The following is a 56,753-nucleotide window of genomic DNA, read 5'->3' as shown; positions in this document are numbered from 1 at the left end:
CCTTGCGTACCCGCAGCTTCTTCCATTTGCGCGAAGGCGTCCATGGAACCGGCAAGCTCAACTTTGAACTTGTCCCATTCGGAACGCTGATACCCACCGGCTGCTTTCCATTCGGCCAGTTGATCCTCAGACAGGCTGTGGAATTCGACGCCAGCTTTGGACAGTTCAGCCATGGCATGCGCACGCGCAGATGGCACTTTGGCAAGGTTCTGGTGGCCGGACATCTCGGACGCCCACATGATCCCGTCTTGAACGTCAGCAGGCATGGAATTGAACCATTCGAGGTTACACGAATAAACCTGCGAATCCGGCACGGCCTGCGTGAACGTCACGTGGGACAGCATGTCTTTGAAACCAAAGACGTAAAGTGCGCCAACAGATGGATCAAGCGCATCAGCCACACCTTGCTGGATCGCAGACGGCGTCTCACCCCATGCAACCGGCGTCGGGTTGGCGCCAACCATACGGTAGTACTGCTGCAACATCGCCGATCCCGGCACGCGGAACTTCACCCCATCCAGATCACTTGGCGTCAACACGGCACCGTTGCCGCCTTTGCGAACGGCCACAACACGTGGGTCAATGTTCACGTAGAACAGCGGCTTAAAGCCGTTTTGTTCGATCTTGGGTGTGACGTTGGTGTTCCAGAAGTCAGAGTTCACAAGGTTGGTGAAGCGCTGGTTGGACCCGCAGAGGTAAGGCATGTTGATCAGATCAACTGTGGACGCAAAGGGCGCAAAGTTGGACAGCGAATGCTGTGCGGCCTGAATGGTGCCACCCTGAACAGCCTGAACAAGCGCGCCGCCGGCACCCAACTGACCACCGGGGGCCAGTTTGACGTAGACTTTGCCATTTGTGGCGTTCTGGATGTTTTCCTTGAGATCCAGCTGCATGATCGGATAGCTGCGTGATGCACCCAGAACATACGCTGTAGCGATGGTCATTGTGTGCTCTGCTGCGGCTTCACGATCACGCTCTTCATTGGCTGATTGCGCTGCGGCTTCGGTAGACCAAAGCGTTCCTGCGGCACCTGCGACCAAGGCGGCGGTGAAGCCCGCAGTCGATGCAACTTTCAGAAAATTCCGGCGTTCTAGTGACGCAATCTCTTTGCGATCTTGATGATCCATTTGGATCTCCTCCCTTTGGACTTATTGACTGCCGTCGTTCTTCGAGCGGTCAGCTTCTTTTCTTAAAATGGCGACGACAAACAGAACCGTCGCACAAGACAGAACCAACATTTCCCCAACGTCTCCAAGAAACGCTGCATCGGCAAAAGCGCCCAAAGCCACGTTCGAAAAGAACACCGTGAATACAATAACTGCACCAATGAGAAACATGACGAGCCTCCCTGCTGTCTGGTTCTTGCCCCAGTGTAAGCGCTTACAAATATAAATTGCAAGCGCTTACATCTTTTACAACATCGATTGTTATCATACGTTGGAACCATCAGGATATTCCAAGGAACCCACTGTAAATGCACGTGTCACCGCACATTCCCACGTTGGATGATGTCGCAAATGCTGCAGGCGTTTCGACCGCAACGGTGTCGCGTTGTTTGAATGAAAAGCAAAAAGTGTCACCCAAAACGCTGTCAAAAGTGATGGAGGCCGTCGAATCACTTGGGTACACGCCCAATTTCAATGCGCGTGCGATGGCAGCAAAACAGTCACATACAATTGGCGCAATTATCCCAACGATGGAGAACGCGATTTTCGCACGTGGGCTGCAAGCGTTTCAGGAAACGCTGCTTGAGCAAGGGTACAATCTGCTCGTCTCTAGCAGCGCCTATCAACCGAAACTGGAAGCCCAGCAAATTCGGGAACTTGTGGCACGTGGTGCCGATGGCCTGCTGTTGATCGGCTATGAACGGGACGAGGCCGTTTATGACTACCTTGCTCGACGTGGCATTCCAACTGTGCTGGCTTGGGCCTCTATGCCGGACAAGGGCCATGCCTCAGTCGGGTTTGACAACCGCGCATCGATGCGGCTTTTAGCGGATCGTGTCATTGAAATGGGGCACCGCCGGATTGCTGTGATTTCTGGCATCACCGAAGGAAACGACCGCGCCGCCGGACGGTTGGCCGGTATCCAAGACAGCTGGCAGGCGCACGGTTTTGATCTGGCTGCCCTGCCCGTCATTGAAACCCCATATGAAACAGAGAACGGCGCGGCAGCTTTTGCCGAATTGATGCAAGCCGACGAAAAACCAACAGTTGTAATGTGCGGAAACGATGTTCTGGCATCTGGCGCCATTTCCAAGGCGCGCGATCTGGATCTTGATGTACCCGGCGATGTTTCAGTGACGGGCTTCGACGATATCGAGTTGGCCAAGCACGTTTTTCCGGCTCTTACCACTGTGCATGTGCCCCATCGTCAAATGGGTCGCATCGCAGCCCAAAGCTTGGTCGGATTGATTGAGAAACGATCTGAAAAAGTGACCCGCCAGCTGGACGTTTCTATCGTCATGCGGGCGTCGCTTACAAGTATATGAAGGCGTGCCCCAACGCTGCCACGCCGGTGCAGTTAAATAGTAGACATTGATGATCGTTTGCCCCTCTGAAGCCTTACCCCCGCAGACAATCCAATCAATCTGATTTCTCACTGGCTTGTGCATTTTCAACAGTTGGAGGACCCCCGCCCAAAGGCACGGCCGTCCTATCAAGCTGGGAGGTGACGATTTTCCAACATTGCTAATATTGTGTAATTTGACGCCGCTACGCGAGCGTGTTTTCCCACTGACACAGAAGGAAGTCGACAGAGTATTTTAATGATTTTTAAATGGTGCCCGGGGGCGGAATCGAACCACCGACACGAGGATTTTCAATCCGGCGCTTATCCAGCGCAATCAAACGGTTACTATCGTAAATGGTGTCAAACCCCCTACAGGAATTCAAATACTTAGCTGCCAATTGTCAAACTCCCTCGGCAAGGCTCTCCAATGAGCTGGCGAGTTGCGAACACATGCGCGGAACGGAAGTTCGGTAGCGCGGCGCGCAAACAGATTATCATGTTTCTTGCTGACAAGGCGAGCGACGACGGCTCCGGCATCTGGTGTTCTAAGGGAACAATTCAGCGTCACACCGAGCTGGGGGAGACCACCGTCAAGCGAACCGTGCGTGAGTTCCTGAAGGAAGGCATCCTGGTCGAGACCGGCGCACGCACCTGCAAGAACGGCTTTACCGTTGTTTACCGGATCGATCTGGCCAAGGTCGAAGCGCTGGAACCTACGCTGGAACCCAAGATTGAGACGGGGTCCACAGTGGCCCCCGTCCAGCCTGGCCCCGGTACGGGGGCCACAGTGGCCGGGGTACCGGGGCCACCACGGCCCCCAAACCATCCTAAAACCATCCATAAACCACCTACGCGCAAGCGCGAGGCGGCGGAGGATGAAGAAGATGAGAAGATTTTGGCAGCATATCCACCAGACCGGCTTCGCAGCAAAGCGGCCTGCCTTGCCCAGATCGGAGAGGCCATGAAGGAGGGGATCAAGCCGGAGGACTTGCGGCAAGCCGTCCAAGCCTACGCAACCGAGAGCGCAGGTTTCACCCGTTCCAAGGTCTGCTTTTCCGACAACTGGTTTCAGTTGCGGCGCTGGCAGGCCTATGTTGAGAAGCAGGCAGAAGACAAAGAAAAGGCGGCAGCATTGCAGGTTGACCACCACAAACGGCTGGCCTGCTGGATCAGTGATCGCAGCCCGATGTGCAAACACATCACGGGCAACCAAGTCACGGCGTTGCTCGCCTCAAAATTCGTGACAGAGGCGCAAATTCAAGCCGCAGGCCTCAGATCATGACCGCAACCGATCCGACAGAAGAGCAAACAGCAAGGCGACCCATGTCATACGCTGGCGCTGCTGACACGGGACCTTGCGAGGGGCGGCACGCCTCCCCTTCGAACCCCACAGGCGCGGGGAAATCCCGCACCAAAGAGCCACTGACCGAAACCTTTGTCTTTCGGTGCACCACGTCCGAGAAGGCCCAGCTGCGCGCCAAAGCTGAGGCCGCTGGCCTGCCTGCTGCGACCTTGCTGCGCGAGGCGCTTGGCCTGACGGAGGCCCGCCGTCGCAAGCCCATCCCCCGCGTTGACCCCGCGCTTGTGCTGGCCGTCGGGCGCATCGGGGGCAACCTCAACCAAATCGCGCGCTGGCTGAACCGCGCGATGCTCGCGGGCCGTGTCGACCTCGACGCGTTGACCGTTGCCCGCCGCTTGCTGACCATCGAACGCCAGCTCGCCCAGATCGTCGAGGCCGCGCGCAGATGCTGATCAAGTTCTTCCGCAACGGCAAAGGCGCGGGCGCAGGGCCGGTTGGCTACCTCGTGGCGGACAAGGTGCTGGCCCATGACGACAACCGCGACCTGATCCGCGATGCAGATGGCCAACCGATGACCGTCACACGCGAACCATTACCGGAGGTCCTGCGCGGCAATCCCGACCGCACCGAAGCACTCATCGACGCCAGCCGCCACCAGTGGACCTACCGCGCGGGCGTGATTAGCTTTGCCGCCGAGGATGCCCCGACCGAGGAGCAGCAGGCCGAGGTCATGGACCATTTCGAGCGTCTGGCCTTCGCGGGGCTGGACCCGACGCAATATGACGTGCTTTGGGTCCGACATACCCACGAAGACCGCGTCGAGCTTCACTTTTGCACGCCGCGCTTGGAGCTGACCTCGGGCCGCAGTCTTAACATAGCGCCGCCCGGATTTGAGAAGGCCTTCGACAGCCTGCGCGACGTGATGAACCAGCGCCACGGCTGGGCAGATCCGATGGAGCTGGAGCGCACGCAAGAGGTCCGTGACACCATCGAAACCCCGACCCGCGCTCAGGGACGAGACGAGCTGCACGCGTGGCTGCAAGACCAGATTAGCGTCGGCCTGATCACTGACCGCGCAAGCATGCTCGACGCGCTCGTCGATGCAGGCTTCGATATCCCACGCGCGGGCAAAGCCTACCTGACCGCCCAAGACCCCGACACCGGCGAGCGCTGGCGTTTGAAAGGAAAGATATTCCATGAAGACTGGCAAGCCGACTCGACTGAGCGAGAAACTGAACGCGGAACTGGACACGATCCGGCAGGACTACGCCGCCTCGATGGCATCCCAGCTGGAGAGCTTCAGAACCGATTTGAACAGCATTGCGACCAGCGCGCAGCGTACAATCGAGAGCGATACCCGCACCTTTCTGCGACAGAACAAGAGCTGGCTGACGATCTCGCCCTGGCTGATCACGGGCACGTTCTTGGCGGGGATCGTCTCGATGATGGCCGCGAGCTTGCTCTGGACGCTGCTGCTGACTAGCTCCGAGATGACGGACTTGGGCCTGACACGGATCGACAGGGAGGACGGGACATGGCTGGTACTGGACCCGACCAAGACGCGCCTGAGAACCTGCACGATGGGCGGCAGATCAGTGACATGCATCAAGATCGAGGAGAACTAGATGACGACACCCCTGACAGCCTTAGAACGCGACTTGCTCGCCTGCGTCGAGCGGTTGGTGACGGCCTGCGAGGTCTCAGCAAAGGAATTGAGCGGGTTAGAGGAACGCTCGACGACCAAGATGCAGCGCCAGATGGATGGTATCGCACAATGCGTGACGCTGCTCATTCGTTCGCAAGCCGTGTCACTGAAAGCATTGCGTGGATTGTTGAACGAGGAAGCGAGCTACGCGACGCTCGACGAACAGTTGAGCAGGAGCTTGAGCTTAGCGAAGGACGCCGAAGAGAGGCTGAGACAGAGCTAGAAGCGCGGGAGGTCGAGATGGACAGGGGGATGACGCATTGAGCGCTAACTGGAAAACAGTTGTATTGGCAACGTATGGCATTGCTGAATTGACAGATCAACGATAAGAACAAATTGAGAACATAGGGGCAATAGTGGCGATGATATTGATTTGCGGCGACACAACTGATTGTATGAAGAAAAAAAGGGCGATCAGTATGCGGGTGCTTCCCCAAATGTCTCTACAAAGTTTCCTGATGGCAGGTGTTCTATGAGCGGACCAACGGTAATCGATCTCTTTTGCGGTGCAGGAGGCTTGTCTGAAGGAATGCGTCAAGCTGGTTTCAAAGTTTTGGCTGGAAACGATATTGACCTGCATGCGGGAGCAACTTTCGCCTCAACACATCCGGAGGCAAGGTTCCTGCCGGGCTCGATCTTTGAACTTTCAGCGCAAGATTTTCTGGAAGCGACGGGGCTAAAGAAATTCGAACTAGATGTCCTTGCAGGTGGACCACCTTGCCAAGGCTACTCAGTCTACAATCACCAACGCGGTATGCATGATGAACGGAGTCACCTCTTCAAAGAGTACCTGCGAATTGTTGAAGGCCTAATGCCCAAATGGCTGGTTATGGAAAACGTTACTGGTATTATGTCTGCAGGAGAGGGCGAAGCTTTCCAAGCCGTCTTGGCTGGCATTCGGAGCTTGGGGTACAACGTTGAAGCCCAAATTTTGCGCGCGGAAGAATATGGCGTCCCACAAGAACGTCGACGTGTTGTCTTCATAGGCAATCGAGTTGGTGCGCCCATTGTGTGGCCTGAGAAAACCCATGGGCAAGACCTAAAGGCTTTCACTACGATTAGAGATGCACTCTACGACTTGCCGGTTTTGGCGAACGGAGAAGACAAAGGGATTAGCAAATACCGAATCCCAGCTTCGTCTGCGTATCAAATTGAATTGCGGCAGGGTTCTAGAAAGGTTCACAATCACTCGGCTTCAAAGTTGGGTGCGATCAACTTGGAGCGTATGAAGCACATTCCTCAAGGCGGGAGCTGGCGAGATGTACCATTTGAACTCTTACCCGCAGGTATGAAACGTGCGAAGCGAAGCGATCACACAAAGCGATATGGCCGAATGAAGTGGGAGAGCCAATCCTGCACCGTTCTAACCAAGTGTGATATCCATTGGGGTGCCTACATCCATCCAGAGCAGGATCGTAGCATCACCGTTCGTGAGGCAGCACGGTTACAATCATTTCCGGATTGGTTTCACTTTTCTGGGCCCAGAACAGAGCAATTTGTTCAAGTAGGTAATGCCGTGCCTCCGCTTCTAGGAAAATGTATCGGAAAAGCAATTTTGACCGCTGAGGCCAGCTCAGAAGGCCACCCAGAACGTCAAGTCGCTATGGGTTAACTGCCATACTTGAGGTTACAAAGCCGTCTTCCGGCTTAACGCAGCTAACTTCGCTGCGATTGTATCTTCATAGATACCTAAAGGCGGCAAGTTTTGGGGCGAAACAAATGCGAAAGCGATTTGTTCAACAGTCGTAGTAAACTCGGTGACAAGTTCTATCGGTCGTTCTGCCCCCGACCAGGACTCAGCCAGCTGGTAGGAATGAAATGTTACAGTGCCAGGGCCCTTCGGGTATTCCAGCAATGAGCTACCAATGCGAGTTCGGATTTTCTGCAAGACAGGTTCTGGCAGCACAAAGAATAGTCCATGAAGTGCCAACTTCTCGCGGCGAAGTGCGTGCCCTTTGTAGATAATCTGCGGTAAGATACGTTTAGTCACGTTCTCCCAGTTGAAACCGGCGTTTGTACCCCCCTCTCCCCATTTGCTCGGATGGGGTTGTTCAGCGTAATAGTCTATTGATGCTTTCTTGTAGCTATTGGTGGTGTCAATGGTCTGCACCTCGACCGCTACTATTGCCAAAGGTTCCAGATCAGGACCCACAGACGTAAGCAAGAAATCCACCTTAAACGACCCGGACTCCCCCTCGGCCGATGGTGCCTTGATACCGACTTCGCCACTGTAGCCTTGCCCAAAAACAACCACTTCACGCCCGGTTAACGTTCCATTCCGGCGTCGGTTTTCCGCTTCTAAGTCAGTGAGCAAATCAGTATCACGGCCAAACGTTTGTCGAGCAATGCGCCAAATGACCTCGAACTGATTGCCGTATAACCGATTTGGACAAATGATGACTGGATTGGCATTAGGTGCTTGAAGTGCACAGGCACCACCACTCTGCGATTTCTTGCACTTATCATCGACGAACGGGCACCATCTCCGCGAAGCAAATTCTTTGCTTTCAGCGGTAAGTGGCTGAAACCCATGAAATTCAATAACTTTTGTTGGCACAGGTAGCTTCCTCTTTCCTACACCAAACCTACTTTCAAAGGATTCTTCAACAGATAGGCGCTTATTCAGAATTTGGATTACGCATCTTAGGCAGCGGCGACCAAACACATTGTTTCAAACAATTTTTCTTTCCATAAATCTAGATCGAAATGCTCCCCCGCTGCCACTGCACGCACGAGGCGAAGCCGATCCATTACGATCCCCGCGTCCCGCGCGACTTCTTTGAGCTTGTTGTCTGGTATCACAAATGGAACCGCGAAAACCTTAGCTGGGCTTACCTTAAGCGTCGAGAACCACTTGAAGAATTTTTCTGAGACGTCGTTCAACTTGCCGTCCCAATCGTTGCCGCAAGCGCATTGACCAAAATAAAAGGGCTGTCCAATTGCTCTTCCACATCCAAAATCTTTCCAAACGATGTAGTCGACACCTTCGTCTCCCTGGCGAGGACCTTCGTCTGGTAGATCATCATCAGGTTGCCAACGTAACTCACCACTGTTCGCAATCGCAACGCCTACCGCCTTCTTAAACCGCTTGTTTTCATTCGGAAAACCTATGTGACAGTGGCCCGTATTTGGCCCTAAAAAATTGGCTGTCAGTACTGTTGCAAGCCTTTCGAACTGACGAGGGAAATCTTTAAAACGACCTGTCGTCAGACTCGGTGTAAGTGATGTGCAAAGCAGAAACTCATAAACCAGAGAGTCCGACTGCTCGTAAGTCAAAACGTCTCCGTCCAATCGAAATGGATAAAGTTCGCCAAGCGCCTTCGAACGCCGCTCTAGCTCTTCAAGAATTTGCGAAGACGCCGTATCCATAGAAGTCTCGAGAGACTGCCACGCTTCCTCACCAAGCCCATCCTCTGCCGCGTAGCTCTCTTCAAGCGTATCAGCTATTGAATCATCCCGAACACCAGAAGTTGCCCGAGATTTCCCTAACCTCAACGCCACCAGTTCAGCTTGATCGGCATCTTTGGAAACCTTGAGGAGGTGTCCTCTCAAAAAAAATGAGTGATCAGTCGTCATCTTCTTCGAATTCCTTGTCCGCGATCTCTTTTAGACGTTTAGCTAAGTCAGAAGCTGAAGATCTGACTTTCACGGATGTGCCAAGGTGCTGTTTTGCAGTTTCAATTTCTGGCGGCGTTTCCGAAACGGATGCTACCAAGTCCGAGAGTATTGACCGGATTTTGCTAAGGTTTTCTTCGAGTTTGATTTCAATTGGTTTTGTCTTGTCCAAAACAGTGACTAGATCGCTACCTGTCTTGAGAAGCGCCACTTTATCAGGATCCGAAAGTGCTTTGGCTAAGTCTACCAGTTGGCGGGAGTCGACGATCGCGGAGCTACGGCCTGTTTTCCTGTCACCAAACATTGCTTGAACAACTGTAGCCGCGTTTCCAAGCTTGGTTTCTGGGATGGGGTTGGGCTTATCAGATACCTTATCTTGCAGACCGCAAAAGTCCCTCGTCGCCTTGTATCCTAAAATGGTGTAAACCCAAGAAAATGGGTATTCAGAAACGCTGCCTCTGCCTCGTTTCTGGCTATCGCTTGGCTGAAAATGCCCTGTTTCAACCATCTGACGGATGAACCGGTATCCTTCTAGAAGTCGAACAACCGTGCTGTGTTGGTCCCCAATCATTTCAGTAATTTTAGAAACCGGCATGCCAGTATCATCTGTGATTTTCGCAACCCAAGACGCTTTAGCATATGAGTCCCAAGGTTGGGCTGAGGCAATATGGCGTACGCCTAAGTAGGACAGCATTGTCTCGGCTGCCGGTCCATCTTGCTCAAAAATTAGAACGGGAATCGGTTCAATCGCGGGACTTCCGTTTTCGGTCCAAGCCTTCTGAACGCGGTTAGTCAACTTTTCTTGGCGTACCGCTCGAGCGTCTCCGGTAAGGACGATACACGCACAAAGACGTCGGTTCCCCTCTTTGACCACAAGTTTACCGTCAGCACGCCGAACGCAAACAAGCGGCTCTGCGGCAAAAAAGCCGTTCATTGCCAGTGAACTAACGACATCTTCGATCCCAAACTTGTCGATTATCAAATCCACAAGTTGGGATTGCTCTACTCCGCGCTCAAGCTCTCCAAAACGAGGATTGCTTTCATCTAGCAGCAACTCGGATATGTTTATTCGATCTGGAGTGCCGCCAACGGCGTTATTTGGTAAATCTGTCACGGTGGATCCTTGGTCGATAATTCGTTCAAGCTACTACGCAGGCACAATTCTTGCCAATGCTAAACCATTTCCAAAACGAACCTTTATTTTTCAATTGGATAACGTGGTGTTTGCTCCAGTCGACGACCGGAGTTTGCGAAGCCGATGACAAAAATATTGTTCTATACCGAGCGCCAATGCGAAAGCTGGAAACGATAGCGCTATGACGATACCGGAGATGGCCACTCCGATCATAGGAAGCCATGGCATCTCCCCGGCAACCCAAAAAGCGCAAAGCGGCCCCCAGGTCATTAGATAAAACAATGAGCAGGTACAGGTGATGTTCATTACTGGTCGCGTATAACGAGCAATGTCAGCCTGCATCCGTTCGGTTGCAGCAAGTTGGTGGCGTTGCCACGCCTCAGGTTGCCTCAGGTTCATTTCTACTCCCTCAACAGTTCGATCCACGTGTGGACGTCATCCATTGCTATTTCCTTTCCTTCAAGGAAGGACCGATACCAACGTGCGGCTATTGCCCCGCGTTTTTCACTCTTCAGTTTAGTTTCGCTGTCGGACAAGAATTTATCCAACGCTACTTCAAATTCTTCCAATTTGGCGAGATCGTGCTCAAGCCGCACGGATTCTGCGCCAAGCAGTATCCAGTTCAGATCCACATCGAACTTTCGATGCAGTTTTACTAGCGCCTCAACTGGGATCGAGCGCTTGCCAAGCTCATAGCTCTGATACGCTCTGAGCGAGATGCCAAGCACTTCGGCCATTTTCGCCTGCGATACCGCCAATTCGTTTCGCGCAATGGCTATGCGCGCACCAAGGGCGCTTAAGTAGTCATACGGACGATCAGCCATCGTTGCGGCATTCCACTTGCATTTACGTTCATATGAATGCTATACGCACAAATGAGCGTTATTCATTTTGTTTACGTATCGGAACACGGCACGTGCGCACAATCAACCCGATTCACGCTTTCTAATGAAAAGGAGAGAGGTTTGGCTCAAGAGAAACTACTATCGCCCAAAGAACTTGGTTCAATGGTTGGTCTAAGCGCAGCGCAAGTTCGCGCGTTAATGAACAGTGGAAAACTGGAGTTTGTTGAAATCTCTGCAAAAACGAAGCGCTTAACTATGACTGGTTGGGAGCGGTTCCAGAGGAACGCGACCAAAGTCAAAAGCTGCGAAAGCGAGAGAACGGCTGCAAACTGACGGGGGACACGATGGCTACCACCAATCTAAATATCAGCGTGATCGACAAACGCATGATGAAGCAATCTGAGGCCGCGAGCTACACGGGTTTGCCAGTGAAATACTTCAAGGCAACGTGTCCGGTGCGCCCAGTTGAACTCAAACAGGGCACTCTACTTTGGGATCGCAAGGACATCGATCTTTGGATCGACGGTGTGAAATCTGGCTCTGTGACTGAGACGCGGGACGAAATCTTGGGCCGACTCTGATGACCATGGTACGCGTCAAAGGGTTCAAGATTTTCAGGGACCGGCATGGAAAGATGCGTTGTTATCACCGCGAAACGGGCCACAAGATTGATCTTGAGAAGTTTCCAATCGGCTCTGCGGAGTTCTTCGCCGAGTGCGAAACTATTCGTGCGATTGCAGAGGCGCAAAAGGCGCGGGCACCTAAAGTAGGCACACTTGGAGGACTTGTTCAGAACTATTTCGAAACGGAGCATTTTCAGAGCCTCGCTGAGATAACGCGGGGCAATTATCAAGATTGCGCCGATTTTCTAAAGACCATCAAAGACACGCCGATACATGTAATCGACACCCCTCTTGTCTCAGGTATCCATGACAAGGCTGCTAAGAAGATTGGCTGGCGGCGAGCGAACATGGTGCGCACGCTATTGAGTGAGGTTTTCAAGTATAATATCCCAAAAGGACTTATCGCGGCCAATTACGCCAAAGACGTAATCCCAAAGCGCCGTCCGCGTGATCTTGCCTATGCAAACCGACCTTGGAGCATCGAAGAGCGGGACATTGTCCTGCCAAGAGCAAAACCTCATGTGCGCGTAGCACTTGCTTTGATGATGAATACCGGCCTCGATCCATCGGACGCGCTGAATCTACGCAAGGATCAGCTCGACGGCGATACTATTTGGGGCGTGCGCAGCAAGACCGGCGAAGAAGTCGCTATTCCGATCAGCCCCACTTTGCAGGCGGCGTTAGACCTGTTTCCAGAGCATGCGGCTGAAACGGTCCTTGCCAGTTCGCGGGGCAAAGCATGGACTTACAACGGGTTTTCAACAGTTTGGCATCGTTTCAAGATCAAATTGGAAGAAGAAGGCCTGATCGCACCAGGCCTCACACTCAAAGGCTTGAGACACACGGTAGCAACCACCCTGCGCGAAGCTGGCCTTGATGAACGCCGTATCGCAGACCTTCTAGGACAGAAGACACCATCCATGGCGCGACACTATTCCCGCTCGGCAAATCTTGCCGAAAAGAACCGCCAGACCATGGAGATGCTGGAAAAAAAAAACGAAAGGCGCGCGAAGATTGTCAAACCTTCGCCGAAAAGCGTCAAACCTAACCAAAGTGAGGATCGAACATGAGCGGTAAACTCAATTATATCAGAGAGTTAAATGGTGCCCGGGGGCGGAATCGAACCACCGACACGAGGATTTTCAATTATCCTTGTGATCCAAACGAACTGTCTCAGGATAGCTCAACCCGTAACGTAGCCAATTGAAAACCTTGACCTTTGCACTTGGCAGATCGTCTCGACCCGTCTCATGCCGGAGCATTCAAGCACGCTGCTCCTGCTACCCCCATGATACCCGAACCTTGATTGCTAGGTGGACCACTTTCAAGCGTTCACCAGATCGGACAGGTACCCATCAGCGCCGCTGAAGTAGCCGAAAACGCCGTCCATGACGTCTTTCAACCGGATCAAGTCTAATCGATCCTTGGCTAGAGGCACTGGGTTGCCTTGATTATCTCTAGGGTACCTAAAGGAAAACGAACGAGGGTCCAAGTTGCCAAACTCGGCGATAATACCTCCTACGATCCGATTAGCTTGGTCCGGGTCTTGTGTCCCAAACCCGTCCAGTACTTCTAGGAACTTGGGCCATAATCTTTCAAACTCGTGTGTGTTCCAGATCGGATCAACGCCAACGTGATGACCATAATGATTTATGATGTATTTGAGGTTCAACTCGAGTGCGTGCCGGTACAAAAAAACTATTGGGAAGACCAGATAATCGGCCTCGCGGAAATCTTCGATGGCTTGCTGAACAAGGGCGTCCGCCGATTTCCGATAGCCGTCTCTCATCAGGAAAAATCGCGAGAAGTCATCTGCAGCCACTGCGACCTGTTGTTGATCTTCATCTGGAAGATCAAAGGGGTCGTCTCCATCATGCGGCCACCGAAAGCCGGTCCCAAACAATTCCTCAAACCTTAGCCGCTTTGCCATTTGAACCACCTCCTGTTTCTTAACTACCCAAGTTCCATTTCCTACAGTATCAAACCGCGGAAACTGCTAAGATCTCAGTTTTTTAGCTTAAATCTCGTAGTGACCCCATATGGCTCAAAGTAGGCCATGTATTGCAACACCGCCTGATACATATGGCTGACTAAACATACCTTTATTTGGCCCTGATGAAATTCTCTTGAGGGCTTCCTCGCGAGCGTTATCGTCCGGCACTTCCGATAAAATAGTGCGAGCTTCTGCTTTTGTTATATGAGGTAGCGTGGCGATACTTCTGGCCAGTGCTTTGAACGGCTTCATCCCATTTCGGAGACCGTCTGAAGTCAATTTTGTGTGAAGGAAGGACACCGTATCACTCATAGCCCAAGCACCCGCAGAAACTATTGCGCGCCGGTTGAGCGTAAAAAGTGCCGGGTAAGTCACCAAGTCCGACGATCTGAAACGCCTTTGATAGTTTCTGGCTAAACCAGAGCCTGAGTGACACGCATTCAACATCACAAGGCGGGCTTGAAAATCAGGCGCGTGCATTTGCAATGCTTCTACCCCAATGATGTGTCTGCTTCCCTTCCCCCCCATTGTGGCGAAATAAGGGTCCGTAAAAAATTGGAAAGGAGCTGAGTGAGAAGAAATCAACACAACATCTGCCGACTCCAAGGCCTTTAAGGCCTTGTGGTCATCCGCATCAAACTTTTGATCAACTATCGATGGCCACTCAACAGCAAAAATACTTCCTTCGAACGGCGACAGCATCAACTCATCGTTGGGACTGGAGATTGAAACGATAGTGGAGACTGCGTCTTCGTCATCGATTGCGGGATAAAGAGCTGAAACAATTCGGACGTGGAAGTCTCCATGCTTCATGCGGGCCGCACATCCTGCATGGCGCAGCGCAATTGAGGTCAATGGAAGGCTATCGCTGAAATCTTGGATGTAGCGGATAGATTGAGAGCCCTCGATAGATACCCAATTCAAAAGCGGGTCCAAATAGCGGCTAAAGTCTTCCAACACTTCCAAAATTTGACCATTGAAGTTGGACCTGTTTATGCTGTTCGATGCATGATCAAGCGAAGCCTTCTTCCACTTTACCAGCAATTCTAATGGGATTCGGACGGACCGATACTTCTCTCCAACTATGCACCAGACTATTGGTTTATCGTTAGCATAAGTCATGAACATCAAAGTGTGACCCTGCTTAAGGCGGCAATGGCAGGTTTCTAAAATAACCTTGAGGCTGGAACTCTCAGTAGGGCCATTCAAAACGCCAAGGTTTTCTAAATGAAGGGAAATTGTAGCCAATTCATCCCATGCTTCGCCTCCATTCATAGGACTCCATGCGTCGTCGTATTTCTCCCGAAAACCAAATAGATGTGGAGCGCCAAAGTTACGGAGCTTTTGCATCACGTCATGTAGAGCGCAGGACTCTTTCTCGTCAATTTCGCACCGAGTGACCGCAGCGCTTGCCCAATCTAGTATGGACAACCAATCTGCCAATGCGTTGGTTCTCACCGTAGCCAACATTGGAAGCACATCTTCCGCCTTGCCTTCAGATGGAAGACTAGCAAGCATCCCTTCAATTCTTGGGATATATCTCTCACGCAAACCACGCCGATGGTGCAGCCTCAGAACCGGAAATAGAACACAATCCAACAACTTTGAGGCGGTTTTGAGTTTGACAATAGCATCCGCGCAATTGTCTAGCTCGAGCAATATCCGTCCGGCGACCAACGCCACTTCGAGGCGAGCCTCTAAATTCGGTACTGTTGCCAGATTTGCTTCAGCTTCTAGGATAGTCTTCAGAGCCTCATCAAGTCGACCATCAACCCGTTGGCACACTGCCAAATTAGTATTTATTTGCGCAGCAAGATCGTCCTCGGGTTGAGCCGCCAAAGCTTTTCTAAAATAGCGTTGGGCTCCCTCAGCGTCATCCGTCCGCATTCGGGCAAGTCCCATGTTGCTAAGTAGAGAGATAGGGGATTGCTCAGCTAAATCGCTCCACAGGTCCAGCGCTTTATCACCCACGCGGGTAGCCCAGTCGTGATCGCCCTCTTCGCAAGCAACCAACACCGTGATGGTGTAAACCTCAGCGAGCAAGCGCTGAGATTCAACCCCCACTGCAATCTCTTCCGCATCTGAAAGGCTTCGATAGGCCGCTTGGCTCTGGCCATGACGTGAATATATAGCAGCTGCTTCAAGATGGAGTTTGGCAATTCGTTCCTTCAATCCAAATCGGGAAAATATTTCCATGACACCGGCAAAAACCCTGGGTCGTTGATCCAAACTATTACCAAAATTATCGGAGTTCTCACTCGCAGCCTCGGCCAATTCGACCACGATGTCACGTGTGTCATCAGAGTCGTCCTCATCAGCCATCCTGTTAAGTGTCGCGAGTACTCCAGAAAGATCACCCAATTGAATACAAACTCTGGCTCTCATTTCCCAAAAAAGTATGGCTTCTTGAACTTTAGATCGCTCGAGAACGATTTCAGCGATCTTAGCTGCAATGCTCGCGACTCGAGCCGGTTCATTTTCGGCGACACCAACCAAGGCGTTGTACAATGAGACAAAATCTTTGAAGGAGATCGGGTGATCTAAGCGTCTTTTTAAGCGTTCCTGAAAACTCTCAGTAGAGAGCGTCAGCCAATCGGACCATTCCATTTCATACCATTTCAAATTCGATTTTTTTTGCTCGGCAGCAAAAGAACAATCAATTTAACATCTGCCCCCAATTAAGCAGATAGGCAACACGGTTCCAAGTCAAACGAAGCTTTCGCTACCAGCAGAGAAGCCAACCTGAATTTCTTGAAAGTTTTGCAACACTCACACCATCCCAAAACTCAACGGATCGGCGCACGTCGTCTAGGATTGTCCCTGACGCGGCGTTTCCGGATCTCTTATCATGGACCCATGACACATAAACTCACCACCAAATTCATCGAGACCAGAAAGCCAAACCCAGCCAAGCGGGAAGATTACCGTGACACAGTGGTTCCCGGCTTGGTCCTTCGCGTGAACAAGTCCGGCTCCAAGACATTCAGCTTTCACAAGCGCATAAACGGGAGAATGAAGCGACTGACCATCGGCCAGTTTGGGCCGTTTTCTCTCAACGACGCTCGGGAACGAGCGCGGCAAGTCTTCTATGAAGTGGAAACAGGCAAGTTCGAACAGAACACCGGCATAGAGGTCGAAGCGAAACCGACGCTGGGCGACGTGATCCCTGACTACATTGAGAAGTATGCCAAAGTTCACAACCGCGACCACGAGCGCAAAGAAGCTCAGTTGGCTAAGTTTACAACCCTGCACGAAAAACGGATCGACGAGATCAAACGCGCAGATGTGGTGAAAGCATGCGACATAATTCAGAACTCTGCGCCAATCGGCGTGAACCGTGCATTGGCACATCTCAAGCATCTGATGAGCTGGAGTGTCGAGCGCGGCATTATCGACGCTTCCCCCATTGCCGGAATGAAACCTCCGTCGAAAGAAAAGCCTCGTGAGCGCGTGCTGTCGGACGATGAGCTTAGTGTGCTTTGGGAGGCCTGTGATGACGAAGGCTACCCATTCGGGGATTGCATGAAACTGTTGATCCTAAGTGGTCAAAGGCGCGCCGAAGTCGCCGAGATGCGCTGGTCTGAACTCGACCTTGAAAATCGCCTTTGGACCCTGCCTTCGCAACGCGCCAAAAACGGCAGGCAACACACCGTACCAATCACCGGCGCGATGCTGGACGTGCTGCGCAGTGTGCCGAAGTTTCTCGGTTCGGATTTCGTGTTCACTACGAAAGGAACCACACCTATTTCTGGGTTTGGCCGGTTGAAAAAGCGCCTCGACAATTCGCTTCCAGAAGATGCCGAACCTTGGACCCCGCATGATCTGCGCCGCACGATGTCCACCAACATGGCCCAACTCGGCGTTCCACAACCCGTGACCGAAGCGTTGCTAAACCATAAGACGGGTGTGGTCTCGGGCGTTGCCGCAATCTACAATGTGTATTCATACGCTGACGAAAAGCGCGAGGCTCTCAGCATTTGGTCACAACACGTAATGAAACTGGTCAGGTCAAAAAATGACGCACCCGAAACCAAAATTGCGAAAGCGTCACGTTGATCTCCTGCTTCTCAGCATCATACGCGCACATGAACATCCCGATAGGACACGCGAAGAAGATCGGCTGGCGGATGTTCGTGCTGCGCTGTTTGGAGAAAAAAGGACGCGTGGGCGAACTGATGCATTTGATGATTTGGCACTCTTTAAAATCCTTGACGCCAATCGAAAGGGCGAACTCAACGGACTGCGTCGTGCGATTGCGAAAAGAGGCGATAAACAGATAACGCCCGAATGGGAGGCGGAGATCACACGCGATCCGAAGCCAATTCGAACGGGTGCTCGGGAGTTTCAGGAATTGGCCGGTTCAGCAGCTAGTGAAAAAAACCTTGAAGACCGACTGCGCAGGAAGGCTCGTACTCCACTTACAAATCAAGAAATGGCCCAGATTGAAGCGCTACTTGATCCTGATGCGCCTCACAACCGCACCATCATCGACATCCTAGAATTGCTTGAAAACCTCGGCGTGCAATCTGAAACGATCTGGGACGAAAACCCCTGATTTGTGTCCCGCGACTACAATCCGCGCCCCTGCTAATCTGCAATTACAGGAGAAATAGAACTCTCATGTAACAAAATGGGGCGCCCCTTCATTCAACCGATGGAGGACCATTATGAAAATTATCGACGGTCGCAAGACCTTAGCCACGCGCGACGATCTGAAGCGCCTTGGCATTAATGTGAGCAACACATCTCTTTTGCGCTGGGAAAAGCAAGGACGGTTCCCGAGGCGTATCAGGATGGCTGGGACCACAGTCGCGTGGTTTGTATCAGACCTTGAGGACTGGCTCGCTGACCGCGCCGCCGAGCGCACCCGCACACATTACGCCGAATACTAACCGGCGCTCCCCCAATTGCCACCGCATTTCAACCACACGCTTCCGCGTGCGTCTTGTGGTGCGCACAATAGAAAGTCACTTCCATGACACGACACAAGAAAAGAACCGAGTTTCCAGCCCTTTGCAATGAAACCGCCTCCGAACGCGACATACTGCAAGACCAGTATGCCTTCCTAGCCGACCTTTGGCATGCACCGGCATTGCCCGGTCCGGTCCTGTTCGGAAACCTGTGCTTCCGGCGAAAGGGTACGTCGAGGATGATTGACAAATTTGTCGTCCTGCAAGGGACAATCAGGATCGACAGGCTACTGCGTCGCTACGACAGGCAGCGCTACGATCAATATTTCAGCCCCAACGTATACGCGCGGCAAAGTCGTCGATTGGGTGGCGTTCATATGACCCGCCTTGGCTGGTGCGACGTGGATGGAGCCGACCCCTTCGCCTTCAAACCCAATCCGTCCGTGGTGTGGCAAACCTCGCCCGGTCGCACTCAGGCGCTCTGGTTCTGGGACCGCCCTCACACTCCCGCGCAAGCGTCAGCGTTTTCGAAGGCGCTCACGTATCGGTATGAAGGCGACAAGGGCGGAAGCGCAGCGAACAAACTTCTTCGTTTACCGGGTTCGTTCAACCACAAGCCCGAATATGACAAACCATTCATCCCGCTGGTGCATTTCGATCCGCAACCGATCACGGCTCGTCCCAAACTTCTATCTGGCCAGAACCTCAGCGACATTATCGAACCCGAAGCGCTTTCTATTAACCCATACGCACATAAGCCGCTCGACGTTCTAAGGAAGCACCGCCGCAAGTTAAGTACTTCGACCGCGCATCTTATCCGGCACAATCGCGTTCAGGCAACTGATAAGTCAAATCGGATTTTCGCAATTGTCGCCAATCTTCATGAGGCTGGTGCTACGCCCGACGAGATTGCCAGTGTTTTATGGCCTAACCCGTATTTCCGCGAAAAATATGGCGAGGATATGAACGCGCTCGAAACCGAGATTTCGCGCATAATCGCAAAAGTCGAGGTGCAGCAATGAGAAAGCCACATCGTTCCGCGGGACCAAAGCCCAAGCCAAAAGAGACCACACTAAGTTCATCAACTCGCAGGAAACAAAACGCAAAATCTTCGAAAACTGGCGTGCCCAGAAAATCTATCAAAACGATCAGCGCCAGCGCACTAAAGAGGAAGAATTTTCCGCCGCTTCACTACGCCATAGACGGTTATCTTACCGAAGGCGTTACGCTCCTCGGTGGGAAACCGAAAATCGGCAAATCCTACATGGCCTTGGATTTTGCGATGGCGGTGGCAAGCGGCGGCCTTGCGCTGGGGGCTGTTGAATGCCAGCAGGGCGCTGTCCTCTATTGCGCACTAGAGGACAACCACCGGCGCTTGCAACGGCGGATGCAGCAGCTTTATGGAACCGAAGAAACATGGCCGCGAGATTTGCATTTTGCAACAAGTGCGCCACGCTTGGATGAGGGTCTGCTAGATGAGCTACGCAACTGGATTGAAGGCAACCAAGCCAAACTGATTATTATTGATACGTTTGCTGGTGTGCGACCCCAAGGGCGTGGCGAAGGGTATGATGCCGACTACGCTGCGTTATCGCCCCTTCAGGTGATGGCAGGGGAGTTGGGCGTTGCCATTCTTGTCATTCACCATCTTCGGAAAATGCAAGGCGACGATCCATTCGATACAATTTCGGGAACCACTGGCCTTACAGGTGCGGTGGATGCTGCGTTCGTTTTGCAGCGAGGGCAGCAAGGGGTGACCCTTTATGGGCGGGGTCGCGAGATTGAGGAAATGGAAAAGGCCCTCGAATTTGATGGCGGCAGCTGGACAGTGCTTGGCGATGCGTCTGACGTGCGACGATCCGAGGAGCGTGGGGCCATTCTTGCGGTGCTGTCTGATGCCTCGTCACCGATTGGGCCTAAGGACATCGCCGACGCCTTGGGCAAGCCTGAGAACAACGTCAAGCAATTGCTGTTCAAAATGCACAAGGACGGCGAGATCAAAAAGCGCGGGCGCGGGCAATACTGCATCCCGGATACCTGACGCCAGCGATAACTTCGATAACCTGATAACTAACGCACCTGTCCAAGGTTATTGAGTTATCGAAGTTACTGCTGGTGAGCGTTGTTGCGCAAAGCGGCTGGGGAGCCAAAACCTTGGAAGTCAGTATGTCCGCTTATCTGCCTACAGAGCGCGCCCGTTAAAAAAAACGCCTCCCCATCCCCCTTTTTGTCACATTGGTACAGCGCTGCCATAGGCGATAGGCAGAACGCCCGAACCGACCCGAGGACTATGTATCAGTCTGTCGGGCGTGAGCCGGAGCCAAATAGCTGAACCTTTTCAGGTGGTCCGCAATCGCGCTGTACTTCGAAGTGATGCTCCGGGTTCCACACGGGTAGCAATCTGCTTGGTTGGACGCTCTGTCCGTCATTCTTGGACCCAACCCTTCTTGTGGAAATGACGCATGACAATGGCGCGGTTGTAGAGCGGGAAGCCAATCCACAGGCCGTTGGCTGTGATCAGTGACAAGATCGACCACAGGAACATACCTTTGAACAGGTAATACAGCGGACCAAACAGCAGACACCACAGCCTGTGCCAGTTTCCGAGTATGACCTTTTGCTGTCCGTTGAATTTCCAAGTTGCCCGAATGACCATTGTGGTCTCCTTTGCTGGTTGCGGTTGCAACAGCGCAATAAGATCGAGCAGTGATGGACGTCAGGGTAAATCCTAGATCATTGGGCGTCTGCGCAGCGCACAGGGGCCAGCACTGACGTCAACGGCGCTTTCGTCGCAACACGTCGTTCGTCACGGCCACGAGGCCCTCTGGCTCTATGTAACGCGGCCACGCGCGCTTAACGCCGTACGCTCTAGGGATTTGTTTGGGGTTGTCCCTGACATGCGAGCCGACCTCGTCTTATCGATCTGCATCAGAAACTTAGGAGATCGACATGCCCGACATTATCACGCTGAAAGCCCTATGCGAAGAACTCAAGATCGACCCGCGCGAGGCCCGCGAAAAGCTACGCGCTGCGGTGAGTGACCCGAAGGCAAACCCTGAACTTGCCAAGACCCGAAAACCACGTGCCCCGTGGCAATGGGTCAAAGGCTCAAAAGCCGAAAGTGAGGCTAGACGCATCCTGTCTACCTAGCACGTAAACCGGCGCCTAGAGAAAGGTGGTAAATGCTCAACCAATAACTCGCGCCATGCACGTGCTTCTCACCAGGCAAAAGTGAGGAACTCAATTACCTAAGTCTACTTGGCCATTCATCAACATTGGAAGAAGCCAATCACGCATTTCCGCAATCACTTGGTTTTCAGTGTGGTTAATGGATATTTTTTGATAGATGGGTGATGCAAGTGCTTCATATCTCTCCAAAATATTTTTGTTTGGGTCTATTAGTGGGCAACTGTTAATGTGACCATTGTTCAGATTGTTGATATTAGTGCCTAAGCACTGATTTTTAATATAGGACTTGAAGTATTGGCTTCTCAAAAACTGATGAACATAGAAACGGTGGCTGCCACTGGGAGAAATTTTCGAACAGAACGCCCCATACGATAATGGCTCGTTAAAGTAATACATCGCCTTTTTCCCAACATGTTCTGTGCTGCCGCTCGACATTACCAACAAGATATCGAACTTTTTTATTTGGGGTGGGTCGGGGTGCCTTTCATTTTGAATGTAGATGAGATTTTCTTGATCAATTGTTTCACTTGAAATGTTTGTAGCTCTAAGAACTCCGAAACTACTTGAGCTTGCCCCCAGTGCTGTATCTGCACCCGAATAAGTAATTCCCCGCTGCAAGGTCGTATATTTCTCTAGCGCAACCAATTCCCACCCCTCAGGCAAATCACGCTTAAGAGTTTCGTTGTAGACCATCTTTCCCCCAGATGACTTGTATGGCTTGCCGTTCTCATTAGGGAAGTCGAATTGAACAAACCAGTAGTCATAGATCAGCTTCGCCATCGCCTCGAGCTCGGCGTTGATCTTGTTGTTTACCTTGATTTTCTCCTCAATCGCGAAGAGAAAGTCACCGATTTCGACCTGTTTTTCATAGTCGGGCAACCAGACATCCAAGTACGAGAAGATGGCCTCATTGAAGCTCGCTCGCAGTGTCATTACGGCGTTGTTGTCCATTGCCTTACGAAACAGCTGACCACGTAAGTAGAGCGCCATGTATTTTGGGTAGACTTTACCGCTTTCCTTGGGACGGAGGCGTTTCAGGAAGCCGCTAAAAGTGGCCAATGGATAGTCTTTTACTGCCACGGAAGAATAAGCAAGTTCGTCCACAACCTCACTGGTCCTTGTTAAGAACACATCACCGCTCCTAATGGAGTGCGTTTCCTGCTCCTTTGCATTACTCGCCATTAAATCCGGCAACGTGTCAGGCAGGAAAACGTTGTTAAACGCTGTGGAGAAGGACAAAAAGGGCTGACCGTGCCCTGCTTGATCCTTGCTCGACGATATCCCAGATGCCAGCGTGTAGAGATCTGATAACTTGTGCTTGGTTATTTTAGTCAAGATTGAGCCTCGCCAAACCAAAGTCGATTTGTTCCTGAATGTCCTGCGCATCACTGCTGAGGTCGGAAATTCGCGACTTATGCTCGCCCAATTTGAAGGTGAAATCGTCCTCAGTTATGTCGATGTATTCAATCTTAAGTTCGAAATACTGACCTGCGCTGAACGAGTAGTTCTTTTCTTGGATGTCTTTTGAGGCGACAGCGACGGATAGGTCATCAACCGTTTCGGATTGGTTGAACGTGTTGATTATCGTCAGTTCTTCCGTCGAGCTAAGAACGGTCTTTTGGTTCTTGCCTTCCTTGACAGTTGTTCCCAGCTTGGAGGCATCAATGAGGATTGCCTGTTCACCTGCATCGCGATCAATGAAGATAATGGAGACGTTCGTTCCGGTCGTCGCGAAAATGTTGCTGGGCATGGAGACGACACCAGCCAACATGTGCTCATCCACGAGTTTCTGCCGGATCTTCTTGTCAATGCCCGATTGCGCGGTCAGGAACCCTGTGGGAACGACCATTGCGGCCTTACCATTTGGGCTGAGAGAGTGGATGATGTGCTGCAAGAAAAGCTGGTAGATGGCCATGCTCTCCTTCTTCTTGGCTGCGATTTTGGGGATGCCTGCGAAGAACCGTTCGTTGTTGGCCTTGGTGTCCAAGCGATCCCGAAAGTCACTGAAATCCATTTTGAATGGTGGGTTCGACACGATGTAATCGAAACGCTTTGATGCGTCCCCATCCTTATGTGCGGGGTTCAGGATCGTGTTTCCCTGCACCACGTTTTGAATGGAGTGAACAAGGTTGTTCAGGATCAGGTTCAGGCGCAGCAGGCTTGATGACTTCTGAGAAATATCCTGTGAATAGATGCTGCATCGGTTCTCACCAATTGCGTGAGCAAGGTTCATCAACAGCGTCCCAGAGCCCGCAGAGGGGTCATAGCAGGTGACATCACGCACCTGACCTTGCTGATCCTGCGGGACAAGGATTTCGGCCATGATTTTTGCTACGGCATGGGGCGTGTAGTATTCTGCATACTTGCCACCACTGTCCTTGTTGTAGTCAGAGATCAGGTATTCAAAGATGGTCGCGTAGAAGTCGAATTTCTGAGTGAAGATGTGCTCGAAGCTAAATTCAACGATCTTGTTGATGATGGCGCGGCAAAAGTCGTCACGCTTAGACTCATCTGAAATATATACGCTGATGCGATCAAACATTGCCATTTTTGAGCCAGAGTCTGACTTCACCGCAAAGATGTCGTTGTTCTGAACCGCGATATCAAACAACGTATCGTCAAAAGTTTTCGCGAAATCCGCGTCGTTCTGGTTCTCAAAAAGATTGGCGATGAAGTGGTGACTTTGCAGACGCGCAGTTCCAGCAGGCAGTTGCAGGAGCAACATTTCGAAGTCGTCGGCGTCCATGTCGTTGATTGCGGCTTCCCAGTTCTCGGCTGAGGCGATCTTGTCGTCTAGCTTTTTGACCTCATAGGCGAACTTGTCATTCAGGAATTTGTAGAGGAACACCTGTGTGATGATCTTGAACTCATTGCCATCGTTTCCCAACCCGTAGGAGGCGCAGACAGCCTTGAGGCCGTCGATCATCTCTTTGGTCTTACGTTCGAAGTCTTGGGTTGCCATCTGTTAAGCGCCTGCCTTGAATTCTTCCAAGTACTCCCGAGTTACCAAGCCGTTGATAAAGCGAGACACATCTGGGTTGATCTTGATCTTTTGCTTGCTTCTAAACTCTTCGATGACCGAAGGCATCATCGTTTGTTCAAAGAAGGTCTCATTTCTTACGACCTGCGAGTTTTCTAGCACGACGATGTCCGCTTTGGCCTTGACGCCTTCCAACGCGTCGAAGATACGTCTTTCCGACTCTGATACGCCGCCATGTTCAAGCAGCCGTTTATGAACGCGAACGTATTTCTTGTCGTTGCCGTACTTAGCCCGCAACTGCTCGTTTTGCCTATTGAGTTCTTTGATGCGGCCATGGATCTTATTCAAACTACCGATGTTGGCGTTCATCGTCTCTTGATCGACTTCGCTGAGCTTCTTCTGTTTGAAGAGGCGCTCTAGCTCATCCCGCAAGGATACAAACTCGGGGTCTTTTTGGTCATAGTTGCCTGCCAAGGCCTCGCGCGTTTTCCTGAGGGTGTCCTTCAGCTCATCGGCTAGAACAAGTTCTTCTTCGCCAATCTTGGAAAACATGAAAACAACATCCTCCAATGCCGAGTTCAGTAGGTTCGTTGACGCATCGCTGTTTTCAACATTCTCTTTTAGGTTCAGTAGATCGAGGTGGTTTGACACCTCGCGGTACAGCACGCTGATTTTCTTGAAATCCAACTGTTCCAAGACGTCAAAATGACCTAACAATCGGATCAGGTTGTACAGGCTCTTAGCATTATCAAGGGTTTGCTTGATTTGCTGAACCTGCTTTCGGTCTTGAATTTCGCTGATCTGTTGGGAAAATACCTCTGCGTTTGCAAGGTCGAAGCGGAATAGCTGATCCTTTATGTCTTCGATTTCCTGCTCAATCTCATCACGGGACTTGAACAGGTCAGAATACTTCTCCATTTCATCGCCAAGCTCAGCCTTTAGCTCGTCAAAGTATGCCTTGTTGGTTGCGTCAAATTCTTTCCTAATATCCGCAAAATCAACTACGAAGCCGTAGCGCATATCTTTATAGGTGCGGTTCACACGTGTTAGCGCTTGCAGAAGGTTGTGTCGTTTGATGACACGCCCCAGATAGAGTTTCTTTAGCCGCTTCGCGTCAAAACCTGTCAGGAGCATGTTATAGACGAATAGTATGTCTATCTTGCCCGCCTTAAATTCTTCGACCTGGTTCTTTCGACTTTCCTTGTTTCCAACATCATGCAAGATCAATGCGGAGGTAAATTCGTTCGTGGCAAAGGTGCTTTGAAATTCAACTTCCATCTGCTTGGCTTGATCGGAACTGTCGCAAATGACCATGGCTCCGATTGATGGAACGCCGAACGCGATGCGACTACGCCGAAGGTCATCGATAATATAGGCTAGCATCGGCTCTACAAACTGTTCGTGAGCGTAGATTGCTTTCTTGTCTATAGTGCCAACAGCAACTTCAACTTCGTCTAGCGCCTGTTGCATCACAAGCTTGTAATTGGAGGAGATCTCTTCGCGTATAAGTCGCAGAGTGTACCCATCTGCGATGGACGCATTGTAATAGTATTTGTGAATATAATCCCCAAAAATCGATTTTGAGTCATAGTCATTGCCCAGTAGGGGAGTTCCAGTCAGGCCCAGCTTAATTGCATTTGGATCAGCAAGGGTAAGGTTGGCGAGGAAGCTACCCTTCGGATTATAGCTACGATGCACCTCGTCCAAAAAGAACACGCGTTGGACGCTAAGATCGTAGTCGGAGGCCTTGCCGACCTCCGGGTCGTCCTGAAATTTTTGAATGTTTACGACAGTGATCTCGGGCAAACCTTGGTCGTTGTGGATTGCTTTGTTGGATTTGATGTCCGTTGCAAAATCACTCCGAGAATTGATTGTACGAACAGTGAGACCACGTGCTTGGAATTCTCGTTGTGCCTGAATTAGTAGGTCAAGCCGATCAACGATGAAGTAGAATTTTGGTACAACAGCCTTCTGGGCGAAATAGTCGGTCAGATGTCTGACGTTGAAATAGGCTAGAGCCGTCTTACCGCTGCCTTGAGTATGCCAGATGATCCCTTTTTTAGTGCCGCCATCTATCGCTTTTTCGATTGCCTTAGTCGCAAACACCTGAGGATAACGCATAACGTGCTTTTGCAGCCCGTCGTCTTCATCGACGTACGCTAGAGCATAGCGCAGCAAGAACTCGATACGACCATGTTCAAATATCGAAGTACAAATCCGATTTGTTGGTGTTGTCGAAGCCTTGTTGGTCACGAATTCAGGGCTGTGCTTTATCACTGCCAGATTGTTGTCTTTTAAGACTTCATCTTCCTGTGCATTGCCGGCAGGCAACAGCTGAACCGTGCGACTTAGGTCTTCTTCATCTCTAAAGTAATTAAACACCGGGTCGGAATAAGAGGTTGTTGCGTAAAAGGCCCCTTCAATCGGTTCTGGTGACCCGTCATCATATTCCATGTTATTCGAGAAAATCATTAACTGCGTGATATTCACAAACTTTCTGAATTTCGAGTTTTGGAACCGCGTCTTGATCCTCTTGCGCTCCGCAAGAACTCCCTCTTTGTTGTTTGGCTTTTTGACCTCGATAAAGGCTAAAGGCATTCCATTTATTAGAATTGTAATGTCCGGCCTAAACTCTTCGTCTTTGTTTTGACAAGGGAGTTCAGTTACAACGTTGAACGTATTTCGAGAGAAGTCCTCGAAATCAATAAGCCGCAAACCGGATTTTTCAATCAATCGTTCGTAAAAAGCTTTCCCCAAGTCTTCGTTTTCAAGCAGCAAAGACACCTCGTCTTTTAAGCGCAATAGCTCGCTTTCATCTGCTGTTGGGTTAATCCGCTTGAGTGCGGATACAAACACCTCCGGAAAAATATTCGTATCAGGGTCCCACTGGGATTTTTTAAGGGACAAGTACGAATAACCTAACCTCACGAGGTGAAGGATTGCAGGGATTTTAACCCGCGAGTCTTCATTGAATTTTGTCAAAAACCGCCCCTCAGTTCATTGCGCACAAGGTCCCGTAAGATGCTTAGATCTTCATCCCTTAGGTAGACTTGTGGTTTCGCCAACATTCACCAAAGAAGCCGAAGGATACAAGACCAAAGCAATCTGCGGCATAGGTTGATTGGGAACGCTTCACTTGAAGTATGTCGCCTATAGGCAAGCCCAAACTTAGTGCCCAGCGATTGTTCATTCCTCGCAATCTGTCGTAAGCGATGAATACAAAATGCTACCCCAGAGATACCCAAGAACAAAACACTAGGTTGTCGGTATCAATGATACACGCCATAACCAAATGTTTTCATTGAGTTTAAATGGTGCCCAGGGGCGGAATCGAACCACCGACACGAGGATTTTCAATTTTCCTAGGTTTCCATTCAAACCCTCGCAAGCTGCCTTAGGCCGCCGCAATCCTTCAATGGGATCAATTTCTTAGAGATCGCAGGCCGTCTCAGGGCTAGCCAATTGTTTCCAAGCCAGCCCAAGTATTTTGGCACCCCACCGGCACCCAGCATTCAATTTTCACCATCCGACCCCTCGTCCATATGTTGGGCCGAAGGCTCTTTGAAATGAAGCGATTGTAGATAAATCATGTCGGCACGGTTTGGCCATTTTGAGTAGCAATAATCGCGTGCTTCATCAGGAATGAATAGTACACCAGACCCAGTTGGAAACGCTGTTTCAAGTTTGGAAATTTGCCCCCAGATACTCATCGAGGCCAGTTGGGCATGCGCTTCGCGAAAACGGCAATACCAACTCAATTCATACAATTCGATTTCATCGAAGCGACGCGCGAGGTTCAGTGCTTTTGCGTGATCAGGAAACCCATCATATAGACCCAGTAGGCCATCTAGACCTGCCCAAGAGTATGTATCGCCCCTGACAACCATCTTAAGAACCTGTTCAGCGCTCAGCTTGTCTCCAAAGCGACGGGTTAGGTCGACTAGGATTTTCCCGAATTCTTGTGAGCCTACTCGAGATAAGTGCGGCCCTCGTTTGATCAGCTTGTCTATGGTCCCATTGAATATTGAAACGTGCCCCCCTTCACCGAGATGTTCAAGGAGGCCTGAAGCCAGCTCCAATGCCTTTCGATCATACTTTGATGAAAACACTTCAAATAGCTTCTGGACTGCCATCAACTGAGACCCACTGGTCACGCCCAGCGCTATCTCAGGTAACTGATGACCGAACGAGTGGTTCAACACGTTTTCTTCTGGAACCTTGACCAGAACGCTTTTGGCCCCATACAAAATATCTTCCCTGCCAATTAGATACTCTTGCAGCCATAAATAGTGTATTTCTTTACTTCGGACGTTCACCAAGAGAAGGAGTACCGGAACTCTAAACTGGTTAGCGTATTTCAAATAATCGGTCTTCAGCCGAATATAATAGCCGCGGTTCTTAAAAATCGGTTTGAGAGTCCCTTTGACCTGAATTTTCACAAGTGCGCCGGACAGTTCTTCGAAACCGTCGGTTATGTCGATGAGCTCTGCTTCCAGATCAATCCCAAAGTCATGCGACTGTGTTCGACAAATCCAATTCGGAGCATCTAGAAAAGCCCCTTGGGCAAGATGCTCGGCTTGGTCACCTGTCCTTTGAGAAATAGATCGTTTTGGCAATATACTGCTCCATCAATACCTTGTGGATTCTTGATACCGAACCCTCTGGCCAAAACAATCGTAAGGTGTCAGAATTGTAGTGTTTTGTACGAATAAGTTTGAGATATCTAATTGCCCAAACGTCATAATAACCATCAAATTGAAGATGCTAGCCGGAGGCAATTTGACCGCTTGCTTCCTGATGAATGGGTTTCGCGCCCAAAGTCATCTGACTACGGGACCGACTTAGAGGTCGAAATTTTTGAGACAGACGGGACCGCCACTGGCCTCATGTTCTATGTTCAACTGCGAGGCACCGATGACACAAGAAAGGAAACCAGCACAACTCTCAGTTTGGAGCAGCTTCAGTATTTCCACCAGCTAGATGTACCGACGCTATTGGTTCGCTTCTGCAGGCCTACAAGTAAATTTCATTATAAATGGCACTTTGAAATCAATCCAACTCCTAAGCAGGACACACAGAAATCCTTGACGGTCAATTTTTCGGATCTACAGCAATGGAATGAAGAGACTTTACCTTCTCTGGCGTCAGACCTAAAAATCGCTCGGCGCGCAAAGAATTTGAACGCCCATGGATTTGTCTCACTAAAAGCAGATTCCTCAAACCTTGGAGCGTCAAAAACCTTCGAGTTAAAATTGGCCATCCAACAGGCAGCAGAAATTTGCGGAACAATTGCACCCGTAGACACCTTACCAGATGATCGACATCTCCCACTGCTGCTTTCCGAAACCGAAAGCTCGATAGAGATACGATGCGGCAAGCTGACTGGCATCGAAATCCCTAAAGCCGCATTTGGCGACGAACGCTCTACTGCTCTGCTCTACGGTGCATGTATCGTAAGCTCGGATATGGAGTGCTCACATCAAGCCCAAGCGATTGCAAATTCGACCCTGCAAAACAAGCTAATAGCCCCTCATCAGTTTCTCGCCTTTCGTGCAGCTTTTGCTTTACAGTCGGCTCCTGCTGATTTGGTCAACTTTGCATTGCTAAATGGCTTAGAGGACCCCTCATCGCCTGCGAACCCGATGTTGACTATGGCACTAGTCAGTGCCTCACAGAAATCACACACTCGAGATTGGCTGAACGACTGGTTCAACGCGGTTCGGCAATTCGCCATTCAAAACGACATGCAGGGTCCCGCCGCCGCAACCTTTTATAATCAAGGCAATGTTGCTCTTCAAACCGCAAATTTTGCCGATGCCGTTTGGTACTATAACCAAGCCCGAAAGCTTCGCCCAGAGTACCTGACCACGGATTACTTTCTTCGGGAATTCGGTGGAGCCCTTTACAATTCTCGACATTACCTTCCAGCCAGCAAGCTTTATGAGTCGGCGATCACAGATACATCGGCAGCGACAGACTGGCACAGATTGGGAGATGCTCAGCTGCTCTCGGGCGAAATTGAACTTGCAACAAAGTCTTACAAAACCGCCGAAGGCTCACAGCGGTTAAGCCCGGAAAAGTTCAGCTCTCAAATGAAGCTATCGCTTTGCGATTGGCTATTTGAAAAGTACGGGGAAAATCTTGTCGTTCGCTGGCATGAAGCGTCGAAAATACTTCGAGACATCGAAGGTCTAAACCTACAGCATGAGCAAGAGTTCCAAAGAATACTGGATAGCGCGAATGCGCTTGATCCAGTATCGAATTTTAATGTCGGTGTTTCGTGCTCAGCTAGATCGGAGTTCAACGACGCCTTACACCATTTCTTACTCTGTGGCATCCAATGCCCCCATGATCTTGAGGCATGGAGCAATGCCATAAAATGCGCTTGGAACATTGACCATCATGCTTTTTTCGCAGTGCTTTCAGCAGCCTATGCGCACAACGCACTCGACGGCTATGCCCACTTCAGACGTGATTTAGTAGATCAAGGCATGCCGGATAACCTGATTGAAACGCTTGATGCTTTGGTCGGAGAATTGGATGATCCAACACTAGTTTCAAACGAATTCACTAGTTGGGTCCAGCGCTATTCTAGCGAAGGCGATACGAAGCAATCTGGCTAGGCGTGCTGGTCATCTTGCCACAGAAAACATGAGGCTCAATTCGATCAATTCGCACTTCCTTACAAAGGCACTCTTCAAATATTGGAAATTGAGATCATGCAGGGTGCATGCCGCATATTATCGCTCAGTTCGAAGTGGAAACCAAACCTACCTCTCAAAGGTTCAGTGCTGCCCTTGCTCTTCAAGCATGTATTCCATTTCGAAGTCATAGTCCGGTTCAGCAAGAGAATGATCAATGTAACCGACGTCAACAGAACTCGGGGCGTCTAAGAGTTCCACATTGTCGATTTCATATACAACAGATTTTTCGTCTTCGTCGTCTATGAAATGACTGATTTCAAGCAACAGGAAAGCGTCAAACTCAGTTTCCTGCTCAACCGAGGTCGACCCCATCGGAACATAGTCCTTGTCGATAGAATCTCTGATAGAGAAACTAATTTCAGCGTAAACGTTTGCGGTGATGCTGACTGGTACCCGGAAAGCAAATCCCTGAGTGCCAACGCGGACAATGTCGATATCAGTGCTTTCGTCTTCCAACCCAGGAATCTCAAAACTTACAAGCGATAGACTCGCGCCTTCATCCTCGCCCGGCATTGGCCCATCAAATTCTAGATAAGGGCATTCCGATTCCACCGCGTCTTCCAAAAATGACCTAAGGTTATGTGTCAAATCAGGATCACCAGCACTGATCAAACCCAAAACGTTCTTGGCAAGAGGGACTGTTTCCTCAGCCAGTTCATTCAATACCTCAAGGGCTTTCCCGAGGTCATCTACGACATCAATGTGTTCACACTGTTCAGCGAATGATTTCCAGTCTCCATCATTGCTGACTGCTAGAATCCGTTTTTGTTTTTCAATCGCCCAGCGTTCCAACGTCAGAAGTGCGATGGCATCCGGGAACTCGTTCTTTTTGCCTTTACTGGCAAATGGAGCATCATTTCTAAAGTATCGGTCTAACAGTGGCTTAACAGCTACTGTGTCCGCAGCAACAACCTCGGCTCCGGTATTAGTGGCAAATTCAGCCAGCTGATTCTTCGCGTGCTCGGAGGGCCTTATCATGCCATCTCGGATAGCTTCCAACTCGGAGCACTGTTGGTCAGAGAGCTGGTCATTCGACCGTCCCGCCCTGATCGCCTTGGTCAGCGCATCATGCGTTGCCTTTGCTTTTTCCATTAGTGGCTTGTGGATTTCGCGCACCGTGATTTCTGACAACAGAAACTGCACTAGACCATCTTTGAATTGATCAAGTTGACCCACCAATCCTGTGTCGAGTTCAAGATCGTTGGAGTAGACTACTTGAGTATCAATCGTAATTGCGTCGTATTTCACGTCCTGAACCCAACCTACTTAGAAATCTTAAATGACGAGTCGAGATTTCTTTTACGTGCTTCCCTGTCAAAAGCGCCCATCTCATAGCACCAGTTAGCATTACCTTTCGCTCCCTTTCAAGTTGTACCCTGACACGCGGATTCTGGGTGTCTTACGATGCCTGCATGAAACAGATGCTGACAACCAAATCACTCGACGCGATGCCACCAGCGGCCGTAAAACGGTACGAGGTGCGCGACCAGAAAACAAACGGCCTGCATGTGCGTGTGTCGACCACAGGTGCCAAGGTGTTCTACACGTTGGTGCGCCCGAACGGTTCGCGCAGGCGCGTGAAAATCGGCCCTTACCCTGTGGTCTCCCTTGCCGATGCAAGACGCCGCGCGATGGAAATCGCCCGTGATGTCGAATTGGGCGAGTTCGACAAGACCCCTGAGGTTTCCGAGGTGTCAACTGACACGCTGGGCGAGATGATCCCCAAGTTCATCGAGCTTCACGCGAAGCCCAACACCAAGGATTGGAAACGCACCGAAAGCGTGCTGCACAAGTTCGACGGATTGAAGGATCGGCCAATCGACCAGATCAAGCGGCAGGATGTCAGCAAGGTACTGGACAGCATCATCGCCAACGGCACGCCGACGCGGGCAAACCGGGCGCTCTCAGCGATCAAAAAGCTCATGAACTGGTGTGTCATGCGCGGCGATATCGAAACATCGCCTGTGGCTCTCCTCAGGCCGCCTACGCGCGAAATTCCTCGTGATCGCGTACTCAACGATGATGAAATTCCCATGATATGGCAGCACAGCGATGCCGAGGACTATCCCTTCGGTCCCTTCCTCAAGCTGTTGATGATGACGGGGCAGCGACGGGCAGAAGTGTCTGACATGCGCTGGTCTGAACTCAATCTTGATGAGGGAATTTGGGAGCTTCCGGCCAGCCGTGTAAAAAACGCGCGCCTGCATATCGTGCCGCTGCCTCCACAGGCCGTGGACATACTGCGATCCCTGCACAGGTTCCTCGACAGCGACTTCGTGTTCACGACGACTGGGCGTTCAGCGATTTCTGGGTTCGGACGCCTCAAAGAACGTATCGAGGCGACGCTGCCGGAAAACACACCTGATTGGCGCTTTCATGATTTCAGACGCACGGCCTCTACGGGTATGGCGAAGATCGGCGTTGCACCCCACGTGATCGATGCCGTGACCAACCACAAATCAGGGGTCGTCTCAGGCGTCGGCGCAACCTACAATCGCTACACATATTTCAACGAGAAACGCGAGGCGCTGGAATTGTGGGCGAACGAATTGACGAAAATCACGACGGCGCGTTCGGAGACGAGTGCCGGGAGGAAGTCCGAGTAACCCTTGGGCTTGAAGACGATCAAGTTTTTGCAGCCTTTTGGGGCAAACTGCGCGACGAATGCCTTCGAGTTCGTCGGGGGATTGAAGCCTCTCCCAATGGTTTCCGTCTGGCTCCATTCGACAAATCGCTGACACAACGAAAGACATGGCTGCAACGCCAAGTGGTCAATCCGATTGAAACGCTGCAAGCTGCTTTGAGTGATGAGAATGCTCCCCATTTCGCGCATTGGGAGCGCTTTGGCGACGATGATCCGCACGCGAATGCGGCTCTGCATGATGCGCTGGCCGACCTAAAGAACAAGGTGACATTGCTTCAACGTGAATTTGAGGACGAAATCACGGGTGAAACCGCTGGCAAGATCACTCACACTCATGAAATCAGACATTACGTGGTTTTTGTCTGTCTTTCAGAACTGCGTGAACACTATCCAAACCTAAAGCTTTCACGGGGAAATTGGGACAAGGATCTGGGTCAGAGCATAGGCCATGTCCCTGATTTCGTTAGGCGCGTTTTCTTTGAAACGACTGGCAACTACGAACAGCTTGACGGCCCGATACAGGCGAACATCTAAGCCATTTGAAAACCCGAATTCGAAATGAGTTGAGGGCTTCAGGACCTTCGCTCGCAATACGATCCAACCTGATCCATCTTCCTTCTTGTCGGAGCGCTCCTTCACAAACGCAAACATGTTGAAGGAAAGACAATGAATATTTCAGATGGCCAAAAGGCCCTTGCAACACGCGCTGATCTCAAGCGCCTTGGTATTATCGTTAGCAACAGTACGCTTTTGCGCTGGGAGGCACGTGGACGGTTTCCACGCCGAGTCCGACTTGCGGGCACAAGCGTCGCTTGGTTGCTGAATGAGATTGAACAGTGGCTCGCTGAGCGCGCCGAAGAACGCTCTCGCACGCATTACGCCGAGTTTTGATATGGGGCGCAAAGCGCCCTGAATTCCCCCCAAAAAATTGAAAGGACAGAACATGCGAACTCGCGTGAAAGCAAAAGCTCGCCCTCGCAAAGGGCATCCATATGCATTCAAGGACTATAACGACGACTGCGTCATCCACCAAAGCATGGTGGGTTTCCTGCATGACATTTGGAAAGGTGCACCGAAGCCCAGCTTCTTTTTTGTCGCCACAACCGATCCCGACGGCAACCACTGGCGTGAACATATTGTGAGGGCCAACGATGTCACTGTTGGCCTGAACAGGTTCCTGAACACTCACTCGCGATGGGATTTCAATCTTTACTTTTGTCCAAACCCATTTTCGGTCGAACGGCGCAAAACAGAATTTGCGCTACCCACAAGGCTGGCTTGGTGCGACATTGACGATAGCGATCCCAGCGCTTATGAGCCACATCCCAATCATCTCTGGGAAACCTCGCCGGGCCGCTTCCAAGGTCTTTGGCTTTGGGACAAGCGGTACAGCATAGAAGAAGCCGAACGTTTCTCACGTTCGCTTGCTGACAGACACGGGGGCGACAATGGCTGGACCATTACCAAGATGCTACGCGTTCCCGGCTCGATCAACCACAAGCCCAAATATGACGAGCCGTTCGTCAAGTTGGTTTCGCGTAACTGGAACCGTGTTGCAGAACGCCCCGAACCGACGCCAGACAACGGACGAAGCTATCAGCGCACGTACAAAGCATTGGGTATGGATCATTTGGCATTTACCCCATTGGAGGTTCTGAAAAATCATCGGGCCAAATTAAGTGCTTCGACGCGCTCACTCATACGACACAAACAAGTTCAAGCGGACAATCGTTCAAACCGAATATATGCGCTAGTCGCTGGGCTGTACGAGGCCAATGCCACATTGGACGAGATCGCCAGCGTGGTTTGGAGCAGCCCGTATTTTCGAGACAAGTACGGCGACGACCTTAGCGCGCTAGAAACTGAAGTGTCCCGCATCATCGCTAAGAAAGAAGGTGCGAAATGACCTCGAAGAAAAAGGATCTCTTTGTCGGTCTCGACACAATCGATCCCAAGGAAGTCGAGTGGTTGTGGGAACCCTTTATCCCGTTCAGCATGATCACCATCATGGAAGGTGACCCGGGCGTGGGTAAATCATTCCTTGCTATGCAACTGGCCGTACAGGTCAGCATAGGTGGGGAGTTGCCCGATGGGCAAAAGTTGGGGCGCGGTCGTGTGCTTTATCTCAGCGCTGAGGATGATGCAGCCTATACAATCAGGCCGCGCATCGATGCGATGGGGGGCGATCCGTCGCGCATTCGAGTTCAGGGTGACTTCCTGTCTCTGGACGAAAAAGGGCTGCAAGCGCTCATGCGAGAGGTGAAGCGCAAACCACCAGACCTGCTGATCCTCGACCCCTTGTTTGCCTACATCCCGGCTGGACAGGATATCTACAAACCCAACGTGATCCGGCAGCTTTTGTCATTCCTGAAAGACATTGCTGAAGCTGGTGAAACGGCTGTCGTCATCATCCGGCACCTGACTAAGGCCAAGCACAGCAAGGCCATTTATCAGGGGGGTGGTTCTATGGATGTGATTGGCGCGGCGAGGTCAGCATTTCTAGTATGCGAGCATCCGAGCGACAGTTCGACCAAGCTTGTTGTACATATCAAGCATAACATTGCCGTTCGGGGGCAAACTCAAAGCTATGAGATCATTGGTGAAGAAGGAGGCAGGTCGACCCTGAATTGGCTGGGGCCTTCGGACATTACGATTGATGACCTGATTTCTTCTGATGGTCCGCCCCGCATGTCGGCACTGGATGAAGCGACCCAGTTCCTGCGCGTATTTCTCAAGAATGGGCCGGAACCTTCAACCAAGGTGGAGAAAGAGGCTGCTGCTCGCGACATCGCCCCCAAGACCTTGGAGCGTGCAAGGCGCGCTCTGGGCGTCAGGTCCAAGAAAAAGGCAAAGGGTTGGTTCCTGTCGTTGCCAGACGAAGAATGACCACAGGTAGGATATGAAGTGCGCCAAGAACGCCAACATCGTCATTGATGATTTTGGCGCACTTCACTCCTCAAGTTCGTCACGTTCATGAATGACGCCCTTGGCGATCTTGGCGTTCTTGGCGTTCTTGGAAACGGCTAGGAGCCGAAATTCTCGGAAGTATGCATGACCCCTTGTCTGCCCATAAGGCGTGCGCCGTTAAAAAAACGCCTCCCCCATCCCCCTGTGGTCACATGTTGCCTTGGTCTCCTCAGGTTCGTGCAGTCACGTCCGAGACCGACACGCGGACTATTGATCAGGCTGTTGGAGGTGAGGCGGAACCAAATATCTGAGTCTTTTCAATTGATCCGCATTCACGACGATCTGCAATAGCTGATTTGGGTGCCGTGTGGGTGGGTTCACTCATCGGCTAGAGTGTCCATCGCGCCGTTTTCGCATCTGTCCGCTCAGATGAATGGGCCAAGCGGCGTTGGCACTTACTGACGTTAGATCACCATCAAAGTTTTGGGTGCTGCTTGGGTGAATGGGTGTCGCCTTGTTGCGCGCTTGTGGCATCAGTTTTGCTCCCAACCTTTGCGGTGGAAGTGGCGCAGTACGATGGCGCGGTTGTACAGGGGAAAGCCGATCCACAGACCGTTGGCTGTGATCAGCGACAAGATCGACCACAGGAACATCCCCTTGAATAAATAGTAAAGCGGACCGAATAGCAGGCACCACAGTCGGTGCCAGTTTCCAAGAATGACCTTCTCCTGCCCGTTGAATTTCCATGTTGCCCGAATGACCATTGTGGTCTCCTTTGCTGGTTGCGGTTGCAACAGCGCAATAAGATCGAGCGGTGGCGCGCGTCAGGGTATTTCCTAGATAACTAGTCGTCTGCGCGGAGCACAGGGGCCAGAACTGGCGTCAGCGGCGTTTTCGTCGCGACACGTCGTTCGTCACGGCCACGAGGCCCTCTGGCTCAATGTAACGCGGCCACGCGCGCTTAGAGCCGTATGTTCTAGGGCTTAGTTAGGGCTGCTGTTCGGACGGTGAAAACTAAGAGAACCTATCCGCCACGTACTTTTCTTTGCTGTCATTAATCAAATTGAGACTGTCAAAAATATTCTGACTAGGTTGTTCAGTACCACAACCAGCGACAAGCAATATTAGTTGTCCGTAGTCGATAGAGGCTACTAGCAACCGCTCCGCCTCAAATGAATCTCCACCGTAAACCCCGGCCAAATTCAGTCCAACCATTCCATCGGTACGCTGATCGTCAATTCTCACGCCGGGTAGGATTGATTTTGGATTGGGATGGGCACCAAAATCTATTGATTGGTTGTATGCCGTATTGATCCAGTCTTCTGTTCCCGGCCATACGAAAGAGCGTTTAACAAGGTGCTTTGCAGCGTCTTTTACAGCCGAAGTAAATGCTCTTCTTGATTTTCGATGCGCCTTGTCGTCCCTATTTCTCTCTAACCAGACTTGCTCCAACTCTGGTTGTGCCCAAATGTTATATGCATAGCAGGCAGCCTCTAGGGATGTCCGAAACAGTGGGAAAGCTGACGCTGAGTGTCCAGTTGTTGCGACACGTATTGAGGTTAGCCATGTCATCAATGATGATATGTTAAGCAAACCTTGGCTTGGCCCCCAGCCATCACTGATCAACGGCAATTCAGTTACAAAAACTGTATGTATCTGCTCCAATATTCGCATGGCATCGCTGTGCGACGATAGAGCCATTTGAGTGCTGGCCTCTGCCAGATCGAAATAGCTTTCAAATGATGGTGTGGTTTCAAATTTCACGAGGAGTGCACCTTGGCGTGTTTACGTAGCGCCCAGTTATCGCTTTCTTATATTCTTGACCATCCCAACAGGTGCAACATTCAACACGACAGTATGCTCTAGAAAATTGTTGTGGGGTTGTCCCTGACATGCCTGCTAACCTCGTCTTATCGATCTACATCAGAAACCTAGGAGATCGACATGTCCGACATCATCACGCTGAAAACCTTATGCGAAGAACTCAAGATCGACCCACGCGAGGCCCGCGAAAAGCTGCGCGCTGCTGTTAGTGACGCAAAGGCGTACCCAGAACTGGCGAAGGCACGCAAGCCACGCACACCTTGGCAGTGGGTGAAAGGGTCAGCGGCGCACAAAGAAGCGGTTGTAGCGCTAGAAAGATAGCGAGAAACGAAACTAGCAAAGAATTTTGATTAGGCGGCTTGGAAAAGCCTTCTGATTTCCTTTGCTGAAGCAGAGGGAATGTCCAGAGCTCCAATGTTCTGACGCCTTATCCACATTCGCGCTTCATCCTGAGACATATCCTCCCGCCTCGCCAACTCTTGCAGTTGGGTAGAGGTAAATCTAGACAACCCCAAACCAATGAAACTCATCATAGTCACCGAGCTCGCGCCCATTTCGAGATAAAGAGGGATAGAGGGTATGGACTTAACGTTGTCTTCGTAGCCGTGTTTTCGGAGGGCAGCCTCAAGGACAGCGTTATAGCAGGAAAATAGTCGGACATATTTGAAGCGAACATCATTTTCGATTTCCGACAGTGTCTTTCTGATAACGGTTGCTGTGTTTGACTTGATGCCATTGTCTTTATTGTACTTGAGATTAGCATCAATAATCAAAGGGAGTGGATTTCCTCGCATCCAGCGCAGAATTAGTTGGGTGAAGTATTTTGGTGACTTGTCTGATTTTGGAAGCTTCAGAACCGCCTGATGACATCGGTGCAAAACACCGATGTAGCTTGAGTAGGCATTGGGGTCTCGAGGATGCTTCGGGATCACATAATCAGGTCCCTTGGATTTCAGGCTCTTTTCGATCCTCTCAAATAGAGATTGTTGTCGATAAATGGAAACCGTAGGCGAAGATGAAATGGTTTTTTCATCCAGCTCTACTTCGTCCAACGCACGCAATATGGATTGCTCTAGGGCAATTCGAGTTCGATTTCCTTCCTCCAAACCTGCATTGGTCAAGGTTTCCGCCAGACGACCCTTCATCTGATCTTGGACGAGTTTGACAAAAGTGTTTTCGTACTCATCTTGTACCCTAGGATCGGGTACGCGTTCTTTATCTTTTATGTATTCGACTAGGGCGTCCGCTTGTCGCACTAAATGAGATTGAAGAGTTGGCTCCACCTGACGGTCGCTAGTTCCCGAAAGGGGATCTGACTCCCAAGCCCCATAGTCAATTAAGAAAATGTTACCGGAGAACTCTTTGCCCAAACGTCCAGCACGTCCTGAAAGGTTCCAAAAATCAACGGACGAAATCGGTTCATCACCTTTACGAGGGTTACGAAGGAATAGGTTTCGGGCCGGAAGATTTACGCCTTGAAGAAGTGTGCTTGTCGTTACCAAATAACTTAAAACGCCTTCGCTGAAAGCATCTTCGATCGCCTTTCGAACGAGAGAAGGTAGCCTTCCGTAATGATAGCCAACGCCTTGCAACACGAACGACGACAACTGGAAATCTGGGTGCACTGCTTCCTTAATGAACTTGGACAGTTCGATCTGAACAGCTGTATGTTCTTTCTCTTCTACGTCACTCAGCCCGAATGCAATATCTTCGCATTCGCTTGGACCATACGCGTAAAAGAGGCTTTGCCCATTCCCTCCAAGACGAAGCCCTAAATTTACCAGCTTTGACTTGTGATCCAACAGTGGCTGATCGCAATCAACAGCGCCAATTTCAATAGGTTTGCCGTCACTCAAAAAGGACACTTTCGCACATTTTGGATCACTCAGTCCGGTGTCTAAGAGAAAAATGTTCTGCGCAACTGTTGGTTCGTCGGTAGATACCGGCACAGCCTCACGAGCAAAGCCATGAGCGAGCTTTTCAGGAGAAGATAAATTGGGACCAGCGAAAACTAATTGACACTTTTCGAACCGTCTCAAACTCTCTTCAATTACCGACGATAGCAACACACCCCGTGGTCCGTCGCCAAGACTTTGTGCCTCATCTACAATTAGCAACTCTGGCGAGAGGTGTGGGTGGGCTGACAAAAGTAGCTGCATTCGTTCTTGTGTAACGACGAACACAGCCTTGGAAGGCAACTTAGTTTCTGAAGGTATAGGGGTCGTAATCAATTCAACGTCGAGGCCCGAACTTATGAGCCAAGAAGTGACATCTTCAGAAACCTGTGTAATCAAAGCTCGCGAAGGAACCAAAATCGCTGAATACGATATCTGCTCTTCTTCAAAGAGCTTTCTAGCGTAGAACTGCAAGACAAACGACTTGCCTGCCGATGTGGGAGCAGAGATGCCGATAGTCTCTTGGGAACTCAGTTTATTCCATAACCCGAACTGAAAATCTGTTAGTGAGAAATCTTGACCACCCAACGTCACGCTGTTGTTCTGTCGGCGGGTGGAGTTTTCTGCAATTGTTCTTTGGGGTAACGCAAATTCACTGACTTCATAACGACGCTTCGCAAACTCCATCGCCGGAAAGTTTCCAAGACGACCCAATGCCAACACAAGGGCGTATACCGAACCTGGGTGCGTCTGCGATGCGTACTCGGATATTCCAGTCGCGATTTCATATGATCGTTTGCGCAGTTCAGACCGTTCCGAACACGCGAGCGTCAGAGCGCTGGAAGTTAAACGACGAAGCATCCTATCGTGGTCGCCGTCCTGAGCAGCGACTCCGTCAAACCCAAACATATCTGAGAAAACAAGGTTTCTTAGGCTACTCGTATCACTGTGAAATTTTGGGTTGGACCAAATCCGTTCAGCTAGCTCTTCAATCATTGGGCCAACCTATTCTACTTTGAAATTTGTCTCGAAAATCTTGTGCCGAAGGCACAGGAACAAGAAAGAACTCAAACCGAACATCTCCCATTTCGCGATCTTTCAGCTTCTTGGGAAGAGACTTTAGAAACTCATCAGCGGCTTTATTTACGGCTTTTGCAAATGACTGCTCACTATCATTAGTTGGAAATTCAAAAACCAACAGGCAAGCAAAAACAGTAACACATTGATTATAGTCTTCGCTGTAAGGATCGAGATAGTTGATGAAAGCCTTTTTCGCCTCTTCGCTTGCAGTGTTGAAATCAGAGAAACTTGACACAATTGGAATTTCGAACTCTTGACCACCCTCATCTAGGAAATCTTTGATCGATTTCATCGCGCTGCCGAAGGCGTTTCCTAGAGAATTATGCGCCTTGGACTCACCCCAATAAAGAAGGAGCTTTTTCGTTTTGTCGTCAAATTTGGCATGAATTCCGTCAGTGCCATGCACTGGCATATTGTTGTTGGTCTTAAGATACATCTTTGAAACAATTTGCGGTGCCTCAAGCAGCCACTCAACCAAAATGAAAAGTAGGATTTCACCAGCTTCTCCTGACCTGTGACTACCCTTTTTCGCCTTTATAAAGAGACTGCGAGCACGCTCATGCAATTGCGTCGAAACCTGATTGACCAAAACTGTATCGTTGTCAGCAAGCGCCTGTTTCATCCTGTCGTGAGCAGATGTGATCTCAGACCGAGGTAAGCAGAACGAGACTATCTGATGATACAAGACCTCAAGAAACTCGTCGAATGTCTGTTTTCCGTCTCTGAACGCAATATAACTACAGCGAACGTCAATGCGATCACCAAGTGAATCGGTGTCATAATTCAAATGGCGTATTCGGCTCGATAGACTACTAAAATTACCCAAGAAGGTTTCAAGTTGTTCTGCTAATAACATTACTGTCCACTGGAGCTTGCCCGAAATGGCGCACTCCTCTTATAGTTGAATTTCCCATCGACACTCCAACAGTTTCGCTCAGCAATCAAGAGAATAAGCTCAAGCGGCTAACAGTATGCGAAACAATTGAAGGAGTATTCAGAGAAGGAAGCGTAAAACGGCACCCAGACGGCACCCAATCATGAGAATGACAACATCGGCCGGCAGCCCATGGAGGCAATATCGCATTACTATCAACGAGTTAAATGGTGCCCGGGGGCGGAATCGAACCACCGACACGAGGATTTTCAATCCACTGCTCTACCCCTGAGCTACCCGGGCACGGGACGCCTTTGCAGGCTTGGGTGAGCGGGTTCTAGGACCATTGGGGCGCGGTGTCCAGAACCTTTTTCAACTCTTTTAATGTGGCTTCGGTTGCGTCTGATCCACAGCGTCAATTGCGGCCTCGATATCTTCCAAATCGTTGGACGGCACGGCATAAGATCCATTCACCCACCGCGCCAAATCTACGTCAGCGCACCGACGCGAGCAAAACGGGCGATAGTCTTTCGCCGTTTCAGCATCGCAAATCGGACAGCTCATGACAGAACCTCTGACAGCGGCAGACGGACACGCTTGCGTTGCAGTTCGTAATGCCCCAGCGGCGTCCAACCAACCAACGCAGTTTCGATCTCGCATGCCTTGAACGAAGATCGCAAAGCGTTTTCAAACGCGCGCCGGTCTTTTTTCGGCATAGGGGCCAAATCAAGCGTGATCTGACCTGCCAAACCGCGAACACGCAATGCTGTGGGCAACAATCTGGCACACGCCATGTTTGCTTTGATCCCTGCTGCAAGCGAAGCGTCGTTTCCGGTGTTCACGTCCACAGCAATCAGGGCACGCGTCGGCTCAATATACATGCCCCCTGCCCCGAAAGACACGAACGCGCCGGTCGCGTCCTCCAAAGCATCCAACACGCCATGGGCTTCAAATCCGCCCGCTTCGGTGACGACCTCGGCCGGAGCAACCCAGTCGCGCCATGCAAGAACATGCGGGCCGTCGCCATCACTTAGCGTGGCTTGTCCGCTGCCATCGTCGCCCATGACAGCATCTGCAAGGGATACCATCGCCAGAATGTCTTCGGCAATGTCTTCTGGCGCCGCATCCACACAACAAGACCGCAAGATCAAGCCAACCTGTCGCCCGTCCAGCGCGTCATGCGCAATTTCCAACAGCTGGTCCCGTAGATCATCATCGCGGATGCTGCGGGAAATGTTCAACCCCGGAGCGCCCGGGGTGACGATCGCATAGCGGCTTTTGAACAGGATTTTCTGAGTGACAGGAATGGCTTTGCCAGGCTCTGCGTATCCCGACACCTGAACAAGCAGGCTTTGGCCCGGCGCCAACCCTTTGACTTGCCGCAAAAAGGCAGGACCATCAGGGGTCTTCAAGAACATGCCACCTTGCCCTTTTACCGGCTTGTCAGCGATAGCGCGATAGATCGTGCCGGGGGCCGCAGTGTCGCCAGAAATCAACAGATCGTCCAGCTTGCCATCCACCATCAATGCAGCGGCTTCGCGGTCACCTAAGTGGTCCAGAATAATCGTGCGGCCTTTCATGGCGCTTCCTTATAAAGAGGGTATCCCGCAGCCATAAGAAGGCCCGCGGTTTCAGTGACCGGCAACCCCATGATGGCGGAGAAAGATCCGCTGATCCACGGAATGAATGCACCTGCGGGACCTTGGATGGCATAGCCGCCGGCTTTGCCTTGCCAGTCGCCGGTGGCCAGATATGCGTTTACCTCGACGTTGGACAACGCCTTCACGCGCACCGAGCTGACAACATCCTTTTGCCAAACACGGTCGCCGCGCTTTACTGCGACGGATGTAATGACGCGGTGACGACGTCCCGATAATTTCCACAAATATTCTGCAGCTTGTGCGGCATCGTCAGGTTTGCCCATGATCCGACGCCCCAAGGCGACAGTGGTGTCCGCGCACAAAACGATATCATCAAAGTCTGCTTCGACGGCCGCAACCTTTTGCGCCGTCACGCGATTGCAATAGGGGCGCGGTAATTCTGCCTTAAGCGGCGTTTCGTCGATGTCAGGTGCGCGAACGGCATCAGGCACAACGCCAATTTGCCCCAGCAGCTCTAGGCGGCGGGGGCTTCCTGAACCTAAGATAAAAGCCATAAGGGCTGTTACTTAAAGCGATAGTTGATCCGACCCTTAGTCAGATCGTAGGGCGTCATTTCGACTTGCACCTTGTCGCCTGCCAGAACACGAATGCGGTTTTTGCGCATTTTGCCTGCCGTATGTGCGATGATCTCATGGCCGTTTTCCAGCTCGACCCGAAACGTCGCATTCGGCAGGAGTTCCTTTACGACACCGGGAAATTCGAGCGTATCTTCCTTGGCCATGGTCTCTCCTACATGGAATCTATCCGCCATCTGCGGACGCGCCACTAGATGAGCGCTTTTTACCGCAGTTTCAAGGCTTCAATCACTGCAAAGATGTATTTGTGACCGCAGCGTCACGACCAATCTGCGCATCCCAGTCGCGTCGGTTCAAAACCACGCCATCTGCACGAACCTCTGCAATCTGCGCCAAGTCCACTTCTGCGTAGGTCCATCCAGCCACATTCAGTTCCCCCACCGCAAGAACGCCTGTTTCAGGAAATCCGCGATCGGGCGGACAAAACACACCACCTGCGCCAATGGTACTGCCCAGCGCGTCGTTCCAGTCCGCGCCACCAACAATCGACGACATCACGGTAATGCACTGATTTTCCAATGCCCGCGCCATGGCCCCGATGCGCACCCGCCAGTAGCCTGACGCGGCTTCCGTCACGGATGGCACCACGATGATGTCGGCCTGCGACAAAGCACGACCCAGCAACGGGAATTCACTGTCATAGCAGATCAACACGCCGATTTTCCCTAATGCAGTGTCAAAAATTTGCAACGCATTGCCCGGCACGACGTCCCACACCTCAGCCTCAAAACGGGTCATGATCTGCTTGTCTTGCACGCCAATGCCGCCTTGCGGTGTAAACAGGCGGGTGCGGTTCACGGGGCGTCCGTTTTCCGGGCGCGGCGCATGAAACGACGGGGCCGATCCGGCAAGGATATGAACATCAAACTGTGTGGCAAGCTTGGCGTGCAGGGCATCTGCATCAGGCAACCGCTCTGACACAGCATGCATGGATTGCTCAAGATCGCCCGCCGCATTCATCCCCGCCAGCGTCGCAAGTTCCATGGCGGCGTATTCGGGAAACACCAGCAAATCGGCGCCCTGGCCTGCGGCCTCTTTCACCCATCCGGTCAATTTGGACACGTATTGATCCCAATGGTCGAACACATCAAGAGGGTAAGCAGCTGTTGCGATTTTCATGGCATTCTCCAATTTCGATTCAGCCTGTCCCAAATTCAAGCCGATGTCCATGTTTAGCCTTTCCAAATTCCTTTGACGGCGAACCCTTATATATGCCATGAAAACCCGTATTAAGTTTCACATATTCTTAAACTGCAAAGGCCGTCCACAATGATTGCAAAAGGTGTCACGCTACGTGGGTTAGAGGTGTTTGAGGCCTTGGCATCAAGTGGGTCTGTGGCCCAAACCGCCAAGATCACCGGATTAAGCCAGCCCGCGGTCAGCCAACAATTGACCAAGCTTGAACTGGCGCTGAAAACCGATCTGATCGAACACAACAAACGCCCCATGCGCCTGACACCTGCCGGGCATAGCTTTTTGGGACGTGCGCGGGCGGCTTTAGGCGAATTGCGCATGGCGCAAAGTGAATTGACGGTGATGGATCTGGCGCATCTTAGTGCGCTGTCTATCGGGTTGATTGACGACTTCGACAATGACCTGACACCGCGGTTGGCCACTATTTTGGCCGACAGTTTGACGGGGTGCAAATTCAAGCTGATCACAGCGCCCAGTCATGAGATTTCGGACGCCATTGCCGACAAGCAACTGCATATCGCGATTTCTGCCAAAACAGGACAAATGATGGAAGGTGTGCAGGAATATCCGTTGGTGCGCGACCCCTTCATTCTGGTGGCCCCCAAAGGCGTGTTCACGCAAGCGACTTTGGAACAGCATCTCGATACGTTGCCGTTCCTGCGCTACGACGAGGACCAACTGATCAGTCGCCAGATCGAAGCCCATCTGGCGCGCCATAAACTAAACTTCCCACAACGCTTTGAATTGGGCAGCCATCTTGCGCTCATGGCTATGGTTGCGCGGGGCATCGGGTGGGCCGTGACCACGCCACTTGGCTATATGCGCGCCGAACGCTTCCATTCCGAAGTGGAGGCATTCCCCCTGCCCTTCAAACCCTTCTCCCGTGAAATTATGCTCTATGCTGGCATTGACTGGGCCGGCGACGTGCCCCGCGACGTCGCTGCAACCATGCGCCAATTGGTGCAACGCCATATGATTGATCCTGCAGTGACTTTGCTGCCATGGCTGGCAGATGATTTGCGCACACTTGAGGGATAAGGGGACACTCTGATGACCAATATCGTCATTCTGACCGGCGCAGGTATTTCTGCCGAAAGCGGCCTTGGCACCTTTCGAGACGCAGACGGGCTATGGGCAAAACACAACATCGAAGATGTCGCCACACCAGAAGGGTTCGCCCGCAACCCGCAGCTTGTTGTCGATTTTTACAACATGCGCCGTGCCGAAGCCCAAAAAGCGCAAGCCAACGCCGCCCACATTGCCTTGGCTGAACTGGAAACCCGGCACAATGGTGCGGTCACTTTGATCACGCAAAACGTCGATGACCTGCACGAAAAAGGCGGCATGCAAAACGTTTTGCACATGCATGGCCAGTTGAATTCAGCGCTGTGTTCTTCATGTGATCACCGCTGGCCTGTCGCGCAGGACATGCAGGTAGGTCAAATATGCCGTGATTGCGGCGCCCCCACTGCACGTCCCGATATCGTTTGGTTTGGGGAAATGCCCTACGGCATGGAGCGCATCGAAACAGCTTTAAGCAGGGCCGATATATTTGCCGCTATCGGCACATCCGGCAACGTCTACCCTGCCGCTGGTTTTGTACAAATGGCAAAAGCTTACGGCGCACATACAATAGAGCTGAATTTGGAACCCTCGGCGGTGGTATCCCAATTTGATGAAACCCGTTTTGGCAAGGCCAGCGAAACAGTGCCTGCATGGGTCCGTGACCTTCTGCAAACGTAAGGGCCGAACCACGCGGGGTCCGGCCCTGAAAGGATCAGTCGGATGAATGTCCCGAATGGTCGCCGTGGCCGCCATGCTTGGCTTTACGTTCGTTGTCGACGGGCACCTCAATCTCAACTTCGCCCGCGTTTTCAAACACCAGCGTCACTTTAATTGTGTCGCCCTGAATAAGGGACTGGTTCAGCCCCATCAGCATCACATGGTCGCCGCCGCGTTGCATCATGTGCATTTCACCCGCAGCAATGGCGATCCCGCCTTCGATTTCTGTCATTTTCATAACGCCCTCACCCTGATCGATGTGGGTGTGCAATTCGACCTTTTTGGCCACGTCGGATTTTGCAGCAATCAGCCTGTCGTCCTGATCGGTATGATTCATGAGCATCATGAATGCAGCGCCCGCTTTGGCATTGGGGGTCGCGGCCCGCGCGTAGGCATCTTTGGCCATAAGACCCATGCCATCGGCAAAAGCCGCACCAGACAGCATTAAAGTTGCAGCCGCAGCTGCGAGAAATTTGGAAGTCACAGACATATCTGTTGTCCTTGTCGGTCGTGTCTAAAAAGTGATGATTTGGTTCTGGATCACACAGCTGCGGGCGGGCCACGCGACATGTAGACAAAGGGAACAGTTCCAACAGGTGCCATGCTGGCGCGGACGATATGGGCAACGGGGCGCAACACCACAGCCGCTGGCAAATCATATTGCGACTGAAGGCTATCAAGGCTCGCCGCCAAACAGTCAGGACATAAATGCGGCGCGGACGTCGGATTGCCCTGCGCATCCATATACACCACTTTTTCACCGGACCCGGTGCACAAAACCATCTTGCCTGTGGCGTCATTTACGCCACGCGCCACAGCCATACTGTGGCCTGTGAAACTGATCACAAGCGCAAGGCACAACGCAAAAAGGGGGCGTATGACATACATGTGTGTTGTGTATTTCAGCGCATCGCAGGATTCAACTGCGCCAAAATGAAACAGCCCCGCACGCAGATTGCGAACGGGGCCAAATCAATCTAATTTTGAAAGCGCTTATGCCGCAGCAAGGGCTTTCGCGATTTCTTTCTTCACTTTCAGCGCATTTGCGGAAAGTTCAACGTCTTTGGATTTCGCCATGAACGCGTCCAGACCACCGCGGTGGTCAACGGTGCGCAGCGCTGCCGCAGAAATGCGGAACTTGATGCCGCGACCCAGAACTTCGGACTGCAACGTCACGTCGTTCAGGTTTGGCAGAAAGCGACGCTTTGTTTTGTTGTTGGCATGGCTGACGTTGTTGCCAGACATTGGGCCTTTACCGGTCAATTCGCATACGCGCGACATGGGATCATCCTTTTGCTCAAGTCGTATCTGAAGCGGTCTTCATAACGACAAAGGGTGCTGCCTATGCTGCACCTCATAATTTCGTTAGGCGGCAATAGGGGGAATCGCCGCTTGGGTCAAGCAGGTTCGCCCACTTTCCAGCCTTGTTTTACACTGCATTCGCCCCAACGTCACGCGGCAGCGCGTCTTGCCAACGCAGACCTGCCCGGTTCAAGCTGCCACAACCCATGTAAAATGCCCCATACCAAGGATAACAATAATGTCGATCGCCGGCCAGGACCTCATCGTCAACCGCAAAGATCTCAGCGACACTCAGGTGGTGCCAGTCACGTTCCCTGACACGCCTCGGGATGGCGAATGCCTGCTGCGCGTAGATTGTTTTTCACTCACCGCCAATAATATCACCTACGCTGTGGCGCCTGAAAGCATCGGGTATTGGAACTTTTTCCCGACCCCAAAAGCCGACCACGGGCGCGTACCTGTCTGGGGCTATGCCGAAGTCGTCGCATCGGCCCACCCTCAGGTTCCTGTTGGTAAGCGCGTCTATGGCTACCTGCCCATGTCCACACACCTGATGATCCGCCCGGATAAAGTCACAGATTTCGGAATGCTGGACACCGCAGAGCACCGGCAACCGATGGCGGCCATTTACAACCAATACAGCTTCGCCGACGCAGACCCCGCATATGCGCCACAACACGAAGGGATCATCAGCTTGTTGCGCCCCCTGTTTACCACGTCGTTCTTGCTGGATGACTACCACCGCTCCAATGACTGTTTCGGCGCCACACAACTGGTGCTGTCCAGCGCGTCCAGCAAAACGGCGTTGGGAATGGCGTTTTTGATGGCTCAAGAAAAGCCAAGCGGACTGACGATTGTCGGACTGACCAGCCCACGCAATGTTGCCTTTACACAAAACTTGGGCATCTACGACAAAGTCGTCACATACAACGACGTGGCGAGCCTGCCACAAGAAAAAACCGCGTTTGTGGATATGGCAGGGAACGCCGACACATTGCGTGACGTGCACAAACACTTTGACACAAACCTCATGAATTCGTGCCGCGTCGGGCTGACACATTGGCAAAACACGTCGAATTTTGTGGACGGATTGGCAGGCGGGCCAAAGCCTGCATTTTTCTTCGCCCCAACCTATGCACAGGACAGAATTAAGGACTGGACGCCAGCTGGATTTCAGAAAAAAGCGGGCAAGGCTTCAGCTGCCTTTTTCGGGGCGGCGGCAAATTGGATGCAGATCGAAAACGGATCAGGCGCACAAGCAGTGCAAAACACATATTTGCAAATGTTGAAGGGCAACATCGATCCCTCAAAAGGACATGTGCTGTCACTGCACACCTAGTCTTTCCTTTCGCGGCAAATACTTCGGGGGTGGCCAAAGGCCGGGGGCAGAGCCCCATAGATCATAAATATCCGGCCAAGGGCCGGGGGCAGAGCCCCTTTTTCCCTAAGCCCTCTCAACTACGACCCAACATGTGCAACATTTGCTGCGCAGCGACAGCCGGATCCATACGTCCCTGGGTCACAGCGCGGCCCAGATCTTTCATGGCAGCCTTGGCAACAGGCGCCTCCAGCTGGGCCAACAAAGCGGCACGGACATCCTGTTCGAACCAGTACTGGGCTTGAAGGGACCGGGCACGGTCAAAATGACCATGCTCTTTGCGCCAATCATGTAACTCTTGCATGGTGGCCCAAGCGTCCTGCAAGCCCGCTTCTTCCAGTGCTGAAACAGTCATAGCTTGCGGGAAGCCCTCGGGATCCTGAGGGCGTTTGCGCAACAAACGCAAAGCTCCGGCGTAATCGGCACGGGTACGCATGGCAGCGGGTTTCAAATCGCCATCGGCCTTGTTGACCAAAATCAGATCCGCCATCTCCATGATGCCGCGTTTGACGCCCTGCAATTCGTCACCACCTGCAGGGGCCAGCAGCAACAAGAACAAATCCGACATCTGCGCCACAACAGTCTCAGATTGACCAACCCCAACCGTTTCAATCAAGACAACATCAAAACCCGCCCCTTCGCACAATGCTACAGCCTCACGGGTGCGACGGGCCACACCGCCCAAATGGGTCTGACTGGGGGAGGGGCGAATAAATGCAAGGGGATCGCGGCTTAGCCGGTCCATGCGGGTCTTGTCACCAAGGATCGACCCACCGGAACGGGCAGAAGACGGATCAACGGCCAACACGGCAACACGCAAGCCTGCCGCCGTCAGCATCATACCAAAACTCTCGATGAAAGTGGATTTACCCACCCCGGGAGTGCCGGACAATCCGATACGCAACGCACGGCGTTCTTGTGGCAACAGGCTCAATAATTCCGTGGCCATGACACGGTGATCAGCCCGTGCACTTTCGACCAGCGTGATACCGCGCGCCAATCCGCGACGCTCACCCTTAGAAATCCGTTCCGCCAGATCTGCGATATCCATAGGCACCCCCTCAATTGCGACGGTTTTGGGCGAGGGCACGCAAAAAGTCTAGCCTCTGCGCCCCAATCGGCGATAAGCGAAGACATGGATCATACCTTACCCATTGATGCGGTGACGCCCCAGGTCATAGACGCCTTGCGCAGCCAAGGCCGGGTCGTGCTGCAGGCCCCGCCCGGAGCAGGCAAAACGACCCGCATTCCTTTGGCAATGCTCAAAGCGCAAGTGACGCAGGGCAAAATCCTGATGCTTGAACCCCGACGCCTTGCCGCACGCGCAGCAGCCGAACGCATGGCGCATACGCTTGGGGAAAAGCTGGGGGCAACCGTCGGGTACCGCATCCGCGGCGAAGCGAAAGTCGGCTCAGACACCCGCATCGAAGTTGTCACCGAAGGCATCCTGACACGCATGTTGCAAGACAATGCAGACCTTCCCGGCATCGGAGCCGTGATTTTCGATGAATTCCACGAACGATCTCTGAACGCCGATCTTGGATTGGCCTTATGTCTTGAGGTCGCAGGGGCGCTGCGCGACGATCTTTTGCTGGTGGCAATGTCCGCGACCCTTGACGCAGACCCCATAGCGCAGGTGATGAACGCACCGATTGTCACCTCTGAAGGGCGGTCATTTGACGTCACCCCCCACTGGATGGACCGGCCTGCGCCGGCACGCCAACGATTTGAAGACAGTGTGGCGGGCCAAGTGCATCAGGCTTTGTCCGAAACCAATGGGTCCGTTCTGGTGTTCCTACCCGGTGAAGGTGAAATCCGGCGGGTGAACGGCTTACTCGGTGATCAAGTGCCGTCAGACTGCACGATCGCACCCTTGTTTGGCGCGATGGATTTTGCCGCACAGCGCCGCGCCATTGCGCCAGCCACAACGGGGCGTAAGATCGTTCTGGCCACATCCATTGCGGAAACGTCGCTCACCATTCCGGACATCACCGTTGTAGTCGACGGTGGGCGGTCACGCCGCGCCCGGTTTGATCCGCCAAGCGGCATGTCCCGACTGGTCACAGAACGCGTCACACGCGCCGAAGCCACACAGCGCGCAGGCCGTGCAGGGCGTGTAAAACCAGGGGATTGTTACAAGGTTTGGACAAAGGGCGAAGACGGGGCTTTGGCCGCATACCCCCCCGCCGAAATTGAAGCAGGCGATTTAACAGCCTTTGCCTTGGAATTGGCCGTATGGGGGGCGCACCCGCAGGATCTGGCCTTTGTCACCCCCCCACACGAAGGGCGCCTCCAAGAGGCGCAGGCCGTTTTGAAAATGCTTCAGGCCCTTGATGCAAAGGGGCGGATCACCGATCACGGCCATGCATTGGCGCAGTTCCCTTTGCACCCTCGCTTGGCCCATATGTTGGTCCGTGCAGGGGCCCAAGCCGCTGAACTTGCTGCATTATTATCAGAACGTGATATTTTGCGCGGCGTTTCTGTCGATTTGACGCACCGGACACAGGCCCTGCGCGACGCGAACAGGTTTGGAAATGCCGTCAACCGCGGCGCCCTTGAACGGGTCAAACAAGAAGCAAAGCGTCTTAGGAAAAATGCAAAAAACGCACCGGATATGTCATTGGGAGAAATGGCTGCACTGGCCTATCCGGACCGCATCGGACTGCGCCGAAAAGGCGACGCGCCCCGCTTTGTCCTGTCGGGCGGCAAAGGTGCCATCTGTCCAGAGGGCGATGGTTTGGGCAATCACCGCTTGATTGTGGCCACCGATCTTGATGGCGACCCGCGTGAGGCAAAAATACGTCAGGCCGTTGCCCTGGCGGATCATGACCTTAGGCGTCTTTTCCACAAACAGATTGCTTGGGAAAACGCTTGCGTCTGGTCGCGTAGAGACGGCCGCGTTCTGACACGGCAACAAGAACGGTTTGGTTCTTTGGTGCTTGAAGACCGTGCATGGGGCGATGCGCCGCCCGACGACATCGCGCGGGCCATGTTGGACGGTGTCAAACAATTGGGATTGCGCACAAACGCAAAAGCAAAGCGGTTTATTGCACGCTGTCTCTTGATGAAGGGTGTAAATGCCGATTTTCCCGATTTTTGCGAAGATCACTTGTTGGAAACCTTGGAGGACTGGCTGTTGCCCCATCTGAACGGGGTTAAAACCACCGCAGACTGGAAAGCCTTCGACATCACCCCTGCCCTGAAAGCGCGATTGGACTGGGGACAAACGCAAGCTTTGGACAGGGCAGTTCCCGGGCAATTCACCACACCATTGAATCGCAATATCCCGATTGACTATTCAGACGCTCAGCCAAAAATTTCGTTGCGGTTGCAAGAGGTCTTTGGCGTGACCCGCCATCCGGTTGTCGGCGGTCATCCGTTGCAAGTGACGCTTTTGTCGCCTGCCCAACGCCCTATTCAAGTGACAACCGATTTGCCGGGGTTCTGGACCGGATCCTATAGCGACGTGCGCAAAGACATGCGTGCGCAGTACCCGAAACACCCCTGGCCTGAGGATCCGACGCAAGCGGACCCAACCTTGCGGGCCAATCGAAAAAAGTAGCCGGCGCAGTGCGGCGGTTCGTTCATTCTTTCGGCTGTTCGTTCATAGGGCTTTAAGCTTCACCCCAGTCTCCGTGGTGCTTGCCCGTCGCGTCGATACGCGCAAATCCGTGATGACCAAAGAAGTCCCGCTGCGCCTGAATCATATTGGCTGTTCCGCGCCCCAAAGCCATCGTGTCATACCAGACAAGTGCCGCAGACAGGGCAGGCATGGGCTGCCCCGACAGCGCTGCAGCCGCCACGACGCGGCGCAAAGCAGGGACGGTTTTGGCCAACGTTTCGCGCATCGCTGGCGCCAATATCAGATGCCCATGGGGCAAGCCGTTTTGAAAGGCATCCATAAGCTCGTCCAGCAAAGCTGACCGTATAATGCAACCGGCACGCCAGATTTCCGCGATCTTTGACATGTCCAACGCCCATTCGAATGCGTCGGACGCAGCTTGCAGAACTCTGAAGCCCTGCGCATGCCCCAAGATGCGGCCTGCCTGCATCGCGTCGTGCAAATCGGACAGGCTAGGTACAGATGCAGCTTGCGTCGTTTCGGCCAAAAGCGTCTCTGCCTCACTGCGCATTTCCTTTTCAGATGACCAGGAACGTGCGCCCATTGCAGCTTCGATTGTAGATGCTGATTGACCAAGTTTCAGCGCCTCAATTAGCGTCCAGCGTCCAGTGCCTTTTGATCCGGCCTTGTCCAGAATGACATCCACGACCGGCTGCTTGGTCTTCTCATCTATGGCGTGCAACGCCGCTGATGACGCTTCTATCAGATAAGACTGCAACGGGCCGGTGTTCCAATCCCCGAAGACAGCGCCAATAGCTGCTGCATCTTGCCCCCCTTGATCGCGCAACATGCCGTAAATCTCTGCAATCATTTGCATATCTGCGTATTCGATGCCGTTGTGCACAGTTTTCACAAAATGCCCTGCACCGTCCGGGCCCAAATGCGCAACACAGGGGTTCCCTTCAAATTTGGCCGCAATCGCTTCGGCCATCGGCCGCAATTGCGACCATGAATGATCCGTCCCGCCGACCATCATTGAAGGCCCGAAACGCGCACCTTTCTCGCCTCCGGACACGCCCATCCCAACAAAATGCAACCCGGTTCCGGCAAAGGTCTTGGAGCGTCGGATGGTTTCATTGAAATCGGCATTTCCGCCATCAATGATCGTGTCACCTTCGCTTAGCAGAGGTGAAATTGTTTCAATCATCGCATCCATAGGTGCGCCGGACGGGATCATAAACAGGATTGTGCGCGGCGTTTGAATGGCGTCTACGAAGTCTTGTAAATCGTGTTTAGCGACAAGGTTTCCCTGCAAGTCCTGCGCTTCTGCCACAAAGCTTTCGATCCAATCGGTTTCCCGGTTGGTCACTGCGACTTGGAACCCGTTGTCCGCCAGATTAAGCGCCAAAGCGCTGCCCATGGTGCCCAATCCGTAAACGCCGATGTCTGCTTTTGCCATGTTTTGCCCTTTGTCTTTGCCCCACGGTGACAGGACATGTCTAAAGGTTCAAGGGGACGCGATACGTGCGCGTATGCTTTGCGCCAAAAGACCGGGAGGGCCAGCGCCTTCAGCTTCCGCGTCTTTGATCAGCGCGTGCAAGGCTGCGTTGATCGGCGTCGCAATGCCCGCGTGTTGCCCCATCTCGACGATCAAGCCTTGCAACGCATCAACTTCCGTTTTGCGTCGCTGTGTCAGGTCGTCCCACATAGATGACCGTGCTTTGGGGTCTATCGTTAACATCTGTGCCGCAATTTTTCTGAACAGCGGGCTGGGCAACCGCAGAATATGTGGGAGCAGCTTCACAGGGGCGGCAGTTGTCTTGGCAGGAGCAATCCCGTGCGCTTTCAGCACGCGCAAAGCCTCGGCCATCTGGTCTGCCATCAAGCGGCGCCATGCCCGCATGTGCAGCATGTTCAACAGGGGCAAATCAGACAAGGCGTTTATCGCATTGCCCAGATTGATCAACAACTTGCCCCATTGCACGGCCTCGATGTTATCGACGGATTGCCAGACCAAATGCGCTGAGGACAGCGCATGATCCGCCCCCGATTGCACCAGAATATCGCCCGAAGTGCCACGGTGGAATGTGGCTTTACCTGCTGGAACGACATTGAATGGCACCATCGTCGCAAAGACCTTTTGCCTTGGTAAATGCTTGCGCAAAGCCGCGACATTGGTCACCCCGTTTTGCAAACTAAACACCGCAGCCTTTGGTGCGTGCTGCGCGATCAATTGTGCCATGCTTTCGGTTGCAGCAGACTTCACCGTAACCAAAATAATGTCTGCGTCTTCCAAAACACTTGGGTCAGTCTGAAAGTCAAGATCGCGTAAAGTTGTATTTAGCCCTGCAAAGTCCGTCAGCGTCAGACCGCTATTGGCCACAGCTTCAGCGATACGAGGGCGGGCAAGAAAAGCGACCTTATGACCGGCCTGCACCAAAGCACCGCCAACAAAACACCCGATACTTCCCGCACCTGCCACTACAATTTTCATATGTTGCACCCAACCCGATCCCGTTTCCTGAGACCAACGATGGAGGTTATCCTAGGCGTTCACAACCCCTT

54 protein-coding genes and 1 tRNA gene (1 of these 55 running past the window's edge) are annotated in these 56,753 nt (G+C 52.0%); 25 read left to right on the top strand and 30 right to left on the bottom strand.

Translation table 11 applies throughout. The annotated features are described in order from the left end of the window. Window positions 1-1,127, bottom strand: partial view of a TRAP transporter substrate-binding protein gene (locus tag ASD8599_RS05395; RefSeq protein WP_108827586.1) — the 5' portion only. The gene continues 25 nt to the left of window position 1, outside the view; 1,127 of the gene's 1,152 nt are visible here — the first part of the coding sequence; its start codon is at window positions 1,125-1,127; the stop codon falls past the left edge of the window. 21 nt (window positions 1,128-1,148) lie between these two features. Further along, on the bottom strand, window positions 1,149-1,337 hold the full coding sequence (locus ASD8599_RS05390; RefSeq protein ID WP_108827585.1) for a hypothetical protein: 189 nt from the start codon (window positions 1,335-1,337) through the stop codon (window positions 1,149-1,151). A gap of 137 nt (window positions 1,338-1,474) precedes the next feature. Between ASD8599_RS05390 and ASD8599_RS05385 the strand changes: the two genes are divergently transcribed. The 6 genes from ASD8599_RS05385 to ASD8599_RS05365 all read left to right on the top strand — a co-directional run bounded on the left by ASD8599_RS05385 (window position 1,475) and on the right by ASD8599_RS05365 (window position 7,128). Further along, complete coding sequence (locus ASD8599_RS05385) at window positions 1,475-2,491, top strand: LacI family DNA-binding transcriptional regulator (protein ID WP_108827584.1); 1,017 nt, start codon at window positions 1,475-1,477, stop codon at window positions 2,489-2,491. Between the two features lie 447 nt (window positions 2,492-2,938). Continuing rightward, complete coding sequence (locus ASD8599_RS05380; protein ID WP_108827583.1) at window positions 2,939-3,793, top strand: hypothetical protein; 855 nt, start codon at window positions 2,939-2,941, stop codon at window positions 3,791-3,793. Then, on the top strand, window positions 3,790-4,263 hold the full coding sequence (locus ASD8599_RS20385) for a plasmid mobilization protein (protein ID WP_245925934.1): 474 nt from the start codon (window positions 3,790-3,792) through the stop codon (window positions 4,261-4,263). Before ASD8599_RS05380 ends, ASD8599_RS20385 begins: the two co-directional genes overlap by 4 nt. Then, on the top strand, window positions 4,257-5,294 hold the full coding sequence (locus tag ASD8599_RS05370) for a relaxase family protein (RefSeq protein ID WP_245925933.1): 1,038 nt from the start codon (window positions 4,257-4,259) through the stop codon (window positions 5,292-5,294). The genes ASD8599_RS20385 and ASD8599_RS05370 overlap by 7 nt, the downstream gene beginning before the upstream one ends. A gap of 142 nt (window positions 5,295-5,436) precedes the next feature. Beyond that, window positions 5,437-5,739 carry a hypothetical protein gene (locus ASD8599_RS20380; RefSeq protein ID WP_245925932.1) on the top strand — a complete coding sequence of 101 codons (303 nt, stop codon included), beginning with the start codon at window positions 5,437-5,439 and terminating at the stop codon, window positions 5,737-5,739. Window positions 5,740-5,988: 249 nt separating this feature from the next. Continuing rightward, the gene (locus ASD8599_RS05365) at window positions 5,989-7,128 is read left to right on the top strand and encodes a DNA cytosine methyltransferase (protein ID WP_108827582.1); all 1,140 of its coding nucleotides are present in this window, start codon (window positions 5,989-5,991) and stop codon (window positions 7,126-7,128) included. A gap of 15 nt (window positions 7,129-7,143) precedes the next feature. Here the strand turns inward: ASD8599_RS05365 and ASD8599_RS05360 are convergent, their stop codons facing one another. The 4 genes from ASD8599_RS05360 to ASD8599_RS05340 form a co-directional block, all read right to left on the bottom strand. Continuing rightward, window positions 7,144-8,073 carry a NotI family restriction endonuclease gene (locus ASD8599_RS05360; protein ID WP_181364412.1) on the bottom strand — a complete coding sequence of 310 codons (930 nt, stop codon included), beginning with the start codon at window positions 8,071-8,073 and terminating at the stop codon, window positions 7,144-7,146. A gap of 86 nt (window positions 8,074-8,159) precedes the next feature. Continuing rightward, window positions 8,160-9,092 carry a hypothetical protein gene (locus ASD8599_RS05355; protein WP_108827580.1) on the bottom strand — a complete coding sequence of 311 codons (933 nt, stop codon included), beginning with the start codon at window positions 9,090-9,092 and terminating at the stop codon, window positions 8,160-8,162. Continuing rightward, complete coding sequence (locus ASD8599_RS05350; RefSeq protein WP_108827579.1) at window positions 9,082-10,245, bottom strand: hypothetical protein; 1,164 nt, start codon at window positions 10,243-10,245, stop codon at window positions 9,082-9,084. The genes ASD8599_RS05355 and ASD8599_RS05350 overlap by 11 nt, the downstream gene beginning before the upstream one ends. 422 nt (window positions 10,246-10,667) lie before the next feature. Next, window positions 10,668-11,090: a helix-turn-helix domain-containing protein gene (locus tag ASD8599_RS05340; RefSeq protein WP_108827577.1), complete on the bottom strand. Its 423-nt coding sequence runs from the start codon at window positions 11,088-11,090 to the stop codon at window positions 10,668-10,670. A 365-nt stretch (window positions 11,091-11,455) separates the two neighbouring features. Here ASD8599_RS05340 and ASD8599_RS05330 point away from each other — a divergent pair, with 365 nt between their 5' ends. Continuing rightward, entirely contained in the window at window positions 11,456-11,692 is a 237-nt protein-coding gene (locus ASD8599_RS05330; RefSeq protein ID WP_108827575.1) for a hypothetical protein, read from the top strand. Then, window positions 11,692-12,804, top strand: a complete 1,113-nt coding sequence (locus tag ASD8599_RS05325) for a tyrosine-type recombinase/integrase (protein WP_108827574.1) — start codon at window positions 11,692-11,694, stop codon at window positions 12,802-12,804. The genes ASD8599_RS05330 and ASD8599_RS05325 overlap by 1 nt, the downstream gene beginning before the upstream one ends. Before the next feature lie 254 nt (window positions 12,805-13,058). Here the strand turns inward: ASD8599_RS05325 and ASD8599_RS05320 are convergent, their stop codons facing one another. Both ASD8599_RS05320 and ASD8599_RS05315 read right to left on the bottom strand, forming a co-directional pair. After that, a complete protein-coding gene (locus tag ASD8599_RS05320) occupies window positions 13,059-13,664 on the bottom strand; it encodes a hypothetical protein (protein ID WP_245925931.1) in 606 nt (201 codons plus the stop codon). Window positions 13,665-13,778: 114 nt separating this feature from the next. After that, window positions 13,779-16,334: a tetratricopeptide repeat protein gene (locus ASD8599_RS05315; RefSeq protein WP_108827573.1), complete on the bottom strand. Its 2,556-nt coding sequence runs from the start codon at window positions 16,332-16,334 to the stop codon at window positions 13,779-13,781. 249 nt (window positions 16,335-16,583) lie between these two features. On the opposite strand from ASD8599_RS05315, the gene ASD8599_RS05310 reads away from it, so the two are divergent. From ASD8599_RS05310 to ASD8599_RS05290, 5 genes are all read left to right on the top strand, one after another. Continuing rightward, a complete protein-coding gene (locus ASD8599_RS05310; RefSeq protein WP_108827572.1) occupies window positions 16,584-17,783 on the top strand; it encodes a tyrosine-type recombinase/integrase in 1,200 nt (399 codons plus the stop codon). Next, window positions 17,743-18,282: a hypothetical protein gene (locus ASD8599_RS05305; protein WP_146188191.1), complete on the top strand. Its 540-nt coding sequence runs from the start codon at window positions 17,743-17,745 to the stop codon at window positions 18,280-18,282. The genes ASD8599_RS05310 and ASD8599_RS05305 overlap by 41 nt, the downstream gene beginning before the upstream one ends. Window positions 18,283-18,394: 112 nt before the next feature. Then, window positions 18,395-18,619, top strand: coding sequence for a helix-turn-helix transcriptional regulator (locus tag ASD8599_RS05300; RefSeq protein WP_108827570.1), 225 nt, complete (start codon window positions 18,395-18,397; stop codon window positions 18,617-18,619). A gap of 257 nt (window positions 18,620-18,876) precedes the next feature. Then, window positions 18,877-19,659 carry a DNA-primase RepB domain-containing protein gene (locus ASD8599_RS05295; protein WP_245925930.1) on the top strand — a complete coding sequence of 261 codons (783 nt, stop codon included), beginning with the start codon at window positions 18,877-18,879 and terminating at the stop codon, window positions 19,657-19,659. Continuing rightward, window positions 19,656-20,678, top strand: a complete 1,023-nt coding sequence (locus ASD8599_RS05290; protein ID WP_108827568.1) for an AAA family ATPase — start codon at window positions 19,656-19,658, stop codon at window positions 20,676-20,678. Before ASD8599_RS05295 ends, ASD8599_RS05290 begins: the two co-directional genes overlap by 4 nt. 384 nt (window positions 20,679-21,062) lie before the next feature. Here ASD8599_RS05290 and ASD8599_RS05285 read toward each other — a convergent pair whose 3' ends face one another. After that, window positions 21,063-21,293 (bottom strand): hypothetical protein, encoded by a 231-nt coding sequence (locus ASD8599_RS05285; protein ID WP_108827567.1) that lies wholly within the window; start codon window positions 21,291-21,293, stop codon window positions 21,063-21,065. A gap of 293 nt (window positions 21,294-21,586) precedes the next feature. Here ASD8599_RS05285 and ASD8599_RS05280 point away from each other — a divergent pair, with 293 nt between their 5' ends. Further along, window positions 21,587-21,787 carry a hypothetical protein gene (locus ASD8599_RS05280; protein ID WP_108827566.1) on the top strand — a complete coding sequence of 67 codons (201 nt, stop codon included), beginning with the start codon at window positions 21,587-21,589 and terminating at the stop codon, window positions 21,785-21,787. Window positions 21,788-21,877: 90 nt separating this feature from the next. On the opposite strand, the gene ASD8599_RS05275 is transcribed toward ASD8599_RS05280, so the two are convergent. From ASD8599_RS05275 to ASD8599_RS05260, 4 genes are all read right to left on the bottom strand, one after another. Continuing rightward, window positions 21,878-23,161: a restriction endonuclease subunit S gene (locus ASD8599_RS05275; RefSeq protein WP_108827565.1), complete on the bottom strand. Its 1,284-nt coding sequence runs from the start codon at window positions 23,159-23,161 to the stop codon at window positions 21,878-21,880. Next, a complete protein-coding gene (locus tag ASD8599_RS05270) occupies window positions 23,154-24,788 on the bottom strand; it encodes an HsdM family class I SAM-dependent methyltransferase (protein ID WP_108827564.1) in 1,635 nt (544 codons plus the stop codon). Before ASD8599_RS05270 ends, ASD8599_RS05275 begins: the two co-directional genes overlap by 8 nt. A gap of 3 nt (window positions 24,789-24,791) precedes the next feature. Then, entirely contained in the window at window positions 24,792-27,788 is a 2,997-nt protein-coding gene (locus ASD8599_RS05265) for a type I restriction endonuclease subunit R (protein ID WP_108827563.1), read from the bottom strand. A 530-nt stretch (window positions 27,789-28,318) separates the two neighbouring features. Further along, window positions 28,319-29,422 (bottom strand): DUF4365 domain-containing protein, encoded by a 1,104-nt coding sequence (locus tag ASD8599_RS05260; protein ID WP_181364410.1) that lies wholly within the window; start codon window positions 29,420-29,422, stop codon window positions 28,319-28,321. Window positions 29,423-29,533: 111 nt separating this feature from the next. Between ASD8599_RS05260 and ASD8599_RS05255 the strand changes: the two genes are divergently transcribed. Further along, a complete protein-coding gene (locus ASD8599_RS05255; protein WP_108827561.1) occupies window positions 29,534-31,429 on the top strand; it encodes a DUF4365 domain-containing protein in 1,896 nt (631 codons plus the stop codon). 162 nt (window positions 31,430-31,591) lie between these two features. Here the strand turns inward: ASD8599_RS05255 and ASD8599_RS05250 are convergent, their stop codons facing one another. Continuing rightward, the gene (locus ASD8599_RS05250; RefSeq protein ID WP_108827560.1) at window positions 31,592-32,758 is read right to left on the bottom strand and encodes a PIN domain-containing protein; all 1,167 of its coding nucleotides are present in this window, start codon (window positions 32,756-32,758) and stop codon (window positions 31,592-31,594) included. Between the two features lie 164 nt (window positions 32,759-32,922). Here ASD8599_RS05250 and ASD8599_RS05245 point away from each other — a divergent pair, with 164 nt between their 5' ends. The 5 genes from ASD8599_RS05245 to ASD8599_RS05225 all read left to right on the top strand — a co-directional run bounded on the left by ASD8599_RS05245 (window position 32,923) and on the right by ASD8599_RS05225 (window position 37,040). Then, window positions 32,923-34,116: a tyrosine-type recombinase/integrase gene (locus ASD8599_RS05245; RefSeq protein ID WP_108827559.1), complete on the top strand. Its 1,194-nt coding sequence runs from the start codon at window positions 32,923-32,925 to the stop codon at window positions 34,114-34,116. After that, the gene (locus ASD8599_RS20125; RefSeq protein WP_146188190.1) at window positions 34,047-34,688 is read left to right on the top strand and encodes a hypothetical protein; all 642 of its coding nucleotides are present in this window, start codon (window positions 34,047-34,049) and stop codon (window positions 34,686-34,688) included. The genes ASD8599_RS05245 and ASD8599_RS20125 overlap by 70 nt, the downstream gene beginning before the upstream one ends. A gap of 132 nt (window positions 34,689-34,820) precedes the next feature. Next, a complete protein-coding gene (locus ASD8599_RS05235) occupies window positions 34,821-35,045 on the top strand; it encodes a helix-turn-helix transcriptional regulator (protein ID WP_108827557.1) in 225 nt (74 codons plus the stop codon). Between the two features lie 52 nt (window positions 35,046-35,097). Beyond that, entirely contained in the window at window positions 35,098-36,060 is a 963-nt protein-coding gene (locus tag ASD8599_RS05230; protein ID WP_108827556.1) for a DNA-primase RepB domain-containing protein, read from the top strand. Beyond that, window positions 36,057-37,040, top strand: coding sequence for an AAA family ATPase (locus ASD8599_RS05225; protein WP_108827555.1), 984 nt, complete (start codon window positions 36,057-36,059; stop codon window positions 37,038-37,040). The genes ASD8599_RS05230 and ASD8599_RS05225 overlap by 4 nt, the downstream gene beginning before the upstream one ends. 554 nt (window positions 37,041-37,594) lie before the next feature. Here the strand turns inward: ASD8599_RS05225 and ASD8599_RS05220 are convergent. Further along, window positions 37,595-37,825, bottom strand: coding sequence for a hypothetical protein (locus ASD8599_RS05220; RefSeq protein WP_108827554.1), 231 nt, complete (start codon window positions 37,823-37,825; stop codon window positions 37,595-37,597). Between the two features lie 250 nt (window positions 37,826-38,075). Next, window positions 38,076-38,825, bottom strand: a complete 750-nt coding sequence (locus ASD8599_RS05215) for a hypothetical protein (RefSeq protein ID WP_146188189.1) — start codon at window positions 38,823-38,825, stop codon at window positions 38,076-38,078. 180 nt (window positions 38,826-39,005) lie between these two features. Here ASD8599_RS05215 and ASD8599_RS05210 point away from each other — a divergent pair, with 180 nt between their 5' ends. Further along, window positions 39,006-39,206 (top strand): hypothetical protein, encoded by a 201-nt coding sequence (locus ASD8599_RS05210; protein WP_108827552.1) that lies wholly within the window; start codon window positions 39,006-39,008, stop codon window positions 39,204-39,206. Window positions 39,207-39,235: 29 nt separating this feature from the next. Here the strand turns inward: ASD8599_RS05210 and ASD8599_RS05205 are convergent, their stop codons facing one another. From ASD8599_RS05205 to ASD8599_RS05170, 8 genes are all read right to left on the bottom strand, one after another. After that, on the bottom strand, window positions 39,236-41,776 hold the full coding sequence (locus tag ASD8599_RS05205) for a DEAD/DEAH box helicase (RefSeq protein ID WP_108827551.1): 2,541 nt from the start codon (window positions 41,774-41,776) through the stop codon (window positions 39,236-39,238). Further along, window positions 41,769-42,716 (bottom strand): HamA C-terminal domain-containing protein, encoded by a 948-nt coding sequence (locus ASD8599_RS05200; protein WP_108827550.1) that lies wholly within the window; start codon window positions 42,714-42,716, stop codon window positions 41,769-41,771. The genes ASD8599_RS05205 and ASD8599_RS05200 overlap by 8 nt, the downstream gene beginning before the upstream one ends. Before the next feature lie 246 nt (window positions 42,717-42,962). Continuing rightward, a tRNA-Phe gene (locus ASD8599_RS05195) sits at window positions 42,963-43,037 on the bottom strand. A gap of 78 nt (window positions 43,038-43,115) precedes the next feature. Continuing rightward, a complete protein-coding gene (locus ASD8599_RS05190; RefSeq protein ID WP_108827549.1) occupies window positions 43,116-43,298 on the bottom strand; it encodes a DNA gyrase inhibitor YacG in 183 nt (60 codons plus the stop codon). Next, window positions 43,295-44,314 carry a ribonuclease E/G gene (locus tag ASD8599_RS05185; RefSeq protein WP_108827548.1) on the bottom strand — a complete coding sequence of 340 codons (1,020 nt, stop codon included), beginning with the start codon at window positions 44,312-44,314 and terminating at the stop codon, window positions 43,295-43,297. The genes ASD8599_RS05190 and ASD8599_RS05185 overlap by 4 nt, the downstream gene beginning before the upstream one ends. Further along, window positions 44,311-44,889 carry a Maf family protein gene (locus tag ASD8599_RS05180; protein WP_108827547.1) on the bottom strand — a complete coding sequence of 193 codons (579 nt, stop codon included), beginning with the start codon at window positions 44,887-44,889 and terminating at the stop codon, window positions 44,311-44,313. The genes ASD8599_RS05185 and ASD8599_RS05180 overlap by 4 nt, the downstream gene beginning before the upstream one ends. Before the next feature lie 8 nt (window positions 44,890-44,897). Then, window positions 44,898-45,116 (bottom strand): translation initiation factor IF-1, encoded by a 219-nt coding sequence (gene infA / locus ASD8599_RS05175; protein ID WP_005978431.1) that lies wholly within the window; start codon window positions 45,114-45,116, stop codon window positions 44,898-44,900. Window positions 45,117-45,198: 82 nt separating this feature from the next. Further along, the gene (locus ASD8599_RS05170) at window positions 45,199-46,089 is read right to left on the bottom strand and encodes a carbon-nitrogen hydrolase family protein (protein WP_108830017.1); all 891 of its coding nucleotides are present in this window, start codon (window positions 46,087-46,089) and stop codon (window positions 45,199-45,201) included. Between the two features lie 150 nt (window positions 46,090-46,239). Here ASD8599_RS05170 and ASD8599_RS05165 point away from each other — a divergent pair, with 150 nt between their 5' ends. Together ASD8599_RS05165 and ASD8599_RS05160 are read left to right on the top strand one after the other, a co-directional pair. After that, window positions 46,240-47,202: a LysR family transcriptional regulator gene (locus ASD8599_RS05165; RefSeq protein ID WP_108827546.1), complete on the top strand. Its 963-nt coding sequence runs from the start codon at window positions 46,240-46,242 to the stop codon at window positions 47,200-47,202. 12 nt (window positions 47,203-47,214) lie between these two features. After that, the gene (locus tag ASD8599_RS05160; RefSeq protein WP_108827545.1) at window positions 47,215-47,907 is read left to right on the top strand and encodes an NAD-dependent deacylase; all 693 of its coding nucleotides are present in this window, start codon (window positions 47,215-47,217) and stop codon (window positions 47,905-47,907) included. 34 nt (window positions 47,908-47,941) lie between these two features. Here the strand turns inward: ASD8599_RS05160 and ASD8599_RS05155 are convergent, their stop codons facing one another. From ASD8599_RS05155 to rpmB, 3 genes are all read right to left on the bottom strand, one after another. Beyond that, complete coding sequence (locus ASD8599_RS05155) at window positions 47,942-48,436, bottom strand: copper chaperone PCu(A)C (protein ID WP_108827544.1); 495 nt, start codon at window positions 48,434-48,436, stop codon at window positions 47,942-47,944. Between the two features lie 50 nt (window positions 48,437-48,486). Then, window positions 48,487-48,768, bottom strand: coding sequence for a hypothetical protein (locus tag ASD8599_RS05150; protein ID WP_146188188.1), 282 nt, complete (start codon window positions 48,766-48,768; stop codon window positions 48,487-48,489). Window positions 48,769-48,939: 171 nt separating this feature from the next. Further along, entirely contained in the window at window positions 48,940-49,227 is a 288-nt protein-coding gene (rpmB, locus tag ASD8599_RS05145; RefSeq protein WP_108827542.1) for a 50S ribosomal protein L28, read from the bottom strand. A 259-nt stretch (window positions 49,228-49,486) separates the two neighbouring features. Between rpmB and ASD8599_RS05140 the strand changes: the two genes are divergently transcribed. Next, window positions 49,487-50,587 (top strand): DUF2855 family protein, encoded by a 1,101-nt coding sequence (locus ASD8599_RS05140; protein WP_108827541.1) that lies wholly within the window; start codon window positions 49,487-49,489, stop codon window positions 50,585-50,587. A 115-nt stretch (window positions 50,588-50,702) separates the two neighbouring features. Here the strand turns inward: ASD8599_RS05140 and meaB are convergent, their stop codons facing one another. Further along, window positions 50,703-51,677, bottom strand: coding sequence for a methylmalonyl Co-A mutase-associated GTPase MeaB (meaB, locus tag ASD8599_RS05135; RefSeq protein WP_108827540.1), 975 nt, complete (start codon window positions 51,675-51,677; stop codon window positions 50,703-50,705). An 84-nt stretch (window positions 51,678-51,761) separates the two neighbouring features. On the opposite strand from meaB, the gene hrpB reads away from it, so the two are divergent. Next, the gene (gene hrpB, locus ASD8599_RS05130) at window positions 51,762-54,188 is read left to right on the top strand and encodes an ATP-dependent helicase HrpB (RefSeq protein WP_108827539.1); all 2,427 of its coding nucleotides are present in this window, start codon (window positions 51,762-51,764) and stop codon (window positions 54,186-54,188) included. A 52-nt stretch (window positions 54,189-54,240) separates the two neighbouring features. On the opposite strand, the gene gndA is transcribed toward hrpB, so the two are convergent. Together gndA and ASD8599_RS05120 are read right to left on the bottom strand one after the other, a co-directional pair. Next, window positions 54,241-55,647, bottom strand: a complete 1,407-nt coding sequence (gene gndA / locus ASD8599_RS05125) for an NADP-dependent phosphogluconate dehydrogenase (RefSeq protein WP_108827538.1) — start codon at window positions 55,645-55,647, stop codon at window positions 54,241-54,243. A gap of 48 nt (window positions 55,648-55,695) precedes the next feature. Continuing rightward, window positions 55,696-56,682 (bottom strand): 2-dehydropantoate 2-reductase, encoded by a 987-nt coding sequence (locus ASD8599_RS05120; RefSeq protein WP_108827537.1) that lies wholly within the window; start codon window positions 56,680-56,682, stop codon window positions 55,696-55,698. Window positions 56,683-56,753: the final 71 nt, after the last annotated feature.

Source organism: Ascidiaceihabitans donghaensis (genome assembly GCF_900302465.1).
In the GTDB taxonomy this organism is placed as follows: Bacteria; Pseudomonadota; Alphaproteobacteria; order Rhodobacterales; family Rhodobacteraceae; genus Ascidiaceihabitans; species Ascidiaceihabitans donghaensis.
Note: the sequence above shows the minus strand (reverse complement) of the source record. Positions and strands in the feature narration are given on the sequence as shown.

What these genes read in the sequence shown, in the direction of transcription:
- ASD8599_RS05370 (WP_245925933.1), top strand. Translation starts at nt 4,257, where the DNA reads ATGCTGATCAAGTTCTTCCGCAACGGCAAAGGCGCGGGCGCAGGGCCG.
- ASD8599_RS05170 (WP_108830017.1), bottom strand. Translation starts at nt 46,089, where the DNA reads ATGAAAATCGCAACAGCTGCTTACCCTCTTGATGTGTTCGACCATTGG.
- ASD8599_RS05165 (WP_108827546.1), top strand. Translation starts at nt 46,240, where the DNA reads ATGATTGCAAAAGGTGTCACGCTACGTGGGTTAGAGGTGTTTGAGGCC.
- ASD8599_RS05235 (WP_108827557.1), top strand. Translation starts at nt 34,821, where the DNA reads ATGAATATTTCAGATGGCCAAAAGGCCCTTGCAACACGCGCTGATCTC.
- ASD8599_RS05325 (WP_108827574.1), top strand. Translation starts at nt 11,692, where the DNA reads ATGACCATGGTACGCGTCAAAGGGTTCAAGATTTTCAGGGACCGGCAT.
- ASD8599_RS05340 (WP_108827577.1), bottom strand. Translation starts at nt 11,090, where the DNA reads ATGGCTGATCGTCCGTATGACTACTTAAGCGCCCTTGGTGCGCGCATA.
- ASD8599_RS05225 (WP_108827555.1), top strand. Translation starts at nt 36,057, where the DNA reads ATGACCTCGAAGAAAAAGGATCTCTTTGTCGGTCTCGACACAATCGAT.
- ASD8599_RS05355 (WP_108827580.1), bottom strand. Translation starts at nt 9,092, where the DNA reads ATGACGACTGATCACTCATTTTTTTTGAGAGGACACCTCCTCAAGGTT.
- ASD8599_RS05300 (WP_108827570.1), top strand. Translation starts at nt 18,395, where the DNA reads ATGAAAATTATCGACGGTCGCAAGACCTTAGCCACGCGCGACGATCTG.
- ASD8599_RS05320 (WP_245925931.1), bottom strand. Translation starts at nt 13,664, where the DNA reads ATGGCAAAGCGGCTAAGGTTTGAGGAATTGTTTGGGACCGGCTTTCGG.
- ASD8599_RS05140 (WP_108827541.1), top strand. Translation starts at nt 49,487, where the DNA reads ATGTCGATCGCCGGCCAGGACCTCATCGTCAACCGCAAAGATCTCAGC.
- ASD8599_RS05160 (WP_108827545.1), top strand. Translation starts at nt 47,215, where the DNA reads ATGACCAATATCGTCATTCTGACCGGCGCAGGTATTTCTGCCGAAAGC.
- ASD8599_RS05190 (WP_108827549.1), bottom strand. Translation starts at nt 43,298, where the DNA reads ATGAGCTGTCCGATTTGCGATGCTGAAACGGCGAAAGACTATCGCCCG.
- ASD8599_RS05155 (WP_108827544.1), bottom strand. Translation starts at nt 48,436, where the DNA reads ATGTCTGTGACTTCCAAATTTCTCGCAGCTGCGGCTGCAACTTTAATG.
- ASD8599_RS20385 (WP_245925934.1), top strand. Translation starts at nt 3,790, where the DNA reads ATGACCGCAACCGATCCGACAGAAGAGCAAACAGCAAGGCGACCCATG.
- ASD8599_RS05220 (WP_108827554.1), bottom strand. Translation starts at nt 37,825, where the DNA reads ATGGTCATTCGGGCAACATGGAAATTCAACGGGCAGGAGAAGGTCATT.
- ASD8599_RS05315 (WP_108827573.1), bottom strand. Translation starts at nt 16,334, where the DNA reads ATGGAATGGTCCGATTGGCTGACGCTCTCTACTGAGAGTTTTCAGGAA.
- rpmB (WP_108827542.1), bottom strand. Translation starts at nt 49,227, where the DNA reads ATGTCGCGCGTATGCGAATTGACCGGTAAAGGCCCAATGTCTGGCAAC.
- ASD8599_RS05310 (WP_108827572.1), top strand. Translation starts at nt 16,584, where the DNA reads ATGACACATAAACTCACCACCAAATTCATCGAGACCAGAAAGCCAAAC.
- ASD8599_RS05380 (WP_108827583.1), top strand. Translation starts at nt 2,939, where the DNA reads ATGAGCTGGCGAGTTGCGAACACATGCGCGGAACGGAAGTTCGGTAGC.
- ASD8599_RS05210 (WP_108827552.1), top strand. Translation starts at nt 39,006, where the DNA reads ATGTCCGACATCATCACGCTGAAAACCTTATGCGAAGAACTCAAGATC.
- ASD8599_RS05230 (WP_108827556.1), top strand. Translation starts at nt 35,098, where the DNA reads ATGCGAACTCGCGTGAAAGCAAAAGCTCGCCCTCGCAAAGGGCATCCA.
- ASD8599_RS05280 (WP_108827566.1), top strand. Translation starts at nt 21,587, where the DNA reads ATGCCCGACATTATCACGCTGAAAGCCCTATGCGAAGAACTCAAGATC.
- ASD8599_RS05185 (WP_108827548.1), bottom strand. Translation starts at nt 44,314, where the DNA reads ATGAAAGGCCGCACGATTATTCTGGACCACTTAGGTGACCGCGAAGCC.
- ASD8599_RS05270 (WP_108827564.1), bottom strand. Translation starts at nt 24,788, where the DNA reads ATGGCAACCCAAGACTTCGAACGTAAGACCAAAGAGATGATCGACGGC.
- gndA (WP_108827538.1), bottom strand. Translation starts at nt 55,647, where the DNA reads ATGGCAAAAGCAGACATCGGCGTTTACGGATTGGGCACCATGGGCAGC.
- ASD8599_RS20380 (WP_245925932.1), top strand. Translation starts at nt 5,437, where the DNA reads ATGACGACACCCCTGACAGCCTTAGAACGCGACTTGCTCGCCTGCGTC.
- ASD8599_RS05365 (WP_108827582.1), top strand. Translation starts at nt 5,989, where the DNA reads ATGAGCGGACCAACGGTAATCGATCTCTTTTGCGGTGCAGGAGGCTTG.
- ASD8599_RS05290 (WP_108827568.1), top strand. Translation starts at nt 19,656, where the DNA reads ATGAGAAAGCCACATCGTTCCGCGGGACCAAAGCCCAAGCCAAAAGAG.
- ASD8599_RS05285 (WP_108827567.1), bottom strand. Translation starts at nt 21,293, where the DNA reads ATGGTCATTCGGGCAACTTGGAAATTCAACGGACAGCAAAAGGTCATA.
- ASD8599_RS05390 (WP_108827585.1), bottom strand. Translation starts at nt 1,337, where the DNA reads ATGTTTCTCATTGGTGCAGTTATTGTATTCACGGTGTTCTTTTCGAAC.
- ASD8599_RS05150 (WP_146188188.1), bottom strand. Translation starts at nt 48,768, where the DNA reads ATGGCTGTGGCGCGTGGCGTAAATGACGCCACAGGCAAGATGGTTTTG.
- ASD8599_RS05120 (WP_108827537.1), bottom strand. Translation starts at nt 56,682, where the DNA reads ATGAAAATTGTAGTGGCAGGTGCGGGAAGTATCGGGTGTTTTGTTGGC.
- ASD8599_RS05295 (WP_245925930.1), top strand. Translation starts at nt 18,877, where the DNA reads ATGATTGACAAATTTGTCGTCCTGCAAGGGACAATCAGGATCGACAGG.
- ASD8599_RS05200 (WP_108827550.1), bottom strand. Translation starts at nt 42,716, where the DNA reads ATGTTATTAGCAGAACAACTTGAAACCTTCTTGGGTAATTTTAGTAGT.
- infA (WP_005978431.1), bottom strand. Translation starts at nt 45,116, where the DNA reads ATGGCCAAGGAAGATACGCTCGAATTTCCCGGTGTCGTAAAGGAACTC.
- ASD8599_RS05180 (WP_108827547.1), bottom strand. Translation starts at nt 44,889, where the DNA reads ATGGCTTTTATCTTAGGTTCAGGAAGCCCCCGCCGCCTAGAGCTGCTG.
- hrpB (WP_108827539.1), top strand. Translation starts at nt 51,762, where the DNA reads ATGGATCATACCTTACCCATTGATGCGGTGACGCCCCAGGTCATAGAC.
- ASD8599_RS05245 (WP_108827559.1), top strand. Translation starts at nt 32,923, where the DNA reads ATGAAACAGATGCTGACAACCAAATCACTCGACGCGATGCCACCAGCG.
- ASD8599_RS05385 (WP_108827584.1), top strand. Translation starts at nt 1,475, where the DNA reads ATGCACGTGTCACCGCACATTCCCACGTTGGATGATGTCGCAAATGCT.
- ASD8599_RS05205 (WP_108827551.1), bottom strand. Translation starts at nt 41,776, where the DNA reads ATGATTGAAGAGCTAGCTGAACGGATTTGGTCCAACCCAAAATTTCAC.
- meaB (WP_108827540.1), bottom strand. Translation starts at nt 51,677, where the DNA reads ATGGATATCGCAGATCTGGCGGAACGGATTTCTAAGGGTGAGCGTCGC.
- ASD8599_RS05305 (WP_146188191.1), top strand. Translation starts at nt 17,743, where the DNA reads ATGACGCACCCGAAACCAAAATTGCGAAAGCGTCACGTTGATCTCCTG.
- ASD8599_RS05330 (WP_108827575.1), top strand. Translation starts at nt 11,456, where the DNA reads ATGGCTACCACCAATCTAAATATCAGCGTGATCGACAAACGCATGATG.